Here is a 55346-nt window from a genome sequence, read left to right on the forward strand (position 1 = left end):
GCCCCCTCACCTCGGCGGAACTGGCAGACCGGGTCGGCACCTCGCGGGAGAGCGCGCGTGCCACCGCCCGGCGCCTGGGCATCTCCCTCGCCCGGAAGCAGCACGGCCCGGTGCGCTGGACGGAGCCGATGCTGGAGGAGCTGCGCCGCTGCGTGCAGTCCGGGGTGACCGTGGACCGCATGGCCCAGCGTGTGGGCGTGGCTATCCCGTCCCTGGTGCGTGGGCTGTCCATGCTGGTGCGGGAGGACAAGCCCGTGACGGCGGTGCGTGTGCGACAGGATGCTCAGAGGGAGGCTCCACGATGAGCGGCAACAGATGGGATGGGATGCCTCAGAACCCCGAGCGGGATGGTTGGCACGCGCTGAACTATCTGCGCGCCGATGCACACACCATCGCCCGATGGGATGCTCGTGGCTTCTGGAACCTTGTGGCCGAGGAAGAGGACTTCCTGCCAGCCGACTTGGCCGGCGACCACGAATATCTCGGCCCGGTTGAACTTCCCGCCCAAGTCGCCGCCCGCGTGGAGGAGGCGGTGCAGAAGGAGCGGGAGGAATGCGCCAAGCTGGCCGATCAGTTTGGCACTGAGGCGAAGGAGAACATGGCGGAAGAACGCCGCGAGATGGGGCGGCTGTGGGACATGAACTCTTATGCCGCCGGCAGCTTCGGAGGCGAGATCGGGGCGGCTCAGGAGATAGCCGACGCCATCCGCGCCCGCGGAACCCGCCCCAGCCAGGCCGAGGGGGAGGGGCGGGGATGAACGAGTGGCAGGACATCAGCACGGCGCCGAGGGATGAGCGCTCGATGCTGTTATGGGACGGCTTCGCTGTGTTCGTCGGCTTCTGGAATGTCGACCACTGGGCCACGTGGGAAGGGCTGACACATCGCGTCCATACATCCCACTGGATGCCTCTCCCCACCCCTCCGGCGGGCGGGGCGGGAGGTGCGACGTGAGCGTACACGACGCGAAGCCCGGCGACGTTTACGCCGACGCTAACGGGAAGCTCTGGCGTGTGATCGGCGTCTGGCACGATCCGACTGTCGAGGTCGAAGAGGTTGAACCGGAACGAATGCTCAGCCCGAAGCAGCGCCGCTTCGGCGGCGTCGGCGGCCTCATGTGGCAGGGCTTCCAGCGCATCTGGAGCAAGAAGGAGGCCACCACCCATGACTAGCCCCCCAGGCCAGGGCGGCGCGGGGCGGGGGAAGCGCTCCACTCTCCAAGATCCCCGGCACCCCGCCCTCATCTGCCGTGAACGTGGATGGGCGGCGGGAACATGCCTGGAGGGTGACGAGGGTCGCGGGCCTACCGTCATCGAGATCACCGCCATTGGACAGGAACGCATCTTGGCCCGCGCCCTGACGGAGGGCGGCAGACGGGCAACGTATCGAGACGAGGGATTGTGGAACCTTTCCTGCCGGGACTGGCGCCCGGTTCCTCATCCCTTCGCGACCAACCAAGCCGCCGGGGTGCCGGGGGTGGAGGGGTCCAATGGGTAAAATAGCCCCCATGGCCGCGCTTATGGCGGGCGCACTGCACGACATCGAGTTGGTTGATCGGCTGCCGGCTGAGTGGCGGTGCCTCGTGCACGAGTTTGGCTACAGCGTCGTGCGGGCCTTCTATCAGGCCGGCATCCAGAAGCCGGCGACCGTCCGGCATCTAATCCGGACGGTGTGGCTTGGCTCTCGTGAACCGGGGAACGTGCAGCCCAACTACTTCTATGGGCAGAAGACCCATCGAACACTGGACATGCTGTTGGCCGAGGGCCGCATCAGCAACGTGCAGGCTCTGTTCTCCACCTTGGAGATGCATGGGCAGGCCATTGTTCACCGGAATCCCACTGACGCCATGGTGCAGGCCAGCATCGCTGCCACGGGCAAGATGGGCTTGGTGGACAAGCAGACGAAACATCGCGAGCGGCTGCGGGCGGCAATAGCCGCTGGTGCATTGAAGAAGCCGGAGGTGCCGGGGGTGGAGGGGAATGATGGCTGATCAGCAACTGAACCCGCCGGCCCAGAGTGAAGAGATAGAGGCAATGGCGAAGGCCATCTACGAGCGCCGGTATGGGATGGCCTGGAAGGATGCCTTCCCCTCGATCCGGTGCAGCGCCCTCAATGACGCACTGGCGGCTCATCGAGCCCTCCGCAGCTTGGAGGTTCGCCGCCCTGTGCCGGGGGTGGAGGGGAAGCCATGACCATCGCCTACCGCGCCGACCCCGCCATGCAGCCGGCCTTCGCCAAGCTCTTTGCCCTGGCTGGGCACCGCTATGACGTGCTGGAGCGCGCCCTGGTCGCCTGCAAGGCGGCAAATGGTGGCAAGGCACCGTCCTACCAGTCGGTGGTGGAGTACCTGACCGCCAAGGCGACCGGGGTGGAGGGGAAGGAATGACGTGGAAGGATGTTGCCTTTCGGGCCGTCGAATGGCTCGGTCTGGCCGTCGTCCTGGCCATCGTCGCCCAGTGCAGTTGCGATGGGTGCGTGTGGTGATGGCCCCGGACAAGAAGCAAGACGGCGCGGGGCGAGGGGATCTGCACCGCCGCGTCTATGTCCTGCCCGAGGCGCTGATTGACGGCATCCGGGCCTACATGGCCGATGTCCATCTGACCAATGAGACGGAGGCGGTTCGTCGCCTTCTCTGGAACGCTCTCCAGCAGCGGGACACCGTCGAGACATTGGAGGCGCGGATAGCGGCACTGCCCCGGCGGAATGCCCGGAAGGAGGCGCTGGAGATGCTGGCGCTGCACCCCAAGGTCTCGACGATCCGCATAGAGGACACGTTCGTGGCCTTCACGCTGGCCGATGGATCGCAGGGGCGCTTCCCGCCAGTGAAGCCCGCCCCCGCCCCGGGGGTGGCAGAGGAGGACCACGGACGTGGGTGAAATGAAGCGCTACCCCCACGGGGTCGGGGACAGCCCCTTCCCGACCAAGCTTTCGCCCGACGGGGAACTGATGAAGGTGGTCAAGACAGGGGACTGCATGGACCCCTGGCAGCGGAGCTTGGTCGGCAAGTCCGCCCAGATGCGAATGCCCCTTCATGACCCGGTGGACCTGCGGCGGCAGGCGGCCATCCTGCGCGAGCTGGCGAATCGTCTGGAGGCCATCAGCCGCAACACCAAGGAAACACCCTTCAATGTAATGTCGCTGGCGAAAACAGAGGTTGCCGCAGCCCAGGCCCGCATGATGAGCAAGCCACGCACCCGCCCACTGTAATGGCTAGACAGAACATCCACAGGACGATAGGAAAAGACATGGCGCTTCACTGGGTTAGTATTCTCGAAGCCGCTCAAGATATTGGGCAGCAACTCACTCTTTACCCAATATACATTACGCGACCTGAGGGTGGCCGGGAATGACGCCGGACCGCGCCTCCTCCGAACTGTCCAGGCTCCTGGACATCATGGCCCGGCTTCGGGCGCCGGATGGCTGCCCCTGGGACCAAGTGCAGGATTTCGCCTCCATCGCGCCCTATACGATCGAGGAAGGCTACGAGGTCGCGGACGCGATCGCGCGACAGGACTGGACCGGCTTGCCGGACGAGTTGGGCGACCTGTTGTTCCAGGTCGTCTATCACGCGCGCATGGCCGAAGAGACCGGCCGCTTCGATTTTGCGGACGTGGCGAAATCCATCGGCGACAAGATGATCCGGCGCCATCCTCACGTGTTCGGAGAAGAAGCGGCCCGGGATGCGGCGACCCAGACCGTGGCCTGGGAGACGCAGAAGGCGACGGAGCGCGCGGCGCGGGCCGAAACGGGCACGCTGGCCGGGGTGGCGTCCAACCTCCCTGCCCTCGCCCGTGCGGCTAAGCTGACCCGGCGAGCTGCCCGGGTCGGCTTCGACTGGCCGGATGCCGCCCAAGTGCTGGACAAGCTGGAGGAAGAGGCCGCCGAGCTGCGGGCAGAGCTTCCCACCGCTGATCCCGCACGGCTGGCGGATGAGGTGGGCGATCTTCTCTTCGTGCTGGCGAACTTGGCCCGCAAGTTGGACCTGGACCCGGAGACCTGTCTGCGCGGTGCGAACGCCAAGTTCGAGCGCCGCTTCGGCGCGATCGAGGCTGGGCTTGCGGCCGAGGGCCGGTCGCCCGCTGATGCCACGTTGGAGGAAATGGAAGAGCGCTGGCAGGCCGCGAAGGCGGCGGAGCGGCGCTAGACCGCTCCCCGGATCAGGGAAGCCGAGACAGCCTCTCCCCAAGCAGTCGGAAGAAGCCCTCGACGTCGAATACTTCCGGCAGCGTCACATGAGGTTCTGCGCCGCTGCGGCCCCAGCGATCCACATGGGTGCGGCCACGCGCCGGGCCATACCCGCAATCCACCTGCACGGCCGCCATCCGGGTGCGGAACAGCCCGGGCGCGACCAGCCAGGCCAGGGCGCAAGGGTCATGCAGTGGGTGCCCTGCCCCGCCCAGCCGACGTGAGGGTGGGACGGCGGCCAGGATCTCGCAGGCCGCGCGGAGACAGGCGCCATTGCCGAGCTGGCGGATCACCTCGAGCCGCGCGGGCGTAAGCAGCGCCTGCGAGGTGAGGTCCAGGGTGACCAGCGTGGTCGGCACGCCCAGGGCGAAGAGGATATCGAGGGCTTCCGGGTCGCTGGCGGCGTTGAACTCGGCCGAGGGGGTCCAGTTCCCTTCCCCCCAGGCACCGCCCATCAGGACGATTTCCTGCACCCGGTTCGCCAGTCCCGGCTCCGTCGCCAGGGCAAGCGCCAGATTGGTGGCCGGGCCGATGCCAACCAGCGTTGTATCGCCGGGCGGCGCAGCGCGGAGGAGCGCGCGGATCGCGTCGGCGGCGAGAGCGGGAACTGCCGGTGGGCCAGGCGGAAGGATTACTCCGGCCAGGCCATTCTCCCCATGCACCAGCCCATCGCCCGCGAAACGCCCGCGCAACGGCCGGTCGGCGCCGGGGACCAGGGGCACGGTGGAGCGTGCCAGGCCAAGCACGGCGGAGGCGTTGGCAACCGTCCGCTCCAGCCCCGCATTGCCGCCGACCACGGTGACCATGCGCAGGTCGATCTCCGGCGAACCAAGGGCCAGCCAGAGGGCCAGGGCGTCGTCCGTTCCGGGATCGCAGTCCAGGATTACCGTCCGGCGCCGGGCCGGGACATCGCTCACTTGCCCAGCTCCGTCTCGACCACGCCGCAGAGGAACGCGGCGCCGGTGGTCAGGGCCGCGTCGTTGAAGTCGAAACGCGGGTTGTGGTGCCACCCCTCGGGATGTGCCGGATCGCCGGTGCCGAGCCAGGCATAGGCGCCGGGGCGCACCTCCAGCATGCAGGCGAAATCCTCTCCCGCCGTGATTGGTGGGTGGTCGTCGCGGGCCATTCTGGTGCCGACCGTTGCTGCTGCGGCGGCATGCATCAGGGCGGCCTGAGCCGGGTGGTTCACCGTGGGCGGCAGACGGCGCGTGTAGACCGGAGAGGCCTCGACGTCATGAGTCGCGGCGATGCCGCGCGCGATACCAACGATCCGGGCCTCCAGCATGTCCCGCACCTCGGGCAACAGAGCGCGAGCGGTGCCGCGCACCAGAACCTGCGCAGGAATGACGTTCGGCGCCTCCGGATGGCCAGCGGCGATATGGCCGACGCTCACCACGCCGGTCGCGATCGGGTCCAGTTCCCGCGACACGATCGACTGCAATGCGAGGATGAAGGCCGACGCGGCCAGGATGGAGTCCGTGCCGAGATGCGGCTTTGCCCCATGCGTACCATGACCATGGAAACTCACCTCCCAGGTGTCGGAGCTGGCGAGCACCGCCCCCTTGGGCACGGCGATGGTGCCGAGCGGCAGGCCAGGCAGGTTGTGGATGCCGTAGACGGCATCAACAGGGAAGCGCTCGAACAGACCATCCGCCAGCATGGCCTGGGCGCCGCCGCGCGACTCCTCGGCGGGCTGGAAGATCAGGTGCACGGTGCCGGCGAAGCGGTCGCGGTTCGCCGCCAGCCAATGCGCGGCGCCAAGCAGCATGGCCGTATGCCCGTCATGGCCGCAGGCATGCATCTTCCCCGGCACCTGGCTCGCATAGGAGGCGCCGGTCGCTTCCTCCATGGCCAGCGCGTCCATATCGGCGCGCAACCCGATGGCGCGATTGCCGCCGGCCCCCTGCCCCGTTCCGCGCAGCGTGCCCACCACGCCAGTGCCCGCGATTCCTTCCTCCACGGCAATTCCAGCCGCGCGCAGTTCGCGCGCGACGAGGGCGGCGGTACGGTGTTCCTCGAAGCCGAGTTCGGGATGAGCGTGGATGTCGCGGCGCCATGCAGTCATCCGCTCGGCAAGCGGCTCCAAGGCCTCGACGTTGGGCATGGGCAGTGGCGGCTCCGTTGCGGGGTGGCGGGGACCATGCCAGCTTGGCACCCTCATCACCAGCTATCCGCCGAGGTCTCCATGCGCCTGCGCGCCGCCTTACTTGCCGCTGCCCTCTTTCTTCCGGGCGCGGCCGCGGCGCAGGACCTTCTGCGCATTGGGGTGGAGGCGGGGCCGACCAGCCTTGATCCGCATTATGCCAGCCTGATCACCAACATAGCCTTTGCCGGCCACGTCTTCGAGCCACTGGTTCAACAGGATTCGCGCCAGAACCTGCGTCCGGCCGTCGCCAGCAGCTGGCGCGTGGTGGACGACCTGACCTGGGAATTCACCATCGACCCAAAGGCGCGCTTCCATGACGGCGCGCCCGTCACCTGGGAGGATGTGGCCTTCACCATCCAGCGGGCGGGCAATGTCCCGAACTCGCCTTCCTCGTTCAGCTACGCCACCCGTGTCGTGACGGCCGTGGAGGATGCCGGGAAGGGCGTGGTGCGTATCCGCACGCGTGTGCCGACGCCGCTGCTGGCGAACAACCTCGCCCTGGTGATGATCGTCTCCAAAAAGCATGGCGAGGCAGCCACCACGCAGGACTATAATTCGGGCAAGGCGATGATCGGCACCGGCCCGTTCCGCCATGTCTCCTGGCAGCCCGGCAGCCCCTTTGTTGCTGAGCGGAGCCCCGATTTTCACGGCCCCGCCCCGGTCTTCGCCCGGGTGGAGTTCCGCCCAATCGCGGCGGCCGCCTCCCGCGTCGCTGCTCTGAACGCCGGCGATGTGGACCTGATCGAGATCGTTCCGCCCGAGCAATTCGAGCGTTTCCGCGCCGACCAGCGTTTCGCCACAAGCGAGAGCCCGTCCAACCGGCTGATCTTCCTGACGGTCGACAGTGACCGGGAGCAGAGCCCCCATATCCGCGCGAAGGATGGCTCGCCCATTTCCAACCCGATGCGGGACGCACGGGTACGCCGGGCTCTCTCCCTGGCCATCAACCGGCAGGCGCTCGCGGAGCGCGTCCTGCGCGGCCAGGCGCTGCCCGCGGGCGATCTCGGCCCGCCCGGCTATTTCGGCACCTCCCCGGACCTGACGGCCGAGCCGCTCGATCTCGATGCAGCACGCAGGCTGATGGCGGAGGCCGGCTTTCCCCAGGGCTTCGCCGTGCAGATCAACGGCCCGAACGACCGCTTCGTGAATGACGAGCAGGTGGTCCAGGCCATCGCCCAGATGTGGACCCGGCTCGGCATCGCCGCGACGGTCGAGACCAGGCCGCGCGGAGTCTGGCTAAGCGAGGCGGCACAGTTGAAGTACAGCGTGAACCTCGCCGGGTTTTCGCCGAACCCCGAGGTGCTGGGAATGCTGGAAACTCAGGTTCATAGCTGGAACACTTCGCTTGGGCTCGGCAGCGCCAACCGCGGACGCTTCAGCAACCCGGAGGTCGACAGGCTGATCCAGCAGGCCCGTGAGACTATGAATGACGACATGCGCGCCCGCCTGACCCGCGAGGCCACGCACCGGGCGGTCCGTGAACAGACGGCGCTCATCCCGCTGTATTTCCAGGTTAATACATGGGCGATGCGGCGCGGCGTCACCTATGAGGCGCGAACGGATGAGATGACCCTCGCCCAATCCGCCGGACAGGCCCGTTGAGAATTGTGATGATGAACACACCCATTCCCGCCGAAACCCGCCGTGCGGCGATCCGCGCTGCGAAGGGCGATGCGCCCTTCGATCTGCTGCTGACCGGCGGCACGGTGGTGGATGTTGCCTTGGGCGAGCTGCGCGCGGCGGATGTCGGAATCGTCGGTGGCCTGATCGCCTCGGTCCATCCGCCGGGCACGCGCTCGGACGCCGCGGAGACGCATGACGTGACCGGCCGTTTCCTTGCGCCGGGTTTCGTGGATAGCCACCTGCACTTCGAATCCTCCCTCATGTCACCGGCCGATTACGCTTCCGTTGTCGTCCCGCACGGGACGCTGACAACGGTCTGGGATCCGCATGAGCTGGCGAATGTTCTGGGCGTCCCGGGTGTCCGATGGGCGGTGGAGCAGTCCCGCGGCTTGCCGCTGCGCGTGCTGGTGGCGGCCCCGTCCTGCGTTCCTTCCGCCCCCGGCCTGGAACTAGCCGGGGCGGAAATTGGGCCGGAAGAAATGGCCGAGATGCTCTCCTGGCCGGAGGTCTCGGGAGTGGCCGAGGTGATGGACATGGCCGGCGTACTTTCCGGCAGCGCGCGCATGGAGGGGATCGTCGGGGCGGGCATCGCCTCGGGTAAGAATGTGAACGGGCATGCACGCGACCTGATCGGGCCTGCCTTGCAGGCCTATGCCGCTTCCGGCGTCACCTCGGACCACGAGGTCATGGGGCCGGAGGATTTCCTGCAGAAGCTGCGAGCCGGGCTCACGGTGGAGCTGCGTGGCAGCCACGATTCGGTGCTGCCGGGGGTGGTGGAGGCAATCAACGCCCTGCCCGCCCTGCCCCCGAATCTCGTCACCTGCACGGACGACATCTTTCCGGACGAGCTCGTGGAGAGGGGCGGGCTGCGCGACACATTGACGCGTCTCGTCGCCTATGGGCTGCCGCCGATCCACGCGCTGAAGATGGCGACGCTGCACGGTGCGATGCGCTTGAAGCGCGACGATATCGGCCTGATCGGCCCGGGCCGCCGCGCAGAGATCGTGGTTCTTTCCGATCTGCCGGGCATCGTTGTGGAGCGCGTCTATGTGGGCGGGCGGTTGGTGGCGCGGGACGGCGCCATGCTCGCTCCCTTGCCCCGCGAGCTGCCGGCAGATTCGCCGCGCGACACGATGCGGCTGCCGCCGCAGCCCGCAGCCGCCTTCAGCTTGCGGCCACATGGCGTGGCTGCGGGAAAGGTGCGGCTTCCGGTGGTCGGCGGAGCCCGTGTCGTGCATTGGGCCGAGGTCGAGGTTACGGTGAAGGATGGCGTCGCGGCCGTGCCGCCGGGCCACGCGCTCATCGCCATCATGCATCGCCACGGGCGCCGCGACCCTGCTCCGGTGGTCTGCCTCGCTGATGGCTGGGGCGAGCCACGCGGCGCCCTGGCCACCACGATCAGCCACGACAACCACAACCTGCTCGTTCTCGGCCGGGACCCTGCGGACATGGCGGCTGCCGCCAATGCGCTAATCAGCTGCGGCGGCGGCATGTCGGTCGCGCGTGGCGGAGAGGCCATAGCGGTGCTGCCGCTGCCCATTGCCGGTTTGCTGGCCGAGACGCCGCCTGCCGAGACGGCTGCCGCCTTTGCCCGGCTGCGCGCGGCGGCCGATGCGGTGATGGATTGGAAGCCGCCCTTCCGCGTCTTCCGTGGCGTCACCGGCATCTCGCTGGCCTGCAATCCCGGGCCGCACCCGACCGATCTTGGGATCTCCGATGGCGGAACAGGCGAATTGCGTGATCCTGCCCAGCCGCTTCCGGCGTCTTCGCGTCACGAGAGGATGGCCGCCACCTAGCCGGTCTTAGGGTCCGCGGACGACTCCGCTGGCTGGCGCCTTGGCGCCAGCCCGGACCGAAGCGCGGCTTTCGGGTCAGCACCGCGCGGGACTGCCAGTTCAAGCCTCGCCCCTGGCCCTGCCTGCAACAAGGCAGGGGCTAGGGTTCCCATGCTTGGGAAGGGTGGCCCGGACCGAGGCCTACCGGCTTGCCTCGCGCAATTGCTCGCTTCGCAGGCGCGCTGCCATCTCCAGCGCACGCCGCGCCCGGACCTGGTCATCCCGCGCACGCGCAATGCGGGCCTCCAGCAAAGCCATCTGCAGCTCGTCGGCCCGCCGGGTCTGGCCTTCCGCAAGAATCTGCTCTGCCCGGGAGAGATTGCCCTGCACGACGGCAATTTCCCCGGCCACTGAGCGCGCATCCACGTTCTCCGGGTGTCGCCGCAAAACGCCTTCCGCGATGCTGGCTGCTTCGTCACCACGTCCCGATCGGGCGTAAACCCTGGCAAGCGAGAGCTGCGCTCGCCAGTTTTCCGGCGCCGGCTCTATCGCGGTGTCCGCCCCGCCTTGAGAACCGGCCGACCTAGCGCGGCTCACACTGGCAGTCTGCCGCACGGCGGCGACGAGGCGCGGGTCGCGCTCCGCGCGGGTAGCCAGATTCTCAGCGGCCTGAAGCTGGCCGGCATCCATCAGGGCGGCCGCAATGGCTGCCTTCGCCTCTGGTGTCGTCGAGGATGCGCCGGGGTTACCTGCGCGCACGGCAGCCGCCAGGTTCTCAGGTTGGCGCAAGCGGTTGAAGGCCAGGATGATGGCTGACCGCAGCTCGCCATTCGGATCCGGCTGGCCCGCCATGGCAACCAGTTGCTGTGCGGCCGCCGATCTCGGCATCCCGCGCGCGGCCAGCTCCAGGCGACGAACCTCGAGCAGACGCCGCCCTCGCTCCAGGGCCAGATTGGCTTCCGGAGTTCTGCGGCTGGCCGGGATGGAGTTCAGGCGCGACACCGTATCAGCCACCCGGCCATCGTATTCTGCAAGCAGCGCGGCGGCGTAGAGCGCGTCAGGCGTGCCGCGTTGCGCGAGATCCCGCTCGAGGCGCTTCGCCTCCTCGAACTGCCCGACGCCCTTCAGGAGGCGGGCCAGGTCATGCGCCGCCCATACATTGCCGGGCTCGGCAGCGACTGCGCTGCGGAGCAACGCGATGCGCGATGCATTGTCCGGTGCGCGTTGCGCCTGCGCGCGCAGCGCATTGGATTGAAGAAGGCGGCTGTTGACGTTGGGCCGGAACCCCGTCTGGCTGGCAAATTGGTCAGCGTCCTGGAACCGCCCCTGTTCCAGAAGAGCTCCATAGAGGGCCGCCTGCACCTCACGCTGGTTGGGTTGCTGGCTGAGCGCTTCGCGGAAGCGTTGCTCAGCCAGGCCAAAGTCCCGCTGCCGCAGGGCGACGTAGCCCAGGAGCCGCGCGGCCTCGGCGCGTTCCGCCGAATTCCTCTGCGGAGCAGCCTGTGTCAGCTTCTGCGCCTCGTTGAGATCTCCACGATTCAGCGCCCGCCATGCCTGCGCCAGCGGTCCCAGCACAACGGGACCGGGTTGCCCGCGCCCACCCTGGCCAGCCTGCGAATAGGGCACGCCATCGCGGTTTACATACCCCATGGCCCGCTGGAACTCATCCTTGCGGCCAGGGGCCAGTTCAACGGCACGGTCGAAGAGCTTCCGTGCCTCCGCCTCGCGCCGCTGGGCACGGCGGACCATGCCAAGCCCGAGCGTCGCGTCGACGTCTTCCGGGTTCGCAGCGAGGGCCTGGGCGAAAAGCTCGCCGGCTTCGCGCGGGTCGCGCGGAAGAAGGTCGAATGCACGGATCCGGATGGCGCCCATCCGGTCCTCCAAGGTGGGCTGCACCTCGACGAGCTTCTGTGCGATCTCCGGATCGTCGGGGAATACGCTCTGGTACTCCTTAATCCGGGCGATGGACTGCTCCCCGCGTCCCTGCCAGAGAAGGGCCTGGCGCCAGCTCGCGCGGGCGCCGCTGGCGATATCGGAGAACTGCGTCAGCCTGCGGAGCCGCTCGATTCCTTCCTCGCGGGTCGTCTCGCGATAGGTCAGGATTTGCGCATAAGCCAATTGGAGCGGAAGATTATTGGGCTCCCTGGCCACGAGCGCAGCCATGGCCGCGCGGGCCTCCCTGAAGCCCTCAGGAGAGGCGCCGCTGAGCGTCTGATAATACTCGATCGCATAGGCGGCCGGCACGCCGCTCGCCGAGAAACTCTCGCGGTAGCGCTGGATCGCGGCCTGTTGCTGGCCAGCCTGGGCGAGGCGTCGTGCCTCCGCCAGGGCGGTCTGATTCACATTGGTGGCCCGCAGGACCTCCGCCACACGGCCCGTCGCCTGCGAGCCAGGCGCGATCTGATTCAGCCGAGCCAGATAACCTTGGGCCGCGGCCGGGTTGCCGTTGAGAACAGCCAGTTCCGCAGCGATCGCCAGCGCCTCCGGGTTCTCCGGCTCGATTTGCAGCAGGCGTTCCAGCGACTGCTGGGCAAGGTCTGGCCGCGACTGAGCGATCCAGTAATGCGCTTGGTCCAGCAAAACGGCAGAGCCGCGGCTGCCGCCCGCCCGTGTCGCCGCCGGCGGCTCCGAGGGAAGCGGCACGACGCTGGCCGGTAGCGGGGGTGACGGCGCCTGCACCTGCTGCGGCGCAACTACTTCTTCGCGCTTCGGCGTGTTTGCGTCGGCGGCATGGTAGGGAATCTGGGGCAGGCCGTTCGCCGGCGCCCTTGCTTGTGCCAGGGCGGGGCTCGCCGGGTGCCACGAGCAGCCGATAGCCGCAGCGACGATCGCCGTCCGGACCCGTAGGTCAATCCGCTGAAACTGGCCGGCGTGAACAGGACGCGGGTGGCGAAAAAACACGCTGGATCTACCTCGCAACGCTGCCGCCCAGCACGCCAGGCCTAGAAGCCGGGCTCCGATGTGAACGGAACACTTCCGGTATATAGCTCTATCGGATGCCTGCGACCACTTCGGAGGGCGGCGGGTCACGCCACCTTTGCTGGATGGTGCTCCATCAGCACAGCGGCAGGCTGGTAAACCTGCCCGAGTGCCTCGATGAAATCCTGCCGCCCGATGACGTCCCTCAGGCTGGCCGAGAGCCGCGCATGGCGCTCGGGCACTGCTGCGTCCAGCATCGCGCGGGCGAGGTCCGGCACGGACCCTGCTCGGAAATGCAGCCCATCCACACCGTCCTGCACCTTCTCCGCCATGCCGCCAATCCCGGAGACGAGAAGCGGCGTGCCTGCGCGCCGCGCCTCCTGGATGACCACCGGCGAATTCTCCCACCAGACCGATGGCATCACCACCCAGCCAGCCGATGCCATGAGGTCCAGCACATCCGCCGCGTCGTAGCGCCCGGCGAAGGTCAGCCGTTCGGCGGCATCCGCGATGGATTTCTCCAGTGACGGGAAAAAGCGCAGCACTTCGTCCGCCGTCGTCCCGTGGATGGCAAGACGCAGCGTCGGATTCTCCTGCAACGCCGCCACGAAGGCGGGGATGAGGATATCGAGACCCTTGAATTCGGTCGGCTGCCCGAAAAAGGCGAAGCGGCCGGCCAGGCGGACGCTGTCCCCTAGCTGGCGCGGCGTAGCGAGAAGATCATCGCCCAGATAATTTTCCAGCACTGTTCCCCGGTCTGGTGGAAGACCCCAGGCGCGGTAGCGCTCGGCAATGAAATGGCTGGGATAGATGAAGTGATGGAACGGCCGTAGCCCCGCGAGCATGAGCGCCTTGCGCAGCCGCAACCGCTCCAGGGTCTGCTCGGGGAAGCAGGTGAAGCAGCGCTGCGGCGTCTCCTTGCGGCAGAGCTCGCGTGACCGGGTGCGGACCATCTGGCCGTGATGGCTGCAGATGGCGAGCATCTCGTGCAGCGTCATGACGAATCGTGCATCCGGCCGCGCCTCGGCCAGCTCCGCAATCAGGTCCAGCCCGACGCGCCAGTAGTGGTGGAAGTGGTAGACCTCGGCGTTGAGGCTGGCGAGCAGGCGCACCAGGGCGCGCCGCTCCTCGGCCGAGCGCCACCAGAGGCGGTCCTCCTCCATCCCGCCCACCCCGTAGAGATATTCGCGCTCCCCATAGGGCGCGACCGTCTCTCCGCGGTCTGAGGGGGGCTGCCCGCCAGGCAGTTCCACGGCCGCGACGAAGCGGGCGTCCCAGCCCTCCCCGGCCAGGGTCTGGAATTGGCGATAGGCTGCCGTCTCCCCTCCTCCCTTCGAGAAGTCGGGATGGGCGTGGGCGATGATGCAGACGGACGGGGCTTTCATGCCGCTACCTTCTTCGCCGCCACCATGTCCCAGAGGCTGCGCAAATGTTCAGAAATCAGGGCGCCAATGGCGTCGGGGCGCTGGGCCGGAAGTGGCAGAGCGCTGATTTCCGCCCCGGCCAGCAAGGCAGTCACCCGGCGGAGTGTGCCCTCGACCCCACCGAGCCCAGCCATGGCGTGCAAAGCGGCCAGCTGAGGAAGGCGGTCCGCGGCCAGGGCCCCACGGTCGAGCATGTCCATCTCTCCCGAGACCGATGCATCGATCAGAGTCGGGGTGTCGATCGGCGTGAGTGTCGGGGAGCCCAGGGAAGCCACGGCCAGTGCATCCTCAGCATCAGCGCCGACCAGCACTTCAAGCCGCCCGCGCCCCATGAGCGCGGCCGCGGCCCGGCCTGCCGCCGCGCCGGCCAGCACGACGCGCCCAAACTGCATCTCCAGCTGTGGTGCCGCGAGGGCAATCAGCCGGGCCGCGTAGTCCTCGTGCAGGTCGAAGAACAGGGCAGTGCCGCCCTGCCCGCCTGCCGCGCCGGAGGACAGGGCCAAGCTGGAAATGCGCTCGCGTAGCGCCTGGAGCCGGTCCGCCAGCACGCCCCGAAGCCAGCGATGCAGTGCCGCAGCGTCACCACCGGACAGCTCCTGCCCCGAGAGAGACAGGGTGGAGAGGAAGGCGGGTAGCGGCGCTGTGGCCGCCTCGGCGCGGAACCACCAGACCTGCTCCCCGCGGCGGAGCTGGACGACAAGGTCTACCTCCGCATCCGCCTCGGCCGGAACCTGCCCGCGATACGCGAAGCCAGCTTCGAGCGGGGCCGAGCTGCCGCGCCCGACCGGCAGGATCCGGGGCGGGCCTTCGGCCGGGCGAATCAGGGCACAGGCCATTACCTCGGACCAGGCGCCCGGCTGGTCGGGTCCGGCGAAGGCACCCGAGAGCGCCACCTCGCCATCCCACCCGCGAACCGCGGCCACCTGCCGGAAGTCGCTAAACCATTCTGCGGGCCCGGTGCAGCGCGGCAGCTGGTCCAGCCAGCCGCCGAAGAGCCCGAGGGAACCCGCTTCCCCCTCGCTGGACAGGCCCGGAAACCGGGAAGATTCCCGCACGGCCGCGTAAAGGAGCTGGAAGGAGCCACCCCAGTCCCGGATGGTTGTCACGGCCGCCAAGTCCGAGGGCAGGTCATAGGCCAGGAGGTCGATCGCGACTTCCTGGCCGCCCGTGCCGGGGGCGATGACGAGCACCCGCCCCAATGCGGCGCGCGAGGTGTCATGGACCAGGGTGAAACCGGTGACGGTCATTTCCTCGTCCGCCTCAACATCCGCGCGCGGGTGGGTCAGCAGCAGGATTGTGTCCAGCATGAGGCCCGGACTGCCCTGCACGCGCAAGGCCGGGGCTGCGTCCTTCCGGTGCCGCACCCAGCCGAAGACGGCGCCCTGGCCGGGGGCGATCTCCCCCGCGCCGTCCAGTCCCACCTGGATCGCCTGACCGAACTCGAAATACATCCGCTGTGAAAATTCCCAGACCGCCCGACGAAAGTCGGGCCAGGAAAGGCCCGCCGGGCCGCCCCCCGGCCCATTCGCGTGACCCGGCCGCCTTGACCGCCGGCGCGATGCCTCCTCTATCCTCTCTGGCTGCCGGAATGCCAGGACGAATGCACTGCCTTGTGATCTCGCCGACGCCTACGCATCCCCAGGATGCCGGGAATCGCCAGCGAATTTACGCCCTGCTGAGCGCGCTTCGCTCCTTCGGCCATCAGGTGGACTTCGCCTTCGTGCAGCGCGAGGCCGTCTCGGACGAGGCTGTGGAGGCGATGCGCGCCGCCTGGGACGCGCTGTTCCTGATCCCCTATGACCGCAGCAAGGAGCGGCGGAGCCTCGGCCCGACCTTCGCGCTGGATGATTGGTTCCCGCCAGAGCTTGAGCAGGCGATCACCGACATCGCCGCAGCCGAGCGCTACGACCTCGTCCTCGTCGAATACGTCTTCCTCAGCCGGGCCCTGGAGCTGTTTCCGCCCGGTACGCTCCGCGTGCTCGATACGCACGATATCTTCGCCAACCGCCACCACAGGCTGGAAGCGCTGGGGCTGCCGGTGGGCTTCTTCTACACCACGCCGGCGGAGGAAGCCCGCGGGCTGGACCGGGCCGACCTGGTCCTGGCCATCCAGGATGATGAGCGAGAAGCCTTCGAGGAGGCCACGATCCGGCCCGTGGTCACCCTCGGCTATATGCCGGCGGTCACGCCGGCGCCGGGCACGCGGGGCGAGGTGCGGCGGATCGGCTATCTCGGCAGCGCCAACCCGATCAACGGCCATGCCCTCAGCCGCTTCATTGGCGCACTGGACCTTTCGGCCCTGGCCGAGTCGGGCTCGGAGCTGAACGTGGCCGGTGGCGCCTCGCGCTTCGCGGAGCCGGCACGGCCCGGGATCGTGCCGCTGGGCGGCCTCGGCGACCCCTCCGGCTTCTATGCGGGGCTGGACCTCGCGGTGAACCCGCATGAGGGCGGCACCGGGCTGAAGATCAAGACCGTCGAGGCTCTGGCATTTGGCTGCCCCGTGATCGGGACGGCCGAGGCCTTTCGCGGCCTCGGTGCCCAGGCCGCCTTCCATGCGGCGCCAGACGCGGTAGCGACCGCTGCGCTGGTCCGGCGCTGGTCCGAGGATTCACGCTTCCGGCGCGTGGTGGCGCGGGAAAGCGCGGCGCTGGCCCGCCGCTACGCCCGCACTGTGCGGCGCCAGCTCGCCCCCTTCCGCTCGCGGGAGGCGCTGGAGCGGCTGATCGCCCGTCCGCGGGCCCTGCTGGTGACCGATGTGCCATTCTGGCGGGACAGTCTCGGCAACCAGGCCCGCATCGCGGCCATGCTCCGCGCCGGGCGCGGCGAGATGGATTTCGACGCGATGTTCCTGGGCACGCCGACGCCGGAGGACCGGCTGGCGGCGCAGAAGGTCCTTGGGCGCCGTGGCCGGCTGCTCGCCGCCCCCGGGCAGCCGGGCGGGCGCGTGGCCGGGCCCGTGCCGCCGCATGCAAGGTTGACGAATTTCGAGCGCCAGCATTTCGACGCCTCACATTTCGCCGCCTTTGAGGCGCTGATGGAGGACGGCACCTACTCGTCCGTAGTGATCGAGTACATCCGCCTCTCCTATTTTCGCCACGCCCGGCCGGCGCCGCCACTGCGCGTGCTGGACACCCACGACATCATGTCGGCGCGCACCGAGAATTTTGAACATTTCGGGCGTCAGCACTTCCTGCGGATCAGCCGGCTGGAGGAACTGGGCATCATGGATGGCTTCGAGCAGGTGCTCGCCATCCAGGAAACGGAGCACGCCTTGTTGCGCGACGCCCTTCCCGGCCGCTCCCTGCATCTGCCCCATACGGTGCCGGACCTGACGCCGACCGACACGATGCGGCGGGTGCGGCGCGTCGTCTTCGTCGGCGGCGACAGCCCGATGAATCGCGACGGGCTGCGCTGGTTCGCCGAGCAGGCCTGGCCTGCCGTGGCGGATCTGGGGGTGGAACTGCATGTCGCCGGCCGGGTCTGCTCGGCGATCGACGACACCGCGACCCCGGGCATCCGGCTGCATGGCGAGGTGGAGGACCTGACCGACTTCCTCGACGCCGCAGATATCGGCATCAACCCCGTCTTCTACGGCGGCGGGCTGAAGATCAAAACCGTGGAGTATCTCTGCCGCGGCCTGCCCTCGGTGCTGACCGAGGAAGGCGCCTATGGCCTGCATGGCGGCGAAGGGGAGGCCTATCTGGTCGCGCGTTCCCGCGCCGAGTACGTGGCGCATCTGCGCCGGCTGATCCGTGACCCACTGCTGCGCCGGCGCATTGGCGAGGGCGCCTTCCGCTTCGGCGGCGCCCACTTCGGGGCCGAGGCTGCCCGAGCCGCTTTCCGCACCCTTTCCGAACTTGCCCGCACCGTGCCGGTGCTGGCGGCCTGATACGCTGGAGCCGCTATGCCACTTGAGACCCCTAGCGACGGGCTGGACCTTGTCGCCATGCGCGAGGCCGACATGGCGGTGGAGGATGCCGCCGCAAGGCTCCGCGCGCAGGCGCTGCGCCAGCGGCTGGAGCCGGCCCTTGGCTCCGTGCCGCCGGTGGTCCGGACCGCATTGGAGGCGATCATTGACGAGATCGGGCGCGTGGATGCTGGGGCGGAGGCAGCCCGGCAAGCCGCGGCCGCGCAGCAACGCAGCCGCGGCGACTGGCTGCAGATCGATCCGCTCCGCCACATCCCCGAGGACCGCGGTGCCCCCCTCCCCCTCCCGCCCTCCCGTTTCGAGGCCGAGGCCGACGACGCGGATTTCACCGGCTTTGGGTGGTACCCGGCTGAGCGTGCGGGAGGCGAGAGCTGGCGTTGGAGCGGCTTGGCACCGGCCGCCTCGGTCGTGATCCCCGATCTCGGGCTGGGGGCAGTCGCCATCGAGCTGGACGTCATCATGCCCTTCAGCACACCCTTCCGGGCCGAGGCAGTGAGCCTGCTGGCCGATGGCGAGCCGCTTTCTTTCGAGGCCGTCGGGGTGAATGGCAGCCGCGCCACCCTGGCCGCGACTTGGGAGGGCCGCGAGGTCGCCGGGGTGAATCTCGGCCTTGTCATCCTCGGGCCGAGGCTGCCCGATCCACGGGGAACGGACAGCCGGCAACTCGGGCTGGGCCTGCGGCGAGTCGCGGCGGAGCGGATCTGAGGGGCGGTCCCTCAGTGCCGTGCGATCGAGACCTGGAAGTCCGTCGTTAGCTCGTTGAAGCCCCAGAAGTTCCGGAGAGAGGTGCGAAGGCTGTTCGGCGGCGGGCGGAACCGGTGCCCGTCAGGGCGCGTCACCGGCAGAAGCGGCGCGAGGATGCGGCGCCAGAAGTCCGCATCGCCCCAGCCTTCAGTGATGCTCAGATGCTGGCCTGGTACCGCTTCCGCCCGGCGGTCCGGGATGTCGAAGGGCGACTGGTAGAGGATATGCGCCTCCCGCCCGAAATAGCGCGCCTCCATCAGCACGGAGGAGCTGACGCCGATGACGCGGCGAATCTCTTCCGAGGCAAGGAGCGCGTAGACGTTTTCATGCGTCAGGTTCATGGCACGCAGCGACAGGCCCGCGGCCAGCAGCCCGAAGTCGCTATAGGCGTAAGGATGCGGCTTGAAGGTGATCGGCCCGTTCCCGGCCGCCTCGCGTAGCGGTCTGGCGAAGTCCGACAGGTCCAGGAGTCGTCCGCCGCGAACGAGGGAGCGGTCGATCCGCGTTTGCCCGACCACCAGCGTCTCCCCCTGCGGCCGCAGGTTGGGCCGGAATTTCAGGGCAGAGGCCGCGATCAGCCCCGCAGCCCCAAGGAAGGCGCCATCCTCGGCATGGTCAGGCAGCATCGCCTCGAAGACCGCAGCGTCATTGGTCTGCACGGCGAAGAAGATGTCGTCCATGAAGCGGACCGGATGGACGCTGAAATCGATGAAGGGAATCCCGAGGTGACTGAGGATCCGCTTCATGGCTTCGGCCAGTTCGAAGCCGATCACCACCGCGCCTTCGAAGGCGCGCTCCATCTCCGCCAGCACGCCCTCCGGTGCGAAGCCGGCGTCAAAGATGTGGGCCCAGCCCCGCCAGCTCTTCTCGGCGCCCCAGAGCTCGTAGAGGCGCTCCGTATCGATGCCGGAACCCCAGGTTACGGCCTCGACGGGGCAGCGCGACGCCGCCGCGGCCTGGCCCCGGACCAGACGGTGGAACCAGAGGATGTTCTCCGTCTGCGCCGGGCGGAAGGCGGCATCGGCCGGCCGCAGCACATCACCGGTGAAGACGATCCGGCGGCAGGCAGGCGCGACCATGCCCGAATTCCTCAGCCCGACGCCGCGGCGGGGTCCGCCGCGAGATAGGCAAGGAAAGCCTTCGCCGCGCGCTCCAGCCCGGGCAAGCCGTGATGCTTCTCCACGAAGCGGCGGGCGCGGCGGCCCATGGCGCGCCGGAGCGGCTCGTCGCGCAGCAGGAGCTCCACCGCGTGGCGCAGCGTATCGGGCGCGACCATGAATCCGTGCTCCCCCGGGGAGAAGCCTCCATAGATCGTGTCCCGGTAGACGACGACAGGCAGGCCGCAGGCCATCGCCTCCACCACCGAGCGCGGCAGCCCGTCCATGCGGGAGGTATGGACCATGATGCGGGAACGCCGCATCAGCGCGATCACCTCCGGCTGCTGCAGCTTGCCGGCCAGGGTGAGCCGCGACGGATCGGCCACCGCGGCCTCCACCTCCGGCCGCGGCGTTCCGGGGCCGACCAGTGCGACGCGCCAGGAATCGGTGAAAGGGACCACATCCTCCTGATTCTTCCGCTTCTCATGCAGGCCGCCGACATTGATGATGTCGTGGAGCGGCGGCTCGGGGCGCGGATCGGGCCGGCAGGCTTCCAGATCGACGTATTTCGGCATGACAAAGTCGCGCCCGGCAGCGGCGAAGCGCGGAAAATGGCGGCGGAGCTGTTCAGGATATTCGCCAAAGATGAATTCTGCCTGTTCCAGCAACGGGTCCGTGACGCTGCCGCCCACGATGAAGCCGCAACGCACCGTGCCGCCCAGCGCCGTATGCAGATCGGCGTTCACGCGATAGCTCAGGCCTTTGAGAAGGATCACATCGGGCGCGAACTCACGCACTGCGCCCACAAGTGCAGCGGAAACCTGCCGGTGCGGGATCTCACGCGGGTCGTCCGAAGGCGCAAAGGTGACGGGCACGGCCCCACCCAGGAAAGCCTCCCGCTCCAACTCCCTGCCGGGATGCATGCGGAACACGGCAATCGTCGCGCCGCCTTTGGCCAGGTAGCGCATGAAATGCATATCGCGGAGCGCTCCGGTCATGGAGCGGTCCGCATGGCTCATCAACAGGGCAATGCGCATCGGCTGGGGTCTGTTCCCTCCGCTTACGCCCCTTCCTCCGGGTTCCGCCCTCGGCAGACGGCATTAAGCCGTGGCCTCCACCACCATGGCGCGGTAGCCGCCCGGATGGCGCGCCCGCCACGCATAGGCGGTGCCGACGATGTCGTCCAGCGCGCCGAGGCGGGGCACCCAGCCCGTCTCGCGCCGGAGCTTGGCATTGGAGGCGACCAGCACGGCGGGATCGCCTTCCCGCCTCGGGCCGAGCACATGCGGAACTGGCCTCCCTGCCGCGCGCTCCACCGCCGCCAGTACTTCCAGCACCGAAGCCCCGGTGCCGCTGCCGACATTGTAGCGGCAGGAGGGGCCGTCACGCAGGCCATCGAGCACGCGCAGATGGGCGTCGGCCAGATCAGCCACATGCACATAGTCGCGGATCGCGGTGCCGTCCGGGGTGTCGTAATCGGTGCCGAAGACGGTCAGGGGCGGGCCGAGGCCGAGCACGGCATTGATCGCATTGGGGATCAGATGCGTCTCGGGATTATGGTCCTCCCCCAAGCGCCCCCCGGGATCGGCGCCGGCTGCGTTGAAATAGCGCAGGGAAGCTGAGCGAAGCCCGTGTACCCGGTCGGCCCAGGCCAGCCCACGCTCGGCCATCAGCTTTGACTCGCCATAGGCCGAGACGGGATTCTGGGCTTCCTCCTCGTCGATCGGGATCCGGGTCGGCATGCCAAACAGGGCGGCGGTGGAGGAGAGGACGAAGCGCTTCACCCCCGCCTTCACGGCAGCGTCCGCAAGAGCCATGGTGTTACCCAGGTTCTCGGTGATGTAGCGCAGCGGGTCGCGCATGCTGTCCCCGACAAGGGACAGGGCCGCGAAGTGGAGAATGCCGTCAAAGCGCCAGCCGGCCAGAACCTCGCCAAGCAGCTTGCGGTCGCCCACGCGGCCCTGCACCAGCTCCGCGCCGGGTAGCACCGCCTCCCGATGGCCCTGGCTCAGGTCGTCGAGCACCACGACGTCGTCGCCCCGCTGCAGAAGGGCCAGGACCACATGACTACCCACATAGCCCGCGCCCCCTGTAACAAGGTACCGTCCCATCCGCGTTCTGCTGCCTTCCGCTGTTATGTCGGACCGGCCTTGTAGATCGTCCGGAGAATGGCGTCGTTAATCTAGGGTAGGGAACACTGGTGATATTCGCGTGCGCGACGGCACCAAGGCTGCGGCACCTGTTGGTCATCCTGCCCAGTGACCGGTTTGGTGGCGCCGAAGCGCATACAGTGCGGATCTGCGCCGCCGCCGAGGCGACCGGGGTGGCCGTAACGGTTGCGGCGAACGGCGCACTGCATCCGCGGCTTGAGGCTCCGGGGCGAAGGCTGCTGGACCTTCCTGTCGCATGGCGCCGCGGACTGGTGGAGCGGGCACGCCAGGCCCAGGCAGAGGCGACCCGCGCGGCGCTCGCGGCCACGGCACCCGATGCAGCCCTGCTTCCCCTTCCCTGGCCCGACCGGGGCGGCGGCACCATGGTGGCCCTGGCGGAAGCTGGCCTGCCCACCATGGTGGTGGCCCATCTTGCCCCGCATCACCCCGAGGAAGCGCCGGGGCTAGATGACGAAGCGCTTGCGGCGGCAGGTGCCATGAGGGCCGACTGGGTGGCGGTCTCGGCACCGACCGGGGCGCGGCTCGCCCGCTTCCTCCATCTCGCGCCGGAGCGGATGACGGTGATCCCGAACGGGATCGACCCGCCCCCCGCCTTGGACCGCGAGGCCGAGCGGGCCGCCTTGCATGCGCGACTCGGCATCCAGCCGGGGACGCCGGTCGCGCTGTTCCTCGGGCGTCTGGAACTCGCCAAAGGGGCGGACCGGCTGCCAATGCTGGCGGAGGCCTTTGCCCGACGGACGGATGGGGTGCTGGCCTGTGCCGGGTCGGGCGCGCTGGAGCAGACATTGCAGCGTGCAGCGCCTCCCGGGCATCCGCTTCGCCTGCTGGGCCACCAGGCCCGGCCCGCCGGGCTGCTGGCCGCGGCTGATGCGGTCGTCCTGCCCTCCCGTCTCGAGGGGGCCCCTCTCGCCTTCCTGGAGGCTGCATCGGCCGGAGTGCCGGTCGCCGCTAGCCCGGAGGCGCTGGAGGCATTGGGGGAAATCGCCCCCAGGGTTGCGGCACTGGCCGATGCTGATGACCTCGCGGGGATGGCCGATGCTCTGGCCGGCGTCGCGCTCGGCACTCCCGGGACGGCGGAGCGGGCCGAGGCCGCCCGGCGCCTTGCGACCGCCTGGACTGCTGAGGCGATGGCGGCGCGCTATCTCGCCCGGCTGCGCCGCCTTGTCCTGTCGCCGCTTGGCGGCGGCGGGGGCGGATGAGATAACGCGGGCCGGCATGGGGCTCGGGACAAAAGGGGCGGATCACCGGATGCAGGCGCCCGCGAGGGGTGACGAAACCGGCGGAGCGGACGGCGTCGAGGTGGCGGTGGTTATCCCTAGCTTCCAGCAGCCTTTTCTGCTGGCCGAGGCCGTGGAGTCCGTCCTCGCCCAACGCGGTCCGCGCCGCGTCGCGGCGGTCATTGTGGATGATGGCTGCCCGATGCCTGAGACGCAGGAAACAGGCTTGCGCCTCGCCCGCGCCCATCCCGGCAGGGTTCACTATCTCCGGCGGGCGAATGGCGGGCTTTCCGCCGCGCGCAATACCGGGATTGAGTTCGCCCTGCGCGCCTGGCCCTCCTGTCGGGCCGTGTTCCTGCTGGACTCCGACAACCGGCTGGGGCCCCGGCTGATCGACCGGGCAGCCGCGCTGCTGGAGGAGTCAGGCCCCGCCACCGGCTGGGTTTATCCGGATTTCGACTTCTTCGGCATCCCCGAACATGCATCGGCCGCCGGGGCGCACAGCCTCTTTCTCCATCTGCTGGAGAACACGAGCGACGCGGGAAGCCTGGTCGCCCGTGCAGTCTTCGAGGCCGGGCTGCGCTTCGACGAATCCATGCGCCATGGCTTCGAGGACTGGGACTTTTGGCTGCGCGCCACGGCGGCCGGGTTCCGGGGGCGCCACCTGCCCGTGGCGGGCTTCCGCTACCGGCGGCGGGCCGGCGGCATGCGGCTGGCGGCCGAACGCCGGCGCGCCGGCATCCTGGAGGGTATGCGCGACCGGTCCCGGACGCTGCTCGACCCTCGGCGCCTGCTGGCACTGGAAGCCGCGGAGGTTCCGCGATTCCTCCTGCACCGGTCGGGCTCCGCCATCGCCGAGCCTGTGGTGGACCCACTCCGCCCGGTTCTTCCGCCCCTGTCGCGCGCCGCAGCGCGCCGGCAGACGGTGGAGGCGAGCCGGCATCCACAGGCCGTGCATGCGCCACCCTTTCCCGTCTTCGCCTCCGATGCGGCGCTCCACGCGCTCTCAGAGGGGCGGCTGCTCCACAACCTGCTCTGGCAGGCCGAGATCCTGCTGCGCCGCGTCGACGCGGTGGCCGTCACCCTGGCCGGCGGCAAGGATGACCATCTGACGATCGAACGCGCGGGTGGCCCGGTGCCGGGTGATACCGCCCTCCTCGTGCTGCGCGGCGCCACTTGGCAGGAGGAGGCCGCGCTCGGGACGCGGTTCGAGGCCGTGGCACGGCGCGCGGCGACTCTCCGCATCACCCTGCCCGCCGGCCTGGCCCATGAGGTGCCGCCCGTATTGGCCGAGGCGGCAGCGGAGTTCACGGCGCTGGCGGAGGCCTTCGCCACGCGCCATCCCGAGCATGGCGAATGGCGCAGCGACTGGCGCCGCCCCCGCGCCGCCGCCCATCAGGGCTATCGGGAACTGATCAACGCCGGCGCCGTCCTGCCCTGGCTGGCACCGGTGGATGGACGGGACATCGCCCTCGCGGTGCCGATCTTCGAGCTGGGCGGCGTCGAGAAGGTGGTCACGAATTACGCGCGCGTGCTGCGGGACCGGGGCTGGCGGCCCCATCTCGTCGTCACCGGCGCGGACCGCGCTTTGTTGCCAGAGGAGGCGCGGGCGGTTTTCGAAACCGTGCAATTTCCTCAGGCCGGCGGAATTGAGGGAAACGACCCGGTGGCCGCCCATCTCGGCGCACCGCTGCCAGGGATCACCGACACGCGCGATGCGCTGGGACAACTGGCGCCCATGCACGCGATGCTCGCGACCCATGCCCAGGGCGCCCACGCGCTCGCTGGCGCCCTGCGAGAGCTCGGCGCCACCTGCATCGCCGGGCTGCATGTGGTGGAGCGGGACGCTGCCGGCGCGCCGCTCGGCAGTCCACATGCCCTGCTGGCGCATGAGGCGGGTTATGATCTGGTAGCCGTGGTCTCGCACGGGCTGCGGGACTGGTGCCTCGCCCAGGGCCTGCCTGCCTCCAAGATTGTCCTGGTGCCCAACGGCCCCGGCCATTCCGCCGCACCAGGGACAGCGGAAGCCGCGATGGCAGAGCGGGAGCTCCGCCAGGGGCCGCTCCGTGCGCTGTTCCTTGGCCGCTTGGACCCGCAGAAGGGACTGGACCGGCTGCGCGATATCGTGGCGTTGACGCCGGGTGTGCAGTGGCGAGCCGCCGGGCGGGCGGTGCTCGGGCAGAAGCCCGATGGGATTCCCGGCCTTGCGGTGGAACCGCCGCCGGATGGGCCGGCGGCGCTCGATGCGCTTTTCGCCTGGGCGGATGTTCTCGTCCTGCCCTCCCGGTTTGAAGGCTCCCCACTGACGATCCCCGAGGCGCAACGTATGGGCTGCGTGCCTCTGGTCACCAGGACCGGCGCGGTGGACGAGATGGTGACCGACGGGCTGGATGGATTCCTGATCCCGGCCGGGCACGATCCTTCCGTCGCCAATGATTTCGCCGCCCGGCTCGCCGCCCTGGCTGCGGACCGTGGGGCGCTGCGTGCCGCCGCCCGCGCCGCCTATGCCCGCGCCGTGGCGCTGCCGGGATGGGACATCCGGATGCACGACCTTCTCGCCCGCCTGAACAAGGATCCCGCCCCGTGACGCTGCGCGCCGATCCCGCTCATCTGCCGCGCTTAGCCGGCGCATCGACCATCGTCATCGTAGCCGAGGGGGTGATGGACCCCTCCCCGCTTGCCGCTGCGGCGCTGGATGTCTGGATGGTTTCCAGCCGCGATGGCGAGATGCTGCTGCATCCCGCCGGCACCCGTCCCCCCGCCGCGGCGGAGGCCGTCGCTCTGGAGACCCCGCCAACCGGGGCCCTCGCTCTGGTGGCCAGCGAGCGCATCCGGATCGCTCCCGTCACACGCTGGTGGACCGAGGCGTCAGGTCTGCCCGCGCCGCCTTTCATCCTGGCCGGCACCGGCCAGCTGGCGCTGCCCGGGCTGCTCACCCTCCTCGCCGGGGAGCTCTCCGCCACGCGCGCTCGCGAGGCCGAGGCCGCCCGCGCCCTGGTGGTCGCACGACAGGAACTGGAGGAGACGCGGGAAGCCATGGTGGGGGTGTCTCGCCTCCTGGCGCATCGCCCGCCTGTCGCTCCCCGGGTGGTCCTGTCCGGAGAGGCCGGGGACGGACCCCCGGTGGAGGCGCCGGCGCGTCATATCATGGGCACCGGCCTTGCGGGGCTCGCGGCCATCGCCGTGCATGTCGCGGCCCCCGGTCAGGGAAGCGGCCTCATGCGCCTCCGGCTTCTGGGCGCGGAGAGCGACCAGGTCGTCGGCTCCTGGGCAGTGCCGGCCGGGGCGCTGCCCGAGGGCTGGCTGCTTCTCGACCTGCCGACGCCGCTCGGGCCGCTGAAAGAGACGGCGGTACTGGAAGTGACGGCCGAGGGCGACGGCGTGCCCGCCTTGTCCCGCGATGCGCGCTGGGCCGGTGAGGAGGGCGAGCACCCGCTGGCCCTGCGAGCCTGGGCTGGAGCGCCGGGCGATCGCTATCTGGCCCCCGCCTTCTGGGCACCGGACGAGATCGGGCTCGCCTTGCCGCGCGCGGGCATTCCGCTCGCCTTGCCCGCCGCCGCCTGGGAAGCGGCGCGACCGCTGGAAGGCCGGGCCGAAGCCGTGGCTCTCGGGGAGGAGGCGCCGCGTCCTCTGCTGCGCGCGGCCGCCCATGAACGGTCGGTGCTGTTGCTGCCGTTGATCCAGGCGCCCGGACTTGACCGGGTTCGGATCACCTTTGCCGAACCGAGCAGCGATGGTGGTTCCGTTGCCGCCTGGGTTCAGCCGGCCGATGCCGACCATACGAGCGTCGTCGCCCTGGAGCGGCCTGGGCGAGGCGCGTCCTGGACGGGCTGGCGGCCTCTCGCGGAGGACGGGGCGACGTTGACCCTGCCCCTCTCTCCCCTGCTGGAGGGCCGCGCGAGCCTGGCCATCGGTGTCCGGGCCGGTTCCTCGGCGATCGATGTGGAGGTTAGCCGGGCCGTGCTCTCCGCGGAGCGACCCGGTCAGGCGCCGGCCAGCATCCCCGATCTGGCGGAAATGGCTTCTCCCTCCACCCCGCCGCAGTTCAAGCCGTCCGCCGAGCCCGTGGGACCAACCCTCGTCGCGCCCGCCATTCCTTCAGCACCGGAGCGCCTGGCCGCGCATCCGGCTGAGGCCCCGGCCCTGGCCGTCACTGGGGCGGATCCCTCCCCCGTACCACCCAGTCCTGTCGCGGCCCCGGCGGAACCCACGCGGCCGGCGGCGGTTGGCCCGGCGCCTGCAGCGCCCCGCATCCGGGCGCGGTACGAGACGGTGCGCCTGCACCAGCATCTGCCCGGCGCATCCTACCAGCATGTCGACCTGACGGTGGTGAGTCTCACCTCCGGCGCGGCGCGCTGGGCCTCGGTGCGCGTGAAATTCGCGCTGAAGGATGGGGAACCCAGGATGGAGTTCCGTCAGGCCCCCGGCTGGCCCCATGTGTTCCGGGACTGGCTGGGCCGGGCGAGCGACAAGTTCGGGCCCTTCCTGCGCATTGCCCTGCCGGAACTAAGGGAGTTCCTGGGCAGCATCACCGATGAGCGCGACGCGGCGATGATGCGGGCCCTGATCGCCGTCCTGCCCCGGGCCATCGAGGATGGCTGCCGACAGGCCGGTCTCTCTGTCGCGGATACGGCGGATTGGGTGGCGAAGGCGAAGCAGGTTCAGGAAGAGGAAGCGTTGGTCGCCTGATTCCCTGGGGCCAGACGCGGCCCCCGGCCCGTCGCCGGGCCGGGGAGACCGGGGTTCAGACCCGCTCGATCACCATGGCGATGCCCTGGCCGACACCAATGCACATGGTGCACAGGGCGTAGCGGCCGCCCCGCCGGTGCAGTTCATGCACCGCGGTCTGCACCAGCCGTGCGCCGCTCATGCCCAGCGGGTGGCCGAGGGCGATGGCGCCGCCATTCGGATTCACATGCTCCGCATCATCCGGCAGGCCGAGGTCGCGCGTCACGGCCAGGGCCTGGGCGGCGAAGGCCTCGTTCAGCTCGATCACATCCATGTCGGAAAGCTTCAGGCCGGCCTTCTCCAGCACCTTGCGCGTGGCGGGGGCCGGGCCGAAGCCCATGATGCGGGGCGGCACGCCGGCCGTGGCGCTGGCCACCACGCGGGCGCGCGGGGTCAGCCTCTGCTTCTTCGCCATGGCCTCGTCGGCCAGGATGATGGAGCAGGCGCCGTCATTCACGCCCGAGGCATTACCGGCCGTCACGCTGCCGCCCTCCTTGCGGAAGGGCGTGGGCAGCTTCGCCAGAACCTCGGCGGTCGTGTCGGGGCGCAGATGCTCGTCCTGGTCGAAGACCACCGGGTCGCCCTTGCGGCGCGGGATGGTGACGGGGACGATCTCCTCGGCGAAACGGCCGGCCTTCTGGGCGGCACCGGCGCGCTGCTGGCTGCGCAGCGCGAAAGCATCCTGGTCGGCGCGGCCGATCTGGAAGTCCTGGGCCACGTTCTCGGCAGTCTCCGGCATGGAGTCCACGCCGTACTGCGCCTTCATCTTCGGGTTCACAAAGCGCCAGCCGATGGTGGTGTCATAGATCTCGGCGTGGCGGCCAAAGGCCTCGGCGCTCTTGCCCTGCACGAAGGGCGCGCGGGTCATGCTCTCCACCCCGCCGGCAATCATGAAGGAGGCCTCACCCGCCTTGATGGCGCGGGCTGCGATGCCGACGGCATCCATACCGGAGCCGCAGAGACGGTTCACCGTGCTGCCGCCGATCGTCTCGGGCAGGCCGGCGAGCAGCAGGGCCATGCGGGCGACGTTGCGGTTGTCCTCCCCGGCCTGGTTGGCGCAGCCGAAGACCACGTCGTCCAGCGCGGCCCAGTCCACACCCTCGTTCCGCGCCATCAGCGCCTTCAGGGGCACCGCCCCCAGGTCGTCAGCACGCACGGCGGAGAGCCCGCCGGCATAGCGCCCGATTGCGGTGCGGGCGGCGTCGCAAATAAAGGCTTCGGCCATGGCGTCCTCCGGAGGTCTGGTGTCCCCGTCAGGAAGCCCATCCCGGCCGCTCTGCCAAGGGGGCTGGACGAGAAGAAGTCGGCCCTCCCGGTTGGCTCCGGGCTCAGCCGTCCTGCAGGATCGCCCCCATGAGTTCAGCGCTCTCACCCTGAGGGCGGAGATGGAGTGTCAGTCCGGTGCCCCGAAGCTTCCACGCCTCCGACTCCAGCGCCCTGCGCAGGCGCTGGACCGCAGTGTCCGGCACCGCGATGGCCCAGGTCTTGGGCCCGGGGCCCGGAGCCGGAAGCACGGCGGCCCGCGCCTCGCTGGCCATGATAGCCTCCAGCCGCCTCGCGATGAGCGCGCGGCGGGCCGCGCGGGCAGGTGTGGCGGAGGCACCGCCCGCCAGGCCGCCATCTCGCGCGCGGAGCCAGGCCGCGTGGCGCGGTATGTCCTCCCGCAGTTCCAGCCCGACTTCACGGCAGCCGCTCAGGACCCGCAGCGCCGCGGCGAGCCGGGACTCGCGGGCCACCAACCAGGCCCGGACATCGGCCAAACCGCCGAATTCCAGTGGCTCCGGCAGGCGGAGGGCTGCGGCGGGCAGCCGGACAGAATACGAGGGCATCGCCACCAGCCCCGTTGCTCGTCCGGCGCGAACAGCGAGGTGACCAGCCGCGCCGCGCGGCGCGATCCCGAGGAGAAGCAATGTTGAATCGCTGTCCATGCGGGGAGCATGTGATGCTACGGTGAAGGAAGAGTTGATGCCCGGCCCTCCACACGTGGTGACAGCCCTTCCACAAACCGGTCATCGAATTGTAGTCTGTCCGCAACACGGGGCCGCTAACCCCGGGCCACCCACCTTGAACAGGGAAGGAATCTCATGCGGCGTCGCCATCTGGCCGCCGGCGCTTTCGCGCTGGCCGGCCTCGTTTCCACATCTTTCGCCGCCCGCGCGCAGCAGCCGACCGAAATCCAGTTCTGGCATGGGCTGAGCCAGCCCGCCGGGGGGCAGCTCGAGCAGATTGCCGCCGATTTCAACGCGAGCCAGAACCAGTACCGCGTCGTGCCATCCTTCCGCGGCAGCTATCCTGAGACGGTGGTGGCTGCGATCGCCGCCTTCCGGGCCAGCAGCGCGCCGCATATCGTGCAGATGTTCGAGGTGGGCACCGGCACGATGATGTCGGCCGGGCGGGCCATCAAGCCGCTGCACGAGATCATCGCCGAGACCGGAGTCGCGATCGATACGCGTGACTTCATCGGCCCGGTCGCCGGCTATTACAGCACCGCCGACGGCAAGATGATGGCCCTGCCCTTCAACAGCAGCACGGCCATCGCCTTCTACAACAAGGATATGTTCCAGCGCGCCGGATTGGACGTGAATTCCTTCCCCGCCACCTGGCAGGGTGTGGAGGAGGCCGCACGTAAGCTGAAGGCGGCGGGCATCGCCTGCCCCATGACCACCTCCTGGCCGAGCTGGCTGATGGTGGAGCAGCTGCTCGCGATCCATAACGTGCCGCTGGCGAGCAAGGCCAATGGGTTCGAGGGGCTGGATGCGGAGCTGAACCTGACCAATCCGCTGCTCGTCCGCCATCTGACGAATCTGGTGAACTGGCAGAAGGAAGGGCTGTTCCGCTATGGCGGCCGGGACTCCGCTGGCGATCCGCTCTTCCCCGCCGGCGAATGCGCCATCAGCTTCGCCTCCTCGGGCCTGCGCGGCCGGATCGAGCGGGAGGCCCGGTTCCAGTGGGGGGCCGCCATGCTGCCCTATTACGAGGGTGTGCAGGGTGCGCCGCGCAACTCCATCATTGGCGGCGCCGCCTTCTGGACAATGAACCGCGGACCGAATGCGCGCCGTTCGCCGGAGGAGCTGAAGGGGATCGCGGAATTCTACCGCTACGCGACTAGCCCCGCGGTGATGGCGAAGTGGCACCAGGACACCGGCTACGTTCCGGTGACCCGGGCGGCCTATGAGGCCACCAAGGCATCCGGCTACTACCAGCGGAACGCGGGCGCGGATGTGCCGATCGAGCAGATGCTGCGCGGCGGCGACCCCACCCCGAACAGCCGCGGCATCCGCCTCGGCGGCTTTATCGAGATCCGCAACATCATCCAGGAGGAGATGGAGCGGGCCTTCCAGGGCCAGGCCACGCCGGAACAGGCATTGGCGAGCGCGAACAGCCGCGGGAACCAAGTGCTCCGTAACTTCGAGCGCACCAACAGCCGCGGCAACTGATCATCCTGCGCCGGGCGGGGAGGACCCGCCCGGCGCGACGAAAGGCGCCATGCAGAAAAAAGTCATCTTCCGTGGCACGCTGCTGCCGCTTTCCCTGCTGGCGCCGCAGCTGGCCGTGACCTTCGTGTTCTTCTTCTGGCCTGCGGGGCAGGCCATCTACCAGTCCCTGCTGCGAGAGGACGCCTTCGGCTTCTCCCGCGAATTCGTGGGGCTCGAGAACTTCCACGAGGTTCTGACCGACCCGAACTGGTTGAACGCGGCCTTCAACACCATCGTCTTCTCGGCCTGCGTTGCTGGCCTGGCGTTGGGGATCGCATTGTTCCTTGCGGTACAGGCGGACAAGTCGCTGCGCGGGGCGACCGTCTATCGCAGCCTGCTGATCTGGCCCTATGCGGTCGCGCCGGCGGTGGCCGCGGTGCTCTGGCTCTTCCTGTTCCAGCCGCAGATCGGCCTGATCGGGCGCGGGCTGACCGCCATCGGAATACCCTGGGATTACCGGTTGAACGGTAACCATGCGATGATCCTGGTCATCGTCGCGGCTGCCTGGAAGCAGCTGGCCTACAACTTTATCTTCTTCCTCGCGGGGCTGCAGGCGATTCCGGCGAGCGTGCTAGAGGCCGCGGCCATCGACGGGGCTCGCCCGGCCCGGCGCTTCTGGACCATCATTTTCCCCCTGCTCTCCCCCACCACCTTCTTCCTGCTGGTGGTGAACCTCACCTATGCCTTCTTCGAGACCTTCGGGATCATTCACGCCCTGACCGGCGGTGGCCCGGCCAAAGCGACGGAGACGCTGATCTACAAGGTGTATATCGACGGCGTGGAGAACCTGAATCTCGGCTCTTCCTCCGCACAGAGCGTGATCCTGATGATCCTGGTGATCGGGCTCACGGCCATCCAGTTCCGGGCGGTCGAGAAGAAGGTGCATTACTGATGTCCGGCGCTGTCCTTCCTGCGCCGGTCCTGGCGGAGCGCAATGACGCCCTGCTTCGCGCGACGCGGCGCCGTCGTGTCCTCTCGCGGCTCCTGGCGCATGCGGCGCTGATCATCGGTGTGCTGATCGTCGCCTTCCCGATCTGGATGACATTGGTGGGTTCGACCCATGATTCCGGCACCATCGGGCGCGGCGAGGTGCCGTTGCTGCCCGGCCGTCATGCGCTGGAGAACTACGCGACGGCCTGGAACGAGGGCGGTGGCCGGAATCACACCACGCCGGCCTCGCTTATGCTGTGGAACAGCCTGCTAATGGCGGTGCTGATCGCGGTGGGGAAGATCGCGATTTCCATCCTCTCCGCCTATGCGGTCGTCTTCTTCCGCTTCCCCGGCCGTATGGCGGCCTTCTGGGCCATCTTCATCACCTTGATGCTGCCGGTGGAGGTGCGGATCATTCCGACCTTCCAGGTGATCGTGGATCTCAGCCTCGGCAATACCTGGGCCGGGCTGGTCATCCCGCTGATTGCCTCCGCCACCGCCACCTTGCTGTTCCGCCAGTTCTTCCTGACCATCCCTGACGAGTTCGTGGAAGCGGCGAAGATCGACGGGGCCGGCCCGTTGCGCTTCCTGCGAGACGTGGTCCTGCCGCTCTCCCTGACCAATATCGCCGCGCTCTTCGTGATCCTCTTCATCTATGGCTGGAACCAGTATCTCTGGCCGCTGCTCATCATCAACGACCGTTCGATGGAAACCATCGTGGTCGGGTTGTCGAAGATGATCGGCAAGGGCGACTCCCAGAATGAATGGAACACCATCATGGCCACGGCCGTGCTGGCTCTGCTGCCGCCCGTGCTCGTCGTGGCGCTGATGCAGCGCTGGTTCGTGCGCGGCCTGACCGAAACCGAGAAGTAAGACCATGGCCACGCTGTCGCTGCGCGACGTGAAGAAGTCCTTCAACGCCACCCAGGTGCTGCATGGCATCGACCTGGACGTCGCGGATGGCGAGTTGATCGTGATCGTCGGTGCCTCGGGCTGCGGGAAGTCCACCCTCCTGCGGATCGTGGCGGGGCTGGAAACGGCGACCTCTGGCCAGGTGGTGATCAGCGGGCGGGATGTGACCGGGCTGGAACCCGCCGACCGCGACATCGCTATGGTGTTCCAGAACTACGCGCTTTACCCGCATATGACGGTGTTCGGGAACATGGCTTACGGCCTGAAGATCCGGGGCCTTCCGCGCGCGGAAATCGAGAAGCGCGTGCGCGACGCCGCCGAGATCCTGGGCATCGGGCCGCTGCTGGACCGCAAGCCGAAGCAGCTCTCCGGCGGGCAGCGGCAGCGCGTGGCGATGGGCCGGGCGATTGTGCGGGAACCCGCCCTCTTCCTCTTCGATGAGCCACTCTCGAACCTCGATGCCAAGCTGCGCGTGCAGATGCGGGCCGAAATCCGACGGTTGCAGCGGCGGCTCGGGGTCACCTCGCTCTTCGTAACCCACGACCAGGTGGAGGCGATGACGCTGGGCGACCGGCTGGTGGTGATGAATGCCGGGCGCCCGGCCCAGGTCGCGCCGCCGATGGAAATTTTCTCCCGCCCGGCGGACATCTATGTCGCGGGCTTCATTGGCAGCCCGGCCATGAACTTCATCCCGGCCTCGCTGGACCGCGACGGCGAGGCCGCGCGGCTGGCGGATGGGGTGCTGATCCCCTTCGCCGATGGCCCGCGCGCCGGGCCGGGAGGGATGCCGCTGACCCTGGGCATCCGGCCGGAGCATATGGAGCCCGGCGAGGGGCCGGGCGCGATTCCCCTGGCGGTCGAACTGATTGAGCCGCTCGGGTCCGAAACGGTGGTGCATGGCCGCACGCAGGACGGCATGGCCTTGACTGTGCGCCTGCCCGGCGCTTTCGCCGGCGCAGTCCTGCCCGTGCGCCTGCCTTCGTCGCGACTGCATGTCTTCGACGGCGAGACCGGGCGGCGGCTGGATCCCTGACTGTGCGCTTCCCTCTTCCGGTGCCGTCCGGCGGCGGCTACGCATCGGCTTGATGGACGCCACACCCCACGAAACCCCCGCCCTCGCGACCCTGCGGGAGAATGCCGCGCGGCTGTGGCACGACGGCCGCCCGGCCGAGGCCGCGCGGCTTTACGGAGAGGCCGCCCGGCTTGCGGCTGATCCGGGCGAGGCGCTGCTCTGGCAGGGGCACGCCCTCCGAGCCGCCGGCCAGCATGAGGCCGCACTGGAGGCCTATGCACGTGCGGCGGCAGAGGCTCCGGCAGAACCCGACCCGCACCGGTATCGCGGCCATGCGCTTTTGCTGCTCGGGCGACGGGCAGAGGCGAGCCAAGCCTACTCGCTTGCCCTGGCGCTCGATACAGGTCGGGACGCCGGGGTCGAGGCGGAAGCGGCGCTCCGGCGCCTGGAAGAGGAAGCGACGGCCCCACCAGAGGCGCCGAGGCCGCCACGGCCCGCAACCCCGGCGTCGTCCCCTGCACCGCTGCCTGCCGCGGACGCTTCGGAAACTGTCCAGCCGGCCACCACGCCGCTGGCGGGCGGCGTTCGGGCCTTGGTGCATTTGCCCCGGCCCTCGCCCGCCGCTCCGCCCCAGCCGCGACCGGCTACCCGCCTGGCCCCGCCGCCTCGGCCGCGCATGGCCATGCTTCGGGCTGGCGGGGCGCCGATCCGGGCCGCCGCGCACCCGGCCGGGCTTGGCCTCGCCTTCGACCTCAGCGACCTGCTGTTGCACTTCGCCCGCCGCCGGACGCTCACGGGTATCCAGCGGGTTCAGGCAAGTCTGATTGGCGCGGCGCTGCGGACGGGGCTGGATGCGAGTTTCCTGGCCTTTGCCGGCCCGCGGCCGGCCTGGCGCGCCCTGCCCACGGAGTCCCTGAAACATCTTCTCTCCCTCGCGGCAGCGGGCTCGGATGCTGAGGAGCCGGCCTGGATCGCTGCACGAGACGCGGTGACCGAGGCAGCCCTGGCCGGCCAGGCTCATTCCTTCCCACCGGGCGCTACCCTGGTCAGTCTCGGCAGCCCCTGGGGCATCCCTGACTACTTCCGGGGCGTGCGCGCCGTGCAGGCAGGCTCTGGCTTGCGCTATCTTCCCTTCCTGCATGATTGCGTGCCGCTCGTCATGCCTGAGCACTGCGTACGTACGCTGGTCCAGGATTATGCACGCTGGTTCGCGGCCCTTGGCGTCCATGCGCAGGGCGTGCTCTGCAACTCCGAATGCACCCGGGCCGATGGAAGGCGCTTCCTGGAGGCGCTGCTGCCTGGGCTGGACCTGCCAATGGCGGTGATCCCGCTGGACGCCGATCCACGTGGCGGCATGCCGCCCGACCCTGCGGCGCTGGAGGGCACGCGCGCGCCCCGGCCGCCCGAACCCTATGTCCTTTTTGTTGCAACGGTAGAGAGCCGGAAGGACCATCTGACGGTTTTCCGGGCCTGGCTCACCCTGCTGCGCCGGCATGGGCCTGCACGCATCCCGCGCCTGGTCTGCGTGGGCGCGGAGGGCTGGCACGCTGAAGCGGCACTGGCCCTGCTGGCGGGCAGCCCGGAGCTGTCGGCCCATGTGGTGGTGCTGCACGAGATCTCCGACGGCGCGCTCGCCGCCCTGTATCGGGATTGCCTCTTCACCCTCTACAACTCGCACTACGAGGGATGGGGGTTGCCTGTCACCGAGAGCATCGCCTGGGGGAAGGTGCCGGTGGTACCGGCCCATTCGGCCCTGGTTGAATCCGGCGCCGGAGCGGCGGTCTTCGTGGAGCCGCAGAGCGAGGGCGCCATGGTGGCGACGGTAGAGCGCCTGCTCTTCGAGCCCGGCGCGCTGCCAGCGGCGGAGGCTGCCCTGGCCGCCCGCGGCCCGGGGCGCGGCTGGGAGGCGGTACTGGCGCAGCTCGTTTCGGCCGTGGAGGAACTGGTCCAGGCACCAGCGACGCCGCTGGTGGAGCGGCTGACTGTGCCCTTCGGGATGCGCCTTTTGCTCCGGCGTTCCGACAGCATAGTGCCTGACCTGGCGACCGCCCTTTCGGAGGTAGTGCGGGAGGGGGCCGGATGGCGCGCGCCCGAAGACTGGGGTACGCCGCTGGCCGGCGGCATTGCCAGGCTGCGACTGCCTCTGCCGCCTGGGGCCGCCGGTTCCCTGCGGCTGCATCTGGAGCTGCGCGCCGGCGAGAGCGGGCCGATTGGATTGCGGCTTTTCGCGGATGCGGCCCCCGCTGGTGCAGCAACGATCCCCGATCCTCCGCACGGGGATTTTGCCACGGCCCTGCCGGTGCAGGTGGCCGAAGAGACCCGCGTGTTGGAACTGGAGTTAGACACGCCGCCCAACACCGGCCTGCGTGGGCTGATGCTCTGCCGCGAGGACGACCTGCTGGCCAGGCTGGAATTCCTGGAAGCGCAGCGTCTTCCGCAACCTGTCGGCTAAGGCCCTGAATGAAGCCCTGAATACAGCCAGAGGTTGCTGGAGTGTTAACGCCGGGTCCGCGAGGCTGGGTTATGACCTTCGCCCCCCGGCCCCTTCGTCATAGGCGCGCTGTTCGGCTGTTAACCACCAATTTACGCCTGTCCGCCACCATTCTGCACATGATCAGCACCAACTCCCTGGCCGCCTTCACGCAGGACGTGGCCCGGGCCGCAGGGATCGGCCAAGTAAAGCCGGTTCGCGCGGCCGGGGGCCAGCAAGGCGGGGCCGAGCCTGCGCCCCGCGTGCTGCAGGCCGTCCCTCCGGCACCGTCCACCCCCCTTCCTCGCGGCTCCTTGCTCGACCTGCGGGTCTAGAGGATCCCGCCAGGGCTTGTTACGTAAGGTAGCCGGCGCCATTGTCCGGAAATGGCCGGACAGTTTGAGAAAAGGCGCCATGAAGGGGACGACCGGGACCGGCTGACCTGCCGCGATTGCGGCTTCATTGCCTACGAAAACCCCAAGGTTGTCGTCGGATCGGTCGTGGCCGCCGGTGACTCGGTACTCCTGTGCCGGCGCGCCATTGAGCCACGTCGCGGCTTCTGGACCCTTCCTGCCGGCTATCTCGAGATGCATGAGACCGTGGAGGAGGGCGCGCGACGCGAGGCCTGGGAAGAGGCCCAGGCGCGGATCGCAATCGAGGGTGTCCTCGCCGTCTATTCCATCGCCCGGCTTGGGCAGGTGCAGGTGCTATTCCGGGCGAGGCTGGAGGAACCCGGCTTCGCGGCCGGCCCGGAAAGCCTCGAGGTGCGCCTTTTTGCCTGGGATGAGATTCCCTGGGAAGAGATTGCCTTCCCGACCTCCCGTTGGGCGTTGAATGCCTGGCGCGAGGGAGCCGGCCATCCCGGCCCCGCCGTGCTGAATCCAGTCGAGGATGTCCGTGGCACGCGCCCCCTTCCGGGCGCCATTCTGGCCGGAGGAGCGGGATGATCGCCAGCCTTGCCCTGACTGTTCTGCTGATGGGGGCACCGCAGGGTGCCTCCTCGCCCGGACCGGGAACTGGGTTGCTCCAGCTGGTGCAGGACGCCGCGCCGCAGGCCGAGCCCCCAAAAGCAGCGCCGGCCCGTCCGCGCCGGCCCGTCCGGCGCCGCGCCGCCCGTCGCCGGGCGCCGCCGGTGGCCGAGGCGCCCATTCCGGCGCCCCCTGCCCCGCCCCCGGCGCCCCAGGCGGATATCGCGCCGATGCCCAACCGTGATCTGGAACCGCCGCGCCGGCTTGCGCCGCAGACCACCCAGGTCCGGCCCGATCTCATCCGACCGCGCAACCTGCCCGACAGCCGCGTGCAGCCCGACAACGAATACACCCGCGATCGGGACAGCCTGTTCCGCGAACCCGCCGCAGGCGCGCGGGTGCAGATCCCCTTCTCCTACTGAGGGGCTCGCCCCGCCCTGCCGGGCGACCAGACATCATCCGGCCTGGACCAGAGCAGAGGATCGCGGAGGCCTTTCGCCAGGGCTTCGGCCATGGCCTGCAGAATGCGCTCACCCTTCTCAGCCGTTGCGGCACGTGGATCGCCGCGCACGCCAGTGCCGGGCGCACGCTCGGCAAAGGACCAGAAACGCTGGAAGGCGCTGCTGCCGACAGAACGGCCGCCATTCGACAGGGCGTTGGCGATCTGGTCCTGGCGCACCTGGTCGGGCTCCAGCGCCAGGAACAAGCTCGTCTCAGCCTCGCAGGCATGCATGGTGCCGGACTGAGTTTCCAGGATGCCGGCTATGGCGGCCGCCGCCGCATTGTGGATCGTCGCGGTAACCACGGGGATGCCCATCTCGGCACCTAACTCCCGCGCAATCACCATCAACGGTTCGACGTTGCCACCATGAGAGTTGGAGAGGAACAGCTTGCGGAAGCCGCAGGCCATGATCGACCGGGCAATGCAGGCGATCACGGCCTGCATGGTCTTGAAATCCAGGCTGATCGTGCCGCCGAAGGGCAGGTGATGCTCGCTGATGCCCTGCCACATGGGCGGCAGAACGATGGCCGGCGCGTCCTCCGCGACCAGCTCGGCGGCGCGGATGGCCGTGGCATGGCCGATCAGGCTGTCCGTCCAGACCGGCAGATGTGGACCATGCTGTTCGAGCGCCGCGACGGGCAGGATCACCACCGCGTCGCGGGCGGCCCATTCATTGATCTCGGCGGCGGTCAGCCGCTCCCAGCGGACTTCCCTCATGCGTCCAGGCCCACCAAGGAGCGCGCATAGTCCCGCGCCGCGAAGGGGCGGAGGTCGGCAGCGGTCTCGCCCACGCCAACCGCGTGGACCGGCAGGCCGAATTCTTCCGCCAGGGCGACGACCACACCGCCCTTCGCGGAGCCGTCGAGCTTGGTCACGATGAGACCGGTCACGTCCACCATCTCCCGGAACACCTTGCACTGCTGCACGGCATTCTGGCCGGTGGTGGCGTCCAACACCAGCAGCACAGAATGCGGCACGTCCGGATCCAGCTTGCGGAGCACGCGCACGACCTTCCGCAGCTCCTCCATCAGCCCAGCCTTGTTGTGCAGACGGCCGGCGGTGTCGATCAGCAGGATGTCGGCACCTTCTGCCCGGGCTCGCTGCAGCGCCTCATGCGCCAGGCCGGCGGCGTCCGCCCCCTCCTTGGCCGGAGCGACAACGGTGCTGCCGGTGCGCTCGCCCCAGATCTGGAGCTGCTCGACCGCCGCGGCGCGGAAGGTGTCGCCGGCGGCCATCATCACGCGGCGACCCTCGGCGCGGTAGTTCTGGGCCAGCTTGGCGATGGTGGTGGTCTTGCCCGTGCCGTTCACGCCGACAACGAGGACGACATAGGGTTTCTTTCCCCAGTCCGGCCGCAGTGGCTGCGCGACCGGCGCGAGGATCTCGGCGATCTCCTCGGCAAGCGCGGCCTTCACCTCATCCTCGCCGACCTCCTTTCCGAAGCGGGTGCGGCGGAAGCCTGAGACGATGCGCTGGGCAGCGGGGAGGCCGAGATCGGCCACGATCAGGGTCTCCTCCAGCTCCTCCAGTGCCGCGTCATCCAGGCGGCGCTTGCGAAAGAGGCCGGTGAGGTTCTCGGTCAGGCGGGCCGTGGAGCGGGAGAGGCCGGCCTTCAGGCGAGAAAAGAAGCCGCCGCCAGTGGTTAGGGCTGGCTCGGGGGTGTCTGGTGCTTCGGGCGGCTCCTCGCGCGGAACATAGTCCGCAGGTGGTGCCAGGGGCTCCGGTTCGGGCGGGGTCGGCAGCGCCACGCGGGGCTCGCCCACATCCGGCTCCGGCGGAATGCCGGGCATGATGGGGCGCGGCGCCTGGGGGAACCCGCCCTCCTCAGCCGGAACAGGGGCGGTAACCGGCGGGGAAAAGCCCGGCACCGGGGTTACGGGGGGCAGGAGGTGATCGGGCTGCCGGGCCTGGATCGGCGGGGGCGAGACAGGCGGCTCGCCGATGGCCGGATCGGGTTCCGGCACCTGCGGCGGCGGCTCGGGTTCGCGGACCGGGTCCGGCTCTGGGGCAGGCGGCGGCGGGATGGAGGGCTCATCCGGCTCGATGGCCGGCGGGTTTGGCGCGGGCGTGGTGGCACGGCCGGTCAGCCGGCCCCACAAATCCTTCAGGGCCATGGGTTGTCCTTTGCGGTCGCGCGAATCACGCCGGGAAGGCGTCCAGTTCGATCATGCCGGTGAACGCTGTAGCGGTGGGACCCGACATGAGCACATGGCCGTCATCCCGCCATTCGATGCGCAGATCGCCGCCCGGCAGGGACACCGTCGCTGAACGCGCGGAAAGGCCGCGGCGGGCGGCATTGACCAGGGCGGCGCAGGCGCCGGTGCCGCAGGCCAGCGTCAGGCCGGCGCCGCGTTCCCAAACCACCAGGCGCAGGTGATCGGGGGCCAGGACCTGTACGAATCCAATATTGGCGCGCTCGGGGAAGAGCGGGTCATGCTCCAGGGCCGGGCCGATGCGGGGGATGTCCAGCGGGTCCAGCCTGGGCACGAAGAAGGTGGCGTGCGGATTGCCCATGGAGCAGGCCGCCGGATCAGCCACGCCATCAGCCGAGAGCGGCAGGTGCAGCGTATCCATTTCCCGCGCGAGCGGGATATCGCGCCATTCCAGGCGGGCCGGGCCCATATCGACGCGGATGGTGCCGTCCGGCAGGCGCTCGGAGGGAAGATCGCCGGAAATGGTGCGGATGGCGGCGCTGTCCTTGGCGGCCTCGGCCATCACCAGTTCGGCCACGCAGCGCGTTGCGTTGCCGCAGGCGCCGGCCTCGGAGCCGTCGGGGTTACGGATTCGCATGAAGACATCCGCGCCATCCCTGCCGGGCTCCATGACGATGAACTGATCGCAGCCGATGCCGGTGCGGCGGTCCGCGATGGCCGCCGCGCGGGCGGGGGTGATGGGCAGTGGCGTCGCGCGGGCGTCCAGCACGACGAAGTCGTTGCCAAGGCCGTGCATCTTGCGGAAGGGGATGATCATCGCGCGGCCGATATAGGCGCCACCGGGCCGCGCCGGAAGCGGCGCGACCGTCAAGCCGTGACGGGGTGCGAACGCCCCCTGCTCTTTCCTACCCGGCCGGCGATGGAGTCGGGTCCAGTGTGTTGGCTGCTCCCGCCTCGCCCGGCAACAAGGTCGTGAGGAGATCCGGCGGCACCGGGTCGAAGCGCAGCCCTGCCTCGACGAAGAGGCGCGCGGAGATATGGCCGCGCCGGTCCCATTCGGATCTGGTGCCGTTCCGCGGCGCAGCGGCCACCACGCGGCGAATGCCGGCCTGGATGGAGAGCACGGCGCAGTGATTGCAGACCGGCTTACCCACCACATAGAGCGTGCAGCCCCGCGCCTCCCGCCCCGCGAAGAGGAGCGCGGATTGCTCGGCATGGACCATCATGTCGAGCTTGGTGGGCTTGTCGGAGAGGCGGTCCAGGTCGTCCTCGATCCGCGTCGGGAAGCCGTTGAAACCGGTCGCGACGATGCGGTTCAGCTCCGGCGCCACGATCACGGCACCGACGCGGCCACGCGGGTCCTTGGACCAGTGCCGGATATGGGCGGCGAGCCCGAGATAGCGCCGGTCCCAATGGGTAAGTGCCGTGTCCTGCTCCTGCGTCATCTCTCCTCCCGTGTCCGGACCACGGTGACGTTGCATGGGGCCTTGGCTGCCACCTCCCCGGAGACGGAGCCCAGCACGCTCCGCAGCATCGAATTGGCCCGCGCGCCCATCACCACATGATCCACCCCGTTCGCCTCGGCATATTCCAGCAGGGCATCGGCGGCGCTGGAACCCTCGAGCACATGGAAGGTGATCCGGTCCTCCTCCAGCCCCAGGGGGCCTGCCCAGTGACGTAACTCTGCCAGGCGTTGGATACGGGCGGAGCGGCCAGCCTGGTCCAGCGGGGCGTCGCCGGGCAGCAGGGCGCTCGTCAGCAGCACGTTCAGGCAGGCGACACGGGCCCCCGGCAGCGTGCGGAGCACGTTGCTGACGCTGTTGCGGATAGCCTCGGCCAAGGCTGGCGACTGGTCCCGCAGGTCCAGCGCCACGGCGACGATGGGATAGGTATGAGCCGTTGCCGCATGGCGGCCGTAGCGCGGGGTGCGCTCGCGGTTGACCCAGCGTTCCAGCACGGTGAGCCAACCGTCCCGGCTCTTTCGCGTCGCGCGCGGCGTCAGGCGGACGGCCTCGGGATTACGCAGATCGAAGGCGAGCTGATTGGCGGTGGGGTGGCGGCGGGCGGGGTCCACCTCCAGGCAGCGCAGGATGATCTCCTGCAGCCAGGGCGGAATTTCCGGGCGCAGGCGGCGGGGCGGCACCGGGTCACGCCAGAGGCGGCGGCGCACGGCGCGGAGATGCAGCGGCTCCCCGAAAGGCAGCACGCCGGTAACGAACTGGTAGAGCAGCACGCCGAGGGCGAAGATGTCGCTGCGCGGGTCGCTGCGCTGCCCCAAGGCCTGCTCAGGCGCCATGTAGGGAGCGCTGCCATAGGGAATGCGCAGCTCCTCCTCGATCAGGTCGGGCAGTCGGCCGTGATGGGACAGGCCGTAATCCACCAGCACGGCATCGCCGCGCAGCCCATCGGGCGTGGGGCGGAAGAGGATGTTGGCAGGCTTGATGTCCAGGTGCGAAACGCGCTGGCGGTGGATGTCCGCCAGGGCAAGCGCGACCTTGGCGCCGATCGTGACCACCTCTTCCACCGGCAGCGGCAGTTCCCGCTGGCGGGCGAGGAGCGAGGGACCGGGAATGCGCTCCATCGCCAGATAGGGCTGCGGCGCCTCGAAGCCCGCCGAGGCGATGAAGCGGGGCACATGCGGGCCGGTCAGGCGTGGCAGGATCATCTGCTCCATCTCGAAGGAGACGATCTGCGCGGGATCGCCGAGATGGACGAAGGGAAGTTTCACCAGCAGCGGAAAAGGATGGTCCGGGTGCGTCGCCCCGAAGATGGCGGACATGCCGCCCTCATGGATGGGCGCGCCAAGCGTGAAGCCGTCCAGCACATCGCCCGGCCGGGGCTGGCGGAAAGCCACGCGTCAGGTGCCCGTGTAAAGGCGGTCGGCCAGGGAGGTGGGCAGGCCGGCGCGGCGGATCTTCTGGGCTGCCGTCTCCACATCATAGGGCACGCGCATCCAGCAGAGGTCCTGCGTCTCGGGGTCCAGCAGGGCGTAGCAGGCGGCGGGGTCGTTGTCGCGCGGCTGGCCGACCGAGCCCATCACGGCGAGCCACCGGCGCGGGCGGGAGAGCGGGACGGGTGAACCGGAGCTGGGGATGAAAGCGGAGAGCTTTTCCGCCGCGGTGAGGCCGAAAAGGCGGGGGACATGGACATGGCCGCAGATCGTGACCCGCGCCGGGGTAGCGTCGAGGCTGCGGCGCGCCTCCTCGGCGCTGGTGATGTAGCGCCAATCCTCCGGCACGTCGGCGGAGGCGTGGACGTAGAGGCGGTCCTCCTCCGCGTGCTCGAGGGGAAGCGTCTTCAGGAAGGCAGCGGCGTCAGGGGAGAGTTGGTCGCGGGTCCAGGCGATGGCCTCGGCGGCGCGGCTGCTCATGCGGGAGTCGGGCCGGAAAATCGCCTGGTCGTGGTTGCCGAGGATGGCGATCGCGCCGTGGGCGATGCGGTCCATCACGGTACGAAGACACCAGGCGGGGTCGGCGCCGTAGCCGACGATGTCACCAAGAAAGACATAGCGGGTCGCGCCGGCCCGGCCAGCGTGGTCCAGGCAAGCGGAGAGGGCCTCGCGGTTGGCGTGGATATCGGAGAGGAGGGCAATCATGTTCGGCTCAATCTGGCCCTCCATGAGAACGGACGCCAGAAACAGTCGGTTTCTGGAGGATGTCATCCCGTCCATGATCGGACATCCGGGCGTTCCAGGCCACATGCGGACCAGCGGGCTCAACCTTGCCGCACCGGTTGCAAAGGGATGCCGCACCCCCTATACCGCGCCCTCCCACGCGCCCCGGGCTTCTCTGGGCTGCCCGGCCGTGGTCCCGGCCCCCGCCGCATGGTGCGGCCCGCTTCCGCAAGGAAGCGGCGCAAGGTGGGGTCGTCCATCCCCCGACCATAGGAGGACCAAATGCCCAAGATGAAGACGACGTCTTCGGCCAAGAAGCGCTTCAAGATCACGGCCACGGGCAAGGTGCTCGCCGGCCCCGGCAAGAAGCGCCACAACCTCTCCGCCCGTTCGCAGAAGGTGAAGCGCCAGAACCGCGGCAATCAGGTGCTGCGCGATCAGGACGCGAAGACCGTCATGCAGTGGCTGCCCTACGGGCTGTCCCGGTAAGCGAGAGGAGACAGTTCCATGGCTCGTGTTAAGCGCGGCGTTACCGCCCACGCCCGTCACAAGAAGGTTCTCAAGCAGGCCAAGGGCTTCGTCGGCCGGTCCTCGACCGCCTACCGCCCCGCTCTTGAGCGGCTCGAGAAGTCGCTCCAGTACGCCTATCGCGACCGCCGCAACAAGAAGCGCGAGTTCCGCGGCCTGTGGATCCAGCGCATCAACGCGGCCTGCCGTGAGCACGGGATCGTTTATTCCCGTTTCATCGCCGGGCTGAAGGCCGCCGGGATCGAGCTGGACCGCAAGGTCCTGGCCGCGATCGCCTATGACGACGCCACCTCGTTTACGGCCCTCGTCGAGAAGGCCAAGGCGTCCCTCCCCGCTCAGGCCCCCGCCGCCTGAGCCCGGTGCCCCACCGGAAGGTGGGGTGCCCTGTTGAACGAACGCCAAGGGCCGCTTCCGCCGGGGGATACCTCCCGGTGGCGCGGCCCTTGGTTTATCAGGCCCCGGCTAAGGATCAGGTTCGGGAATGGCTGACGATCTCGACATGCTGCGCGCCTCCATCGAGGCCGCCATCGCGGAGGCCGCCGACCTCCGCGCGCTGGACGCGGTGCGCGTCTCGGTGCTGGGCAAGAGCGGCCAGGTCACCGCGCTGCTGAAGGGCCTGGGCGCCCTGCCGCCGGAGGAACGCCGGGCGCGCGGCGCCGAGGTGAATGTCCTTAAGGGCGATATCGAGCGGGTGCTCGAGATGCGCCGCGTGGCGCTGGAGGCCTTTACGCTGGATGCGCGGCTCGCGGCCGAGCGGATGGATGTCTCCCTCCCGCCCCGTCCCTTCGCGCCGACGGGGCCGGAGACCGGCAGCATCCACCCGATTTCCCGCACCATGGAGGAGCTGATCGCGCTGTTCGGCGCCATGGGCTTCGCGGTGGCCGAGGGCCCGGATATCGAGGGTGACTGGCACAATTTCTCCGCCCTCAACATTCCCGAGCACCATCCTGCCCGGCAGGACCACGACACCTTTTACCTGACGGCGCCTGAAGGCGGCCGGCGGCCGGTGCTGCGCACCCACACCAGCCCCGTGCAGATCCGTACCATGCTCACGCAGGAGCCGCCGATCCGCGTGATCGTGCCCGGCCGCACCTGGCGCGCGGATCATGATGCGACCCATTCCCCGATGTTCCATCAGGTCGAAGGGCTGGTGATCGGCCGCGACATCACCATGGGGCATCTGAAGGGCACGCTGATCGACTTCCTGCGTGCCTTCTTCGGTATTGCCGACCTGCCGGTGCGCTTCCGCAGCAGCTACTTCCCGTTCACTGAGCCCTCGATGGAGGTGGATATCGGCTGGAGCCGGAAGACCGGCGAGCTGGGCCAGGGGGGCGACTGGCTGGAGATCCTGGGCAGCGGCATGGTGCATCCGAAGGTGCTGGCCAATTGCGGGCTCGATCCGCGGGTCTGGCAAGGCTTTGCCTTCGGTATGGGGATCGAACGCATCACCATGTTGAAGCACGGCATCCCCGATCTGCGGCCCTTCTATGAGGCCGATCTGCGCTGGCTCCGGCATTACGCCACCAGCCCGCTCTCGCCCTTTACCCTGCACGACGCCGCCTGAGAGAAAGACGATGAAGTTCACCCTCTCCTGGCTGCGTGACCATCTGGAGACGGATGCGTCGCTGGATCAGATCCTGGCCACGCTCAACACCATCGGCCTCGAGGTAGAGGGCGTGGAGGACCGCGCCGCCGCCCTCGCCCCCTTCCGCATCGCCTATGTGCTGGAAGCGGAGCAGCACCCGAATGCCGATCGCCTGCGCGCGCTGAAGGTGGATGTGGGTGATGGCACCATCCGGTCCGTCGTCTGCGGCGCGCCGAATGCGCGCGCCGGGATGAAGGGGGTGGCTGCGCTCCCCGGCGCCTTCGTCCCGGGCACCGGCGTCACGCTGAAGGCAGGCGAGATCCGAGGCGTGAAGAGCGAAGCCATGATGCTCTCCTTCCGGGAGATGGCGCTCGGCGAGGATCACAACGGCATCGTGGAGCTGCCCGAGGACGCGCCAGTCGGCACGCCCTATGCCGAATGGGCCGGGCTGGGCGATCCCGTGATCGAGATCAGCGTCACGCCGAACCGTGGTGACGCGCTGGCCGTCCGCGGCGTGGCGCGCGATCTGGCCGCGGCCGGGCTGGGCACGCTGAAGCCCTGGAGTCCGGAACCGGTGGCGCCCGCCTATGACACACCGCTGCACTGGGTCATCGACGATCCGCGTGCCTGCATCCAGGTGCTCGGCCGTGCGGTGCGGGGCGTGACCAACGGCCCCTCGCCGAAATGGCTGCAGGACCGGCTGGCGGCGATCGGGCTCCGCCCGATCAATGCGCTGGTCGATGTGACGAACTTCTTCACCTTTGATCTTGGCCGACCTCTGCATGTCTTCGACGTGGCCAAGGTGACGGGGAAGACCCTCACCATGCGGCTGGGGCGCGAAGGCGACGAATACCTGGCGCTCAACGGCAAGACCTATCGCCCGACGCCCGAGGATATCGTCATCGCGGATGAGGCTGGGGTGGAAAGCCTAGCCGCCATCGTGGGCGGCGAGTCGACGGGCTGCGACGAAACCACGCGCGAGGTCTTCGTCGAATGCGCGCTGTTCGACCCTGTGCGGATCGCCCTCACCGGCCGTCGCCATCAGGTGCACAGCGATGCGCGCGCACGGAATGAGCGTGGTCTGGACCCGGCGGCACAGCGGGCGATGCTGGAAGCCGCCACGCGAATGATCATCGATCTCTGCGGTGGCGAGGCGAGCACCATTTCCGAGGCCGGAGCCGAGCCGGCCTGGCAGCGCGACGCCAAGCTGCGCTTCGAGCGGATCTCGGGGCTGGGTGGCTCCTCGATTCCGCCGGAACGGGCCGTGACCTCGCTCGAGAAGCTGGGCTTCACGGTGAAGGCCCGCGACGCGGCGGAGGTCACGGTGGCCGTGCCGTCCTGGCGCAATGATGTCGCCTCCTCTAGCTCCACCTATCGCGCCGGCGGGACAGAGCTGACGCAGGAGCCAGGGATCGATCCCGCCCGCGCCAAGGCCGCCGCAGAGGGAGCCGAGGCGGTCGAGGCGGAATGCGACCTGCTGGAGGAGGTGCTGCGGCTGGAGGGGCTGGACGCCATTCCGCCCGTGTCGCTGCCAGCCGAGGGACGGCTTCCGACGCCCTCCCTCACCCCGCGCCAGAGCCGCGCCGCCCTGGCCCGACGCGTGCTGGCCTCGCGCGGTCTGGCCGAAGCCGTGACCTTTGGCTTCACCGCCCGCCCGACCGCCGCCCTGTTCGGAGAGGTGCCGGAGGCTCTGAGGGTGGAGAACCCGATCGCGGCCGACCTGGACCAGATGCGGCCAACTCCGGTCGCCACCCTGTTGCAGGCGGCCGGGCGCAATACGGCGCGCGGCTATCCGGATGTGTCCCTCTTCGAGATCGGCGCCTCCTATGTCTCGCCCGCCCTCGACGGACAGCTCGCCACCGCCGCCGGCGTTAGGCTGGGCCAGACGCCGCGGCACTGGGATGCGAAGCAGCGCGCCTATGACGCGATGGATGCCAAGGGAGATGCCCTGGCCGTGCTGCTGGCGCTGGGCGTCTCGCCCGCCGCGCTGACGGTCACGACCGACGCCCCGGCCCATTACCACCCCGGCCGTTCCGGCGTGTTGCGGAGCGGGCCGAAGCTGCCATTGGCGCGCTTCGGCGAACTGCATCCGCGCGTGCTCTCGGCCCTGGGCATCGACGGGCCGGCGGTCGCCTTCGAGGTTTTGCTGGACTCCATCCCCGAGCCGAAGCGGAAGAAGAAGTCCGCGCCCGACCTGTCGGCCTTCCAGCCGGTGCGTCGCGACCTGGCCTTCCTTGTGGACCGCGAAGTGCAGTCGGAAGCGCTGGTCCGCGCCGCGCGCAACGCGGAGCGGAACCTCGTTGCCGAGGTCTCGCTCTTTGACCGCTATGCAGGTGACCGGCTGCCGGAGGGCAAGGTGTCTCTGGCCCTGGAGGTTGTGCTGCAGCCGCGTGAGCGGACCCTGACGGATGCGGAGATCGAGGCGGCCATCGCCAAGGTCGTCGCCGCTGTTGCCAAGGCGACCGGGGCAACTCTGCGGGGCTGACCGCGGGGCCGGGCCGGTCTAGCGTGGCGGGGCGTCCTGAAAAGAGACGCCCTGCACACGGAAACGCCCATGGCCAACGACGCCCCCCGCCCCTTCCGCTATCCTGTGCCCGAGCTGGGTTCGCTGCCGGATGACATCCGGGAGCGGATCCTCGCCGTGCAGGAGAAAGCGGGCTTCGTGCCCAATGTCTTCCTTCTCCTCGCCCGGCGGCCGGAGGAATTCCGCGCCTTCGTGGCCTATCACGACGCCCTGATGGAAAAGCGCGAGGGGCTGACGGCGGCTGAGCGCGAGATGATCGTCGTCGCCGTCTCCGCAGCCCATTCCTGCCAGTATTGCGTGGTCGCCCATGGAGCGATCCTTCGCGTGCGGGCGAAGGATTCCCTCATCGCCGACCTTGTCGCGACCAATTACCGCAAGGCCGGACTGCCCCTGCGCCAGCGCGCCATGCTGGACTATGCGCTGAGGGTCGCCACCCAGTCGCATCTGGTCGGGGATGACGACCACCGGGCCTTGGCCGAGGCTGGCTTTACCGAGGACGAGGCCTGGGACATTGGGGCCATCGCTGCCTTCTTTTCCATGTCCAACCGGCTGGCGAACGCGACGGATCTGCGGCCGAACCCGGAATTTCACATGCTCGGCCGCAGATAGGCGGTGCTTCAGTCGTCCAGCGTCTCATGCGCGTCAGTGGCGCCGCGGCGCCAGTAGGCAGCGGCTTTCACACGTTCCTTTGGCAGGCCGTGCTGCTCCAGCAGGATGCGCCGGAGCCGCCGCGCGACGTCGGATTCGCAGGCGACCCAGGCATGGCCGGCGCCGGCGGGCAGGGTCACGGCCTCTAGCGCCGCCGCCAGGTGGTCCGGCTCGCCCGCCGGCGCGCCATTGCGCTCGAGCCATGTCAGGCTGATGCCGGGGCGCGACGGCAGGGGCTGGCGCTCGGCGGCATCGGCCACCTCGACCAGGGCGATGACCTGGGCGGTGGGCGGAAGCTCCTCCAGCCGCCGACTGATGGCCGGCAGCGCGGCCTCATCGCCGACCAGGAGGTACCAGTCCAGGTCGTCCGGCAGGATGAAGGAACCACGCGGCCCGCCGACCCCGAGCTTCTGCCCCGGTGCGGCTGAGGCGATCCAGTCCATGGCAGCACCGGACTCGTGGAGGGCGAAGTCGATGTCCAGTTCCCCCGCAGCGGCGTCGTAGCGCCGCGGCGTGTAGTCTCGCGCGACGGCATAGGTGACACCCTCGGCCCGGATCGGCCCGTTCGGCCCCATCTCCGGCATCACCGGCTCGTTCTGGCCGGGCGCGGGGAAAAAGATCTTCGCATGGTCGTCGAAGGACGGGCTGGCGAACCCCTCCAGCTCAGCGCCGGCCAGGGTGACACGCAGCATCTTTGGCGTGATCCGCGTAACCTGCCTTACCGTTAGCACGCGGCGGCGCAGCTCATGACGGACGCGCTGCCCGATGCGGGACATGGTCTGCTCGGCCATCAGACGCGCTCCACCTGGACGGCGGCCTCGTCGATCAGCGCCACGATCCTGCGTAGCTGCTCCTCCGACAGGGAGCCCCGCATGAGCCGGAGCCGCAGGGCCATCCTCAGATTGTGCATGGCGCGCATGGCCTGTAGCGCGGCGCCGCCCGGCCGGTCTCCCGCAGCGGCCTCCATCCGCGCAAAGAGCGCGTCGGTCTCAGCCCGGTTCTCCGCTAGAACCTGCTCCCCCTCGGCCGTGATGCCATAGAGCTTCCGGCCGCCCTCAGTGCTGGTGACCTCGATCTGGCCCAGCTCCTCCAGCAGGGTGAGGGTCGGGTAGACCACGCCGGGGCTGGGCGAATAGGCGCCGGCCAGGCGCTCCTCGATCTCTTTGATCAGCTCATAGCCGTGCCGCGGACGCTCGGCGATCAGGCGCAGAATAACAAGGCGCAGGTCGCCGCTTTCGAAGAAGCGGCCACCCCGGCCGCCGTGGTGGCGGTGCCCATGGCGGGGCCCGTCGCGATGGAACCGGCGACGGTCATGGTTGTGGAAATGATGGTGAAGGACATGGAACATGTAAGCCTCCGTAAGAGTTTAGATATATCGGAATACAGATATATCGGAATGGGCGTCCGTCAAGCGTTTTACTGAGGCTTGGTTCCGGTGGGGTGCCGACCCTATCCCTGGCCCGGCACGGCGATTCTGCCATTTGCAAGGGGCCTGCCCATGAAGAGCCATCGACCCGGCCGCATAGTCCCGGTGCTGCTTCCCCCCCGGTGCTGCTCGGCATGAGGATGCCCGCTGGTGGCCTGCACGGAACGAACGGCGGTCTGCCCGCCGACCGCCGCCTGTTCCGGGAGCTTTATTACCGAGACACGCCGCGTGCCGTGCGCTTCCGCTACGGCCTGCTGCTGCTCGATGCGGTTACCCTCCTCTTCATCATCGTCACCTCCTTCATGGAACGGACGCTGGTGGTGGAGGTGGCGGACGTCCTGTTCGGCATCGTCCTACTGGCCGAGTTCGTCGCCCGGCTGCGCGCCAGCCCATGGCCATTGCGGGAGCTGGCCCATCCGGCCTCGATCGCTGACGCCGTGGCTGTACTCTGTTTTCTTATTCCGATGCTCGGCGCTGCAGCGGGCTTCCTCCGGGCGCTCCGGGTGATTCGGCTGCTGCGCTCCCCGCGCCTGCTCAGCCGCCTCCGGCGCGACCTGCCCGGCTTCCATCGGAACGAGGAAGCGGTGATCGCCTCGGCCGACCTCATCGTCTTCATCTTCATCATGACCGGGCTGGTCTATTCGACCCAGCACCATACCAACCCGCATATCCGGGACTATGCGGACTCTCTCTACTTCACTGTCACGGCGCTCACGACCACAGGCTTTGGCGACATCACCCTCCCCGGTCGTGGGGGACGGCTCCTGACCGTGGTGATCATGTTTTGCGGGGTGACCCTGTTCCTCCGGCTGGCGCAATCCCTGTTCCGGCCTTCCAAGATCCGCTTCCCCTGCCCGCATTGCGGGCTTCAGCGGCATGAACCCGACGCGGTGCACTGCAAGGCCTGCGGCCAGATCCTCAACATCCCCGACGAGGGCAACTAAAGCGCCGCCATGACCCGGCCGTGCCGCCGCGCTTGGCCCCGGAGCGTCCCTGTCCTATCTGAGGGGCTGAAACGCCCCAGATTGGCCGGGGCCCGCCCCGCCCACGGCCCGGAACCACATGACCGACACCCCGCTCGACCGAATCCGCAACTTCTCGATCATCGCCCATATCGACCATGGCAAATCCACCCTGGCCGACCGGCTGATCCAGCAAACCGGCACCCTCTCCGCCCGCGAGATGACGGAGCAGGTGCTGGACAACATGGATATCGAGAAGGAGCGCGGCATCACCATCAAGGCGCAGACCGTGCGCCTGAACTACCGTGCCCAGGATGGGCAGGACTATGTCCTGAACCTCATGGACACGCCGGGCCATGTGGACTTCGCCTATGAGGTCTCCCGCTCGCTGGCGGCCTGCGAGGGCAGCCTGCTGGTGGTTGACGCGTCCCAGGGTGTGGAAGCGCAGACCCTGGCCAATGTCTATCAGGCGCTGGATGCCGGGCATGAGATCGTGCCCATCCTCAACAAGGTGGACCTGCCGGCGGCCGAGCCCGACAGGGTGAAGCAGCAGATCGAGGATGTGGTGGGCCTGCCGGCCGACGACGCCGTGATGATTTCCGCCAAGACCGGGCTGAACATCGAGGGCGTGCTGGAGGCCATCGTCACCCGCCTGTCCCCGCCGAAGGGCGACTCCTCGGCGCCGACCAAGGCGCTGCTGGTGGACAGCTGGTACGACCCGTATCTCGGCGTCGTCATCCTCGTCCGGGTGAAGGACGGTCATCTCCGCAAGGGCCAGAAGATCCGCATGATGGCCGCGGGCTCCACCCATGTGGTGGAGCAGGTCGGCGTCTTCCGCCCGAAGATGCAGGCGGTGGAAAGCCTCGGGCCGGGCGAGATGGGATACATCACGGCCGCGATTAAAACCGTCGCCGACACCAATGTGGGTGACACCATCACGGATGACCGCAACCCGGCCTCCGAGGCCCTGCCGGGCTTCAAGCCCTCCATTCCCGTGGTGTGGTGCGGCCTCTATCCGGTGGATGCCGACGACTTCGAGAAGCTGCGTGACAGCCTGGCCAAGCTACGGCTGAACGACGCCTCCTTCCATTTCGAGGCAGAGAGCAGCGCGGCACTGGGCTTCGGCTATCGCTGCGGCTTCCTTGGCCTGCTGCATCTGGAGATCATCCAGGAGCGCCTTTCCCGCGAGTTCGACCTCGACCTGATCGCGACGGCACCGAGCGTCGTTTACAAGCTGAAGATGACGAATGGGGAGGAGCGCGACCTCCATAACCCCGCGGACATGCCCGATGTCGTCTCCATCGACAGCATCCAGGAGCCCTGGATCAAGGCAACGATCTTCGTGCCTGACGAGTATCTCGGCAACATCCTCACCCTTTGCAGCGAGCGCCGCGGCCAGCAGGTGGAACTGACCTATGTCGGCAGCCGCGCCATGGCCGTGTACCGCCTGCCGCTGAACGAGGTGGTGTTCGATTTCTATGACCGGCTGAAGTCGATCTCCCGCGGCTATGCGAGCTTCGACTACGCCATGGACGGCTATGAGGAAGGCGATCTCGTGAAGATCAGCATCCTCGTGAACAACGAGCCGGTCGACGCGCTCTCCTTCATGGCGCACCGCTCCCAGGCGGAGCGGCGCGGCCGCTCCATCTGCGAGAAGCTGAAGGACCTGATCCCCCGCCAGCTCTTCAAGATCCCCATCCAGGCGGCGATCGGCGGCCGGGTGATCGCGCGCGAGACGATTGGCGCCATGTCCAAGGATGTGACCGCCAAGTGCTATGGCGGTGACATCAGCCGTAAGCGCAAGCTCCTGGAGAAGCAGAAGGAGGGCAAGAAGCGCATGCGGCAGTTCGGCAAGGTCGAGATCCCGCAGAGCGCCTTCATCGCTGCCCTGAAGATGGATTCCTGAGGCCGGTCCGGGGGCGGATGTTCCGCCCCCGGAAGGCGCTTGACAGGATGGCCCGTTTCCTGCGACCGCCCAGCCCATAACGGGAGTTCACGTTCATGATTCCGATGACGCGCCGCCGCGCGCTGGCGGTGGCTGCCGCCCTCGCGGCCCCTGCCCTTCTCCCCGGCTTTGCCCGCGCTCAGGGCGCCTATCCGAACAGGCCGATCACCATGATCGTGCCCTTCGCCGCCGGCGGCCCGACCGATGTGGTGGCGCGGCTGGTCGCCGAGATCATGGCACGCGACCTCGGCCAGCCCGTGGTGGTGGAGAATGTCGGCGGTGCCGGCGGCACGCTCGGGGCCCAGCGCGTCGCCCAGGCCCGGCCGGACGGCTACACCCTGCTGATGCATCATATCGGGATGGGCACCACCCCCTCCCTCTACCGCCGCCTGGCCTATGACGCGGTGAACGGGTTTGAGACGATCGGCCTCGTTACCGAAGTGCCGATGACCATCATCACCAAGAAGGATTTTCCGGCGAGTAACCTGCAGGAATTGGTGCAGGTGCTGCGGCAGCGCGGCCATGGCATCAATCTCGCCAATGCCGGGGTCGGCGCGGCCTCCCATATCTGCGGCCTGCTGCTGCAGTCGGCGGTGCAGACGCAGCTTACCACCGTGCCCTATCGCGGTACCGGCCCGGCCATGACCGACCTGATCGGCGGCACGGTGGACATCATGTGCGATCAGACGACCAACACCACGCAGCAGATCAATTCGGGCGCGGTGAAGGCCTTTGCGGTGACCACCTCGACCCGCAATGCCGCCCTGCCCAACCTGCCGACCGCGAATGAGGCGGGGCTGCCGGGCTTCGAGGTGTCAGTCTGGCACGGCCTCTACGCGCCGAAGGGAACCGATCCGGCCATCACAAGCCGGCTGTCGCGTTCCCTCCAGCTTGCGCTGAAGGACGAACGCCTGGTGGCGCGTTTCGCTGAGCTAGGTACGGCACCGGTGACCCAGGAGCAGGCGACGCCGGAGTTCCACCGCCGGTACTGGCAGGCTGATATTGCCAAGTGGCGGCCCATCATCCAGGCGGCGGGGCAGTACGCGGACTGATCGCTGGATTGCGAGCGCGGCCGGCCTTGACTTAGGGCCGGCCGGGCTCCACGCCCTCACCGGGACGGCGGATGCGGAATCCCGCACCGGATATTCGGGCGGGTCCGGGTAATGGGGAGTAGCGGCATGGCAAGCCTGGCCGGGCGACGTGTTCTGGTGGTCGAGGATGAGACGCTGGTGGCCATGCTGGTGGAGGACACGCTGGCCGATGCCGGGGTGGTCGTTATTGGCCCTGCCGCGACAGTGGCAGAATCCCTAGCGCTTCTTGAGAAGGACCGCCCCGACCTCGCCGTGCTCGACCTGAATCTGGCGGGCGAAACCTCCGAGCCGGTCGCGGAAGCGCTGATCCGCATGGGCGTGCCCTTCGTCGTGGCCTCCGGCTATGGCGCGGCGGGGCTTCCGCAGCGGCTCGCCAACGTGCCAGTGCTCGCCAAGCCCTATGCGCCCGAGGACCTGACGGCTGCCCTTGCCCGCCTGCCGGCGGGCTGACCACCGGAGCGTTCCTGGCGCGGATTGGCGCCGGTGACCAATGAACCCTGGCTCAACGCTTGCTAGGCTCGGCGGCATGACCGCCGGCCTCATCTCCCTCACCCTGAACGGCACGCCGCTTACGCTGCCGCCGGGTATCTCGCCCACCATGACACTGCTCGACTGGCTGCGCGGCCCTGCCCGCCTGACCGGGACGA

At 69.0% G+C, this 55346-nt stretch carries 54 protein-coding genes and 1 pseudogene (1 of these 55 running past the window's edge); 37 read left to right on the top strand and 18 right to left on the bottom strand.

Translation table 11 applies throughout. From position 1 onward, the window contains the following. The 11 genes from ACO1BU_RS21185 to mazG form a co-directional block, all read left to right on the top strand. On the top strand, positions 1-305 hold a 305-nt coding region (locus ACO1BU_RS21185; RefSeq protein WP_424137963.1), incomplete at its 5' end, for a hypothetical protein. Then, positions 302-757 (top strand): hypothetical protein, encoded by a 456-nt coding sequence (locus ACO1BU_RS21190; RefSeq protein ID WP_424137964.1) that lies wholly within the window; start codon positions 302-304, stop codon positions 755-757. The genes ACO1BU_RS21185 and ACO1BU_RS21190, both read left to right, overlap by 4 nt. 44 nt (positions 758-801) lie before the next feature. Further along, the gene (locus ACO1BU_RS21195; protein ID WP_424138020.1) at positions 802-951 is read left to right on the top strand and encodes a DUF551 domain-containing protein; all 150 of its coding nucleotides are present in this window, start codon (positions 802-804) and stop codon (positions 949-951) included. Then, entirely contained in the window at positions 948-1169 is a 222-nt protein-coding gene (locus tag ACO1BU_RS21200) for a hypothetical protein (RefSeq protein ID WP_424137426.1), read from the top strand. Before ACO1BU_RS21195 ends, ACO1BU_RS21200 begins: the two co-directional genes overlap by 4 nt. Then, complete coding sequence (locus ACO1BU_RS21205) at positions 1162-1494, top strand: DUF7241 domain-containing protein (protein WP_424137965.1); 333 nt, start codon at positions 1162-1164, stop codon at positions 1492-1494. The genes ACO1BU_RS21200 and ACO1BU_RS21205 overlap by 8 nt, the downstream gene beginning before the upstream one ends. Before the next feature lie 22 nt (positions 1495-1516). Further along, positions 1517-1987: a hypothetical protein gene (locus tag ACO1BU_RS21210; RefSeq protein WP_424137966.1), complete on the top strand. Its 471-nt coding sequence runs from the start codon at positions 1517-1519 to the stop codon at positions 1985-1987. Beyond that, positions 1980-2189 carry a hypothetical protein gene (locus ACO1BU_RS21215; protein WP_424137967.1) on the top strand — a complete coding sequence of 70 codons (210 nt, stop codon included), beginning with the start codon at positions 1980-1982 and terminating at the stop codon, positions 2187-2189. Before ACO1BU_RS21210 ends, ACO1BU_RS21215 begins: the two co-directional genes overlap by 8 nt. Then, positions 2186-2383: a hypothetical protein gene (locus tag ACO1BU_RS21220; RefSeq protein WP_424137968.1), complete on the top strand. Its 198-nt coding sequence runs from the start codon at positions 2186-2188 to the stop codon at positions 2381-2383. The genes ACO1BU_RS21215 and ACO1BU_RS21220 overlap by 4 nt, the downstream gene beginning before the upstream one ends. Before the next feature lie 70 nt (positions 2384-2453). Further along, positions 2454-2873: a hypothetical protein gene (locus ACO1BU_RS21225; protein ID WP_424137969.1), complete on the top strand. Its 420-nt coding sequence runs from the start codon at positions 2454-2456 to the stop codon at positions 2871-2873. Position 2874: 1 nt separating this feature from the next. Further along, positions 2875-3204, top strand: a complete 330-nt coding sequence (locus ACO1BU_RS21230; RefSeq protein WP_424137970.1) for a hypothetical protein — start codon at positions 2875-2877, stop codon at positions 3202-3204. Between the two features lie 139 nt (positions 3205-3343). Next, the gene (gene mazG / locus ACO1BU_RS21235) at positions 3344-4141 is read left to right on the top strand and encodes a nucleoside triphosphate pyrophosphohydrolase (RefSeq protein ID WP_424137971.1); all 798 of its coding nucleotides are present in this window, start codon (positions 3344-3346) and stop codon (positions 4139-4141) included. 13 nt (positions 4142-4154) lie between these two features. Here the strand turns inward: mazG and ACO1BU_RS21240 are convergent, their stop codons facing one another. Together ACO1BU_RS21240 and ACO1BU_RS21245 are read right to left on the bottom strand one after the other, a co-directional pair. Continuing rightward, entirely contained in the window at positions 4155-5099 is a 945-nt protein-coding gene (locus ACO1BU_RS21240) for a nucleoside hydrolase (protein ID WP_424137972.1), read from the bottom strand. Beyond that, positions 5096-6286, bottom strand: coding sequence for a M20 aminoacylase family protein (locus ACO1BU_RS21245; protein WP_424137973.1), 1191 nt, complete (start codon positions 6284-6286; stop codon positions 5096-5098). Before ACO1BU_RS21245 ends, ACO1BU_RS21240 begins: the two co-directional genes overlap by 4 nt. Positions 6287-6367: 81 nt before the next feature. On the opposite strand from ACO1BU_RS21245, the gene ACO1BU_RS21250 reads away from it, so the two are divergent. Further along, the gene (locus ACO1BU_RS21250; RefSeq protein WP_424137974.1) at positions 6368-7930 is read left to right on the top strand and encodes an ABC transporter substrate-binding protein; all 1563 of its coding nucleotides are present in this window, start codon (positions 6368-6370) and stop codon (positions 7928-7930) included. Positions 7931-7938: 8 nt separating this feature from the next. Then, on the top strand, positions 7939-9747 hold the full coding sequence (locus ACO1BU_RS21255) for an adenine deaminase (protein ID WP_424137975.1): 1809 nt from the start codon (positions 7939-7941) through the stop codon (positions 9745-9747). Between the two features lie 180 nt (positions 9748-9927). Here ACO1BU_RS21255 and ACO1BU_RS21260 read toward each other — a convergent pair whose 3' ends face one another. From ACO1BU_RS21260 to ACO1BU_RS21270, 3 genes are all read right to left on the bottom strand, one after another. Continuing rightward, positions 9928-12627 carry a tetratricopeptide repeat protein gene (locus ACO1BU_RS21260; RefSeq protein WP_424137976.1) on the bottom strand — a complete coding sequence of 900 codons (2700 nt, stop codon included), beginning with the start codon at positions 12625-12627 and terminating at the stop codon, positions 9928-9930. A gap of 125 nt (positions 12628-12752) precedes the next feature. Further along, on the bottom strand, positions 12753-14030 hold the full coding sequence (locus ACO1BU_RS21265; RefSeq protein ID WP_424137977.1) for a glycosyltransferase: 1278 nt from the start codon (positions 14028-14030) through the stop codon (positions 12753-12755). Further along, a complete protein-coding gene (locus ACO1BU_RS21270) occupies positions 14027-15520 on the bottom strand; it encodes a hypothetical protein (RefSeq protein WP_424137978.1) in 1494 nt (497 codons plus the stop codon). The genes ACO1BU_RS21265 and ACO1BU_RS21270 overlap by 4 nt, the downstream gene beginning before the upstream one ends. A gap of 149 nt (positions 15521-15669) precedes the next feature. Here ACO1BU_RS21270 and ACO1BU_RS21275 point away from each other — a divergent pair, with 149 nt between their 5' ends. Next, positions 15670-17958, top strand: a complete 2289-nt coding sequence (locus ACO1BU_RS21275) for a glycosyltransferase (RefSeq protein ID WP_424137979.1) — start codon at positions 15670-15672, stop codon at positions 17956-17958. Positions 17959-17973: 15 nt separating this feature from the next. Continuing rightward, positions 17974-18702, top strand: coding sequence for a hypothetical protein (locus ACO1BU_RS21280; RefSeq protein ID WP_424137980.1), 729 nt, complete (start codon positions 17974-17976; stop codon positions 18700-18702). 11 nt (positions 18703-18713) lie between these two features. On the opposite strand, the gene ACO1BU_RS21285 is transcribed toward ACO1BU_RS21280, so the two are convergent. The 3 genes from ACO1BU_RS21285 to galE form a co-directional block, all read right to left on the bottom strand. After that, positions 18714-19820, bottom strand: coding sequence for a hypothetical protein (locus ACO1BU_RS21285; protein ID WP_424137981.1), 1107 nt, complete (start codon positions 19818-19820; stop codon positions 18714-18716). Positions 19821-19831: 11 nt separating this feature from the next. Continuing rightward, entirely contained in the window at positions 19832-20875 is a 1044-nt protein-coding gene (locus ACO1BU_RS21290; protein ID WP_424137982.1) for a glycosyltransferase family 4 protein, read from the bottom strand. A gap of 63 nt (positions 20876-20938) precedes the next feature. Further along, positions 20939-21949 carry a UDP-glucose 4-epimerase GalE gene (gene galE, locus ACO1BU_RS21295; RefSeq protein ID WP_424137983.1) on the bottom strand — a complete coding sequence of 337 codons (1011 nt, stop codon included), beginning with the start codon at positions 21947-21949 and terminating at the stop codon, positions 20939-20941. A gap of 89 nt (positions 21950-22038) precedes the next feature. Here galE and ACO1BU_RS21300 point away from each other — a divergent pair, with 89 nt between their 5' ends. The 3 genes from ACO1BU_RS21300 to ACO1BU_RS21310 are packed head-to-tail and all read left to right on the top strand — an operon-like array spanning position 22039 to position 27915. Continuing rightward, positions 22039-23208, top strand: a complete 1170-nt coding sequence (locus ACO1BU_RS21300; protein ID WP_424137984.1) for a glycosyltransferase family 4 protein — start codon at positions 22039-22041, stop codon at positions 23206-23208. Positions 23209-23257: 49 nt separating this feature from the next. Continuing rightward, positions 23258-25813 carry a glycosyltransferase gene (locus ACO1BU_RS21305; protein ID WP_424137985.1) on the top strand — a complete coding sequence of 852 codons (2556 nt, stop codon included), beginning with the start codon at positions 23258-23260 and terminating at the stop codon, positions 25811-25813. Continuing rightward, positions 25810-27915 carry a DUF6212 domain-containing protein gene (locus tag ACO1BU_RS21310; RefSeq protein WP_424137986.1) on the top strand — a complete coding sequence of 702 codons (2106 nt, stop codon included), beginning with the start codon at positions 25810-25812 and terminating at the stop codon, positions 27913-27915. The genes ACO1BU_RS21305 and ACO1BU_RS21310 overlap by 4 nt, the downstream gene beginning before the upstream one ends. 55 nt (positions 27916-27970) lie before the next feature. Here the strand turns inward: ACO1BU_RS21310 and pcaF are convergent, their stop codons facing one another. Beyond that, on the bottom strand, positions 27971-29179 hold the full coding sequence (gene pcaF, locus ACO1BU_RS21315) for a 3-oxoadipyl-CoA thiolase (protein WP_424137987.1): 1209 nt from the start codon (positions 29177-29179) through the stop codon (positions 27971-27973). Between the two features lie 103 nt (positions 29180-29282). After that, complete coding sequence (locus ACO1BU_RS21320) at positions 29283-29882, bottom strand: hypothetical protein (protein ID WP_424137988.1); 600 nt, start codon at positions 29880-29882, stop codon at positions 29283-29285. A gap of 156 nt (positions 29883-30038) precedes the next feature. Here ACO1BU_RS21320 and ugpB point away from each other — a divergent pair, with 156 nt between their 5' ends. The 9 genes and pseudogenes from ugpB to ACO1BU_RS21365 all read left to right on the top strand — a co-directional run bounded on the left by ugpB (position 30039) and on the right by ACO1BU_RS21365 (position 38144). Continuing rightward, positions 30039-31391 (top strand): sn-glycerol-3-phosphate ABC transporter substrate-binding protein UgpB, encoded by a 1353-nt coding sequence (gene ugpB, locus ACO1BU_RS21325; RefSeq protein ID WP_424137989.1) that lies wholly within the window; start codon positions 30039-30041, stop codon positions 31389-31391. Between the two features lie 49 nt (positions 31392-31440). Continuing rightward, complete coding sequence (gene ugpA / locus ACO1BU_RS21330; RefSeq protein ID WP_424137990.1) at positions 31441-32322, top strand: sn-glycerol-3-phosphate ABC transporter permease UgpA; 882 nt, start codon at positions 31441-31443, stop codon at positions 32320-32322. After that, positions 32322-33233 carry a sn-glycerol-3-phosphate ABC transporter permease UgpE gene (gene ugpE, locus ACO1BU_RS21335; RefSeq protein WP_424137991.1) on the top strand — a complete coding sequence of 304 codons (912 nt, stop codon included), beginning with the start codon at positions 32322-32324 and terminating at the stop codon, positions 33231-33233. Before ugpA ends, ugpE begins: the two co-directional genes overlap by 1 nt. A gap of 4 nt (positions 33234-33237) precedes the next feature. Continuing rightward, entirely contained in the window at positions 33238-34305 is a 1068-nt protein-coding gene (locus ACO1BU_RS21340; protein ID WP_424137992.1) for a sn-glycerol-3-phosphate import ATP-binding protein UgpC, read from the top strand. 52 nt (positions 34306-34357) lie between these two features. Further along, positions 34358-36736: a glycosyltransferase gene (locus ACO1BU_RS21345; RefSeq protein ID WP_424137993.1), complete on the top strand. Its 2379-nt coding sequence runs from the start codon at positions 34358-34360 to the stop codon at positions 36734-36736. Positions 36737-36894: 158 nt separating this feature from the next. Continuing rightward, positions 36895-37089 (top strand): hypothetical protein, encoded by a 195-nt coding sequence (locus ACO1BU_RS21350; RefSeq protein ID WP_424137994.1) that lies wholly within the window; start codon positions 36895-36897, stop codon positions 37087-37089. A gap of 48 nt (positions 37090-37137) precedes the next feature. Beyond that, positions 37138-37215 (top strand): annotated as a pseudogene (locus tag ACO1BU_RS21355) (NUDIX hydrolase); the annotation flags it as partial. Continuing rightward, the gene (locus ACO1BU_RS21360; protein ID WP_424138021.1) at positions 37216-37701 is read left to right on the top strand and encodes an NUDIX hydrolase; all 486 of its coding nucleotides are present in this window, start codon (positions 37216-37218) and stop codon (positions 37699-37701) included. After that, positions 37698-38144: a hypothetical protein gene (locus tag ACO1BU_RS21365; protein ID WP_424137995.1), complete on the top strand. Its 447-nt coding sequence runs from the start codon at positions 37698-37700 to the stop codon at positions 38142-38144. Before ACO1BU_RS21360 ends, ACO1BU_RS21365 begins: the two co-directional genes overlap by 4 nt. Here the strand turns inward: ACO1BU_RS21365 and ACO1BU_RS21370 are convergent. The 6 genes from ACO1BU_RS21370 to ACO1BU_RS21395 all read right to left on the bottom strand — a co-directional run bounded on the left by ACO1BU_RS21370 (position 38138) and on the right by ACO1BU_RS21395 (position 44038). Next, positions 38138-38941, bottom strand: coding sequence for a creatininase family protein (locus tag ACO1BU_RS21370; protein ID WP_424137996.1), 804 nt, complete (start codon positions 38939-38941; stop codon positions 38138-38140). The genes ACO1BU_RS21365 and ACO1BU_RS21370 overlap by 7 nt on opposite strands. Further along, on the bottom strand, positions 38938-40014 hold the full coding sequence (gene ftsY / locus ACO1BU_RS21375; protein WP_424138022.1) for a signal recognition particle-docking protein FtsY: 1077 nt from the start codon (positions 40012-40014) through the stop codon (positions 38938-38940). Before ftsY ends, ACO1BU_RS21370 begins: the two co-directional genes overlap by 4 nt. Before the next feature lie 349 nt (positions 40015-40363). After that, positions 40364-41194 (bottom strand): diaminopimelate epimerase, encoded by an 831-nt coding sequence (gene dapF / locus ACO1BU_RS21380; RefSeq protein WP_424138023.1) that lies wholly within the window; start codon positions 41192-41194, stop codon positions 40364-40366. 88 nt (positions 41195-41282) lie between these two features. Then, a complete protein-coding gene (locus tag ACO1BU_RS21385; RefSeq protein ID WP_424137997.1) occupies positions 41283-41822 on the bottom strand; it encodes a deoxycytidylate deaminase in 540 nt (179 codons plus the stop codon). Continuing rightward, the gene (locus ACO1BU_RS21390) at positions 41819-43231 is read right to left on the bottom strand and encodes a protein kinase domain-containing protein (protein ID WP_424137998.1); all 1413 of its coding nucleotides are present in this window, start codon (positions 43229-43231) and stop codon (positions 41819-41821) included. The genes ACO1BU_RS21385 and ACO1BU_RS21390 overlap by 4 nt, the downstream gene beginning before the upstream one ends. Before the next feature lie 3 nt (positions 43232-43234). Next, a complete protein-coding gene (locus tag ACO1BU_RS21395) occupies positions 43235-44038 on the bottom strand; it encodes a metallophosphoesterase family protein (protein WP_424137999.1) in 804 nt (267 codons plus the stop codon). Positions 44039-44272: 234 nt separating this feature from the next. On the opposite strand from ACO1BU_RS21395, the gene rpmI reads away from it, so the two are divergent. From rpmI to ACO1BU_RS21420, 5 genes are all read left to right on the top strand, one after another. After that, complete coding sequence (gene rpmI, locus ACO1BU_RS21400; RefSeq protein WP_377117310.1) at positions 44273-44479, top strand: 50S ribosomal protein L35; 207 nt, start codon at positions 44273-44275, stop codon at positions 44477-44479. 18 nt (positions 44480-44497) lie between these two features. After that, positions 44498-44872: a 50S ribosomal protein L20 gene (gene rplT / locus ACO1BU_RS21405; RefSeq protein WP_424138000.1), complete on the top strand. Its 375-nt coding sequence runs from the start codon at positions 44498-44500 to the stop codon at positions 44870-44872. A 127-nt stretch (positions 44873-44999) separates the two neighbouring features. Next, the gene (gene pheS, locus ACO1BU_RS21410) at positions 45000-46082 is read left to right on the top strand and encodes a phenylalanine--tRNA ligase subunit alpha (protein WP_424138001.1); all 1083 of its coding nucleotides are present in this window, start codon (positions 45000-45002) and stop codon (positions 46080-46082) included. A 10-nt stretch (positions 46083-46092) separates the two neighbouring features. Beyond that, positions 46093-48588 (top strand): phenylalanine--tRNA ligase subunit beta, encoded by a 2496-nt coding sequence (gene pheT, locus ACO1BU_RS21415; RefSeq protein WP_424138002.1) that lies wholly within the window; start codon positions 46093-46095, stop codon positions 48586-48588. 69 nt (positions 48589-48657) lie between these two features. Continuing rightward, on the top strand, positions 48658-49236 hold the full coding sequence (locus ACO1BU_RS21420) for a peroxidase-related enzyme (RefSeq protein ID WP_424138003.1): 579 nt from the start codon (positions 48658-48660) through the stop codon (positions 49234-49236). A gap of 8 nt (positions 49237-49244) precedes the next feature. Here ACO1BU_RS21420 and ACO1BU_RS21425 read toward each other — a convergent pair whose 3' ends face one another. Together ACO1BU_RS21425 and ACO1BU_RS21430 are read right to left on the bottom strand one after the other, a co-directional pair. Further along, positions 49245-50066 (bottom strand): siderophore-interacting protein, encoded by an 822-nt coding sequence (locus ACO1BU_RS21425; RefSeq protein ID WP_424138004.1) that lies wholly within the window; start codon positions 50064-50066, stop codon positions 49245-49247. Then, positions 50066-50623 carry a PadR family transcriptional regulator gene (locus tag ACO1BU_RS21430; protein ID WP_424138005.1) on the bottom strand — a complete coding sequence of 186 codons (558 nt, stop codon included), beginning with the start codon at positions 50621-50623 and terminating at the stop codon, positions 50066-50068. Before ACO1BU_RS21430 ends, ACO1BU_RS21425 begins: the two co-directional genes overlap by 1 nt. Before the next feature lie 212 nt (positions 50624-50835). Here ACO1BU_RS21430 and ACO1BU_RS21435 point away from each other — a divergent pair, with 212 nt between their 5' ends. From ACO1BU_RS21435 to ACO1BU_RS21455, 5 genes are all read left to right on the top strand, one after another. Beyond that, complete coding sequence (locus ACO1BU_RS21435; protein ID WP_424138006.1) at positions 50836-51645, top strand: potassium channel family protein; 810 nt, start codon at positions 50836-50838, stop codon at positions 51643-51645. A gap of 118 nt (positions 51646-51763) precedes the next feature. Continuing rightward, positions 51764-53569, top strand: coding sequence for a translation elongation factor 4 (lepA, locus tag ACO1BU_RS21440; RefSeq protein WP_424138007.1), 1806 nt, complete (start codon positions 51764-51766; stop codon positions 53567-53569). Positions 53570-53664: 95 nt separating this feature from the next. Beyond that, positions 53665-54660, top strand: coding sequence for a tripartite tricarboxylate transporter substrate binding protein BugD (locus ACO1BU_RS21445; protein WP_424138008.1), 996 nt, complete (start codon positions 53665-53667; stop codon positions 54658-54660). Positions 54661-54786: 126 nt separating this feature from the next. Further along, positions 54787-55149: a response regulator gene (locus ACO1BU_RS21450; protein ID WP_424138009.1), complete on the top strand. Its 363-nt coding sequence runs from the start codon at positions 54787-54789 to the stop codon at positions 55147-55149. 76 nt (positions 55150-55225) lie between these two features. Next, positions 55226-55346: the 5' end (the start) of a xanthine dehydrogenase small subunit gene (locus ACO1BU_RS21455; RefSeq protein ID WP_424138010.1), read on the top strand. Its footprint extends 1253 nt past the window's final position; the window shows 121 of its 1374 coding nt (coding positions 1-121); the start codon lies at positions 55226-55228; the stop codon falls past the right edge of the window.

This window comes from Roseomonas chloroacetimidivorans (genome assembly GCF_049629625.1).
In the GTDB taxonomy this organism is placed as follows: Bacteria; Pseudomonadota; Alphaproteobacteria; order Acetobacterales; family Acetobacteraceae; genus Roseomonas; species Roseomonas chloroacetimidivorans.

What these genes read in the sequence shown, in the direction of transcription:
- ugpA (WP_424137990.1), top strand. Translation starts at nt 31,441, where the DNA reads ATGCAGAAAAAAGTCATCTTCCGTGGCACGCTGCTGCCGCTTTCCCTG.
- ACO1BU_RS21385 (WP_424137997.1), bottom strand. Translation starts at nt 41,822, where the DNA reads ATGACGCAGGAGCAGGACACGGCACTTACCCATTGGGACCGGCGCTAT.
- ACO1BU_RS21265 (WP_424137977.1), bottom strand. Translation starts at nt 14,030, where the DNA reads ATGAAAGCCCCGTCCGTCTGCATCATCGCCCACGCCCATCCCGACTTC.
- ACO1BU_RS21370 (WP_424137996.1), bottom strand. Translation starts at nt 38,941, where the DNA reads ATGAGGGAAGTCCGCTGGGAGCGGCTGACCGCCGCCGAGATCAATGAA.
- mazG (WP_424137971.1), top strand. Translation starts at nt 3,344, where the DNA reads ATGACGCCGGACCGCGCCTCCTCCGAACTGTCCAGGCTCCTGGACATC.
- ACO1BU_RS21350 (WP_424137994.1), top strand. Translation starts at nt 36,895, where the DNA reads ATGATCAGCACCAACTCCCTGGCCGCCTTCACGCAGGACGTGGCCCGG.
- ACO1BU_RS21220 (WP_424137968.1), top strand. Translation starts at nt 2,186, where the DNA reads ATGACCATCGCCTACCGCGCCGACCCCGCCATGCAGCCGGCCTTCGCC.
- ACO1BU_RS21305 (WP_424137985.1), top strand. Translation starts at nt 23,258, where the DNA reads ATGCAGGCGCCCGCGAGGGGTGACGAAACCGGCGGAGCGGACGGCGTC.
- ftsY (WP_424138022.1), bottom strand. Translation starts at nt 40,014, where the DNA reads ATGCCCGGCATTCCGCCGGAGCCGGATGTGGGCGAGCCCCGCGTGGCG.
- ACO1BU_RS21290 (WP_424137982.1), bottom strand. Translation starts at nt 20,875, where the DNA reads ATGCGCATTGCCCTGTTGATGAGCCATGCGGACCGCTCCATGACCGGA.
- ACO1BU_RS21445 (WP_424138008.1), top strand. Translation starts at nt 53,665, where the DNA reads ATGATTCCGATGACGCGCCGCCGCGCGCTGGCGGTGGCTGCCGCCCTC.
- ugpE (WP_424137991.1), top strand. Translation starts at nt 32,322, where the DNA reads ATGTCCGGCGCTGTCCTTCCTGCGCCGGTCCTGGCGGAGCGCAATGAC.
- lepA (WP_424138007.1), top strand. Translation starts at nt 51,764, where the DNA reads ATGACCGACACCCCGCTCGACCGAATCCGCAACTTCTCGATCATCGCC.
- galE (WP_424137983.1), bottom strand. Translation starts at nt 21,949, where the DNA reads ATGGGACGGTACCTTGTTACAGGGGGCGCGGGCTATGTGGGTAGTCAT.
- ACO1BU_RS21245 (WP_424137973.1), bottom strand. Translation starts at nt 6,286, where the DNA reads ATGCCCAACGTCGAGGCCTTGGAGCCGCTTGCCGAGCGGATGACTGCA.
- ACO1BU_RS21215 (WP_424137967.1), top strand. Translation starts at nt 1,980, where the DNA reads ATGGCTGATCAGCAACTGAACCCGCCGGCCCAGAGTGAAGAGATAGAG.
- ACO1BU_RS21205 (WP_424137965.1), top strand. Translation starts at nt 1,162, where the DNA reads ATGACTAGCCCCCCAGGCCAGGGCGGCGCGGGGCGGGGGAAGCGCTCC.
- pcaF (WP_424137987.1), bottom strand. Translation starts at nt 29,179, where the DNA reads ATGGCCGAAGCCTTTATTTGCGACGCCGCCCGCACCGCAATCGGGCGC.
- ACO1BU_RS21195 (WP_424138020.1), top strand. Translation starts at nt 802, where the DNA reads ATGCTGTTATGGGACGGCTTCGCTGTGTTCGTCGGCTTCTGGAATGTC.
- ACO1BU_RS21420 (WP_424138003.1), top strand. Translation starts at nt 48,658, where the DNA reads ATGGCCAACGACGCCCCCCGCCCCTTCCGCTATCCTGTGCCCGAGCTG.
- ACO1BU_RS21250 (WP_424137974.1), top strand. Translation starts at nt 6,368, where the DNA reads ATGCGCCTGCGCGCCGCCTTACTTGCCGCTGCCCTCTTTCTTCCGGGC.
- ACO1BU_RS21275 (WP_424137979.1), top strand. Translation starts at nt 15,670, where the DNA reads ATGCACTGCCTTGTGATCTCGCCGACGCCTACGCATCCCCAGGATGCC.
- ACO1BU_RS21430 (WP_424138005.1), bottom strand. Translation starts at nt 50,623, where the DNA reads ATGTTCCATGTCCTTCACCATCATTTCCACAACCATGACCGTCGCCGG.
- ACO1BU_RS21285 (WP_424137981.1), bottom strand. Translation starts at nt 19,820, where the DNA reads ATGGTCGCGCCTGCCTGCCGCCGGATCGTCTTCACCGGTGATGTGCTG.
- ACO1BU_RS21395 (WP_424137999.1), bottom strand. Translation starts at nt 44,038, where the DNA reads ATGACATCCTCCAGAAACCGACTGTTTCTGGCGTCCGTTCTCATGGAG.
- ACO1BU_RS21210 (WP_424137966.1), top strand. Translation starts at nt 1,517, where the DNA reads ATGGCGGGCGCACTGCACGACATCGAGTTGGTTGATCGGCTGCCGGCT.
- pheS (WP_424138001.1), top strand. Translation starts at nt 45,000, where the DNA reads ATGGCTGACGATCTCGACATGCTGCGCGCCTCCATCGAGGCCGCCATC.
- dapF (WP_424138023.1), bottom strand. Translation starts at nt 41,194, where the DNA reads ATGATCATCCCCTTCCGCAAGATGCACGGCCTTGGCAACGACTTCGTC.
- ACO1BU_RS21450 (WP_424138009.1), top strand. Translation starts at nt 54,787, where the DNA reads ATGGCAAGCCTGGCCGGGCGACGTGTTCTGGTGGTCGAGGATGAGACG.
- ACO1BU_RS21255 (WP_424137975.1), top strand. Translation starts at nt 7,939, where the DNA reads ATGATGAACACACCCATTCCCGCCGAAACCCGCCGTGCGGCGATCCGC.
- ACO1BU_RS21190 (WP_424137964.1), top strand. Translation starts at nt 302, where the DNA reads ATGAGCGGCAACAGATGGGATGGGATGCCTCAGAACCCCGAGCGGGAT.
- ACO1BU_RS21365 (WP_424137995.1), top strand. Translation starts at nt 37,698, where the DNA reads ATGATCGCCAGCCTTGCCCTGACTGTTCTGCTGATGGGGGCACCGCAG.
- ACO1BU_RS21345 (WP_424137993.1), top strand. Translation starts at nt 34,358, where the DNA reads ATGGACGCCACACCCCACGAAACCCCCGCCCTCGCGACCCTGCGGGAG.
- ugpB (WP_424137989.1), top strand. Translation starts at nt 30,039, where the DNA reads ATGCGGCGTCGCCATCTGGCCGCCGGCGCTTTCGCGCTGGCCGGCCTC.
- ACO1BU_RS21320 (WP_424137988.1), bottom strand. Translation starts at nt 29,882, where the DNA reads ATGGACAGCGATTCAACATTGCTTCTCCTCGGGATCGCGCCGCGCGGC.
- pheT (WP_424138002.1), top strand. Translation starts at nt 46,093, where the DNA reads ATGAAGTTCACCCTCTCCTGGCTGCGTGACCATCTGGAGACGGATGCG.
- ACO1BU_RS21425 (WP_424138004.1), bottom strand. Translation starts at nt 50,066, where the DNA reads ATGGCCGAGCAGACCATGTCCCGCATCGGGCAGCGCGTCCGTCATGAG.
- ACO1BU_RS21340 (WP_424137992.1), top strand. Translation starts at nt 33,238, where the DNA reads ATGGCCACGCTGTCGCTGCGCGACGTGAAGAAGTCCTTCAACGCCACC.
- ACO1BU_RS21230 (WP_424137970.1), top strand. Translation starts at nt 2,875, where the DNA reads ATGAAGCGCTACCCCCACGGGGTCGGGGACAGCCCCTTCCCGACCAAG.
- rpmI (WP_377117310.1), top strand. Translation starts at nt 44,273, where the DNA reads ATGCCCAAGATGAAGACGACGTCTTCGGCCAAGAAGCGCTTCAAGATC.
- ACO1BU_RS21280 (WP_424137980.1), top strand. Translation starts at nt 17,974, where the DNA reads ATGCCACTTGAGACCCCTAGCGACGGGCTGGACCTTGTCGCCATGCGC.
- rplT (WP_424138000.1), top strand. Translation starts at nt 44,498, where the DNA reads ATGGCTCGTGTTAAGCGCGGCGTTACCGCCCACGCCCGTCACAAGAAG.
- ACO1BU_RS21435 (WP_424138006.1), top strand. Translation starts at nt 50,836, where the DNA reads ATGAGGATGCCCGCTGGTGGCCTGCACGGAACGAACGGCGGTCTGCCC.
- ACO1BU_RS21270 (WP_424137978.1), bottom strand. Translation starts at nt 15,520, where the DNA reads ATGTATTTCGAGTTCGGTCAGGCGATCCAGGTGGGACTGGACGGCGCG.